This is a genomic window from Bacillus sp. MZGC1 (genome assembly GCF_002998605.1).
In the GTDB taxonomy this organism is placed as follows: domain Bacteria; phylum Bacillota; class Bacilli; order Bacillales; family Bacillaceae; genus Bacillus.
In genome coordinates this window covers 1-55621 of record NZ_PVRE01000008.1, presented here as the reverse complement: position 1 = coordinate 55621, position 55621 = coordinate 1, and the positions used below count along the sequence as shown (strand labels likewise).

General features: G+C 42.3%; 71 protein-coding genes, 1 rRNA gene, 1 pseudogene and 2 other annotated features (1 of these 75 cut by a window edge). All 73 genes and pseudogenes read right to left on the bottom strand.

Annotated elements, in window-relative coordinates:
• Window positions 1–392: the 5' portion of a GNAT family N-acetyltransferase gene (locus tag C6Y06_RS19115; RefSeq protein WP_106037497.1), read on the bottom strand. 82 nt of this gene lie to the left of the window's left edge; only the first 392 of its 474 coding nucleotides appear in the window; the start codon lies at window positions 390–392; the stop codon falls past the left edge of the window.
• A gap of 31 nt (window positions 393–423) precedes the next feature.
• The gene (locus C6Y06_RS19110) at window positions 424–1170 is read right to left on the bottom strand and encodes an amidohydrolase family protein (protein ID WP_106037496.1); all 747 of its coding nucleotides are present in this window, start codon (window positions 1168–1170) and stop codon (window positions 424–426) included.
• A 97-nt stretch (window positions 1171–1267) separates the two neighbouring features.
• On the bottom strand, window positions 1268–1783 hold the full coding sequence (locus tag C6Y06_RS19105; RefSeq protein WP_106031901.1) for a GNAT family N-acetyltransferase: 516 nt from the start codon (window positions 1781–1783) through the stop codon (window positions 1268–1270).
• Window positions 1784–1982: 199 nt separating this feature from the next.
• Window positions 1983–2375 (bottom strand): 30S ribosomal protein S9, encoded by a 393-nt coding sequence (rpsI, locus tag C6Y06_RS19100; protein ID WP_003217273.1) that lies wholly within the window; start codon window positions 2373–2375, stop codon window positions 1983–1985.
• Window positions 2376–2395: 20 nt separating this feature from the next.
• A complete protein-coding gene (gene rplM, locus C6Y06_RS19095) occupies window positions 2396–2833 on the bottom strand; it encodes a 50S ribosomal protein L13 (RefSeq protein ID WP_003217042.1) in 438 nt (145 codons plus the stop codon).
• 166 nt (window positions 2834–2999) lie between these two features.
• Window positions 3000–3743, bottom strand: coding sequence for a tRNA pseudouridine(38-40) synthase TruA (gene truA / locus C6Y06_RS19090; protein WP_066031437.1), 744 nt, complete (start codon window positions 3741–3743; stop codon window positions 3000–3002).
• An 11-nt stretch (window positions 3744–3754) separates the two neighbouring features.
• Window positions 3755–4552 carry an energy-coupling factor transporter transmembrane component T family protein gene (locus C6Y06_RS19085; RefSeq protein ID WP_044139647.1) on the bottom strand — a complete coding sequence of 266 codons (798 nt, stop codon included), beginning with the start codon at window positions 4550–4552 and terminating at the stop codon, window positions 3755–3757.
• Window positions 4549–5418: an energy-coupling factor ABC transporter ATP-binding protein gene (locus C6Y06_RS19080; protein ID WP_044139648.1), complete on the bottom strand. Its 870-nt coding sequence runs from the start codon at window positions 5416–5418 to the stop codon at window positions 4549–4551. The genes C6Y06_RS19085 and C6Y06_RS19080 overlap by 4 nt, the downstream gene beginning before the upstream one ends.
• On the bottom strand, window positions 5394–6236 hold the full coding sequence (locus C6Y06_RS19075) for an energy-coupling factor ABC transporter ATP-binding protein (RefSeq protein ID WP_106037495.1): 843 nt from the start codon (window positions 6234–6236) through the stop codon (window positions 5394–5396). Before C6Y06_RS19075 ends, C6Y06_RS19080 begins: the two co-directional genes overlap by 25 nt.
• A gap of 124 nt (window positions 6237–6360) precedes the next feature.
• Complete coding sequence (rplQ, locus tag C6Y06_RS19070) at window positions 6361–6723, bottom strand: 50S ribosomal protein L17 (RefSeq protein WP_003216944.1); 363 nt, start codon at window positions 6721–6723, stop codon at window positions 6361–6363.
• 76 nt (window positions 6724–6799) lie between these two features.
• A complete protein-coding gene (locus C6Y06_RS19065; RefSeq protein WP_003217009.1) occupies window positions 6800–7744 on the bottom strand; it encodes a DNA-directed RNA polymerase subunit alpha in 945 nt (314 codons plus the stop codon).
• 175 nt (window positions 7745–7919) lie between these two features.
• Window positions 7920–8315, bottom strand: coding sequence for a 30S ribosomal protein S11 (rpsK, locus tag C6Y06_RS19060; protein WP_003217231.1), 396 nt, complete (start codon window positions 8313–8315; stop codon window positions 7920–7922).
• A gap of 20 nt (window positions 8316–8335) precedes the next feature.
• A complete protein-coding gene (gene rpsM, locus C6Y06_RS19055; protein WP_003217023.1) occupies window positions 8336–8701 on the bottom strand; it encodes a 30S ribosomal protein S13 in 366 nt (121 codons plus the stop codon).
• Between the two features lie 21 nt (window positions 8702–8722).
• Window positions 8723–8836: a 50S ribosomal protein L36 gene (gene rpmJ / locus C6Y06_RS19050; protein WP_003156543.1), complete on the bottom strand. Its 114-nt coding sequence runs from the start codon at window positions 8834–8836 to the stop codon at window positions 8723–8725.
• Window positions 8837–8867: 31 nt separating this feature from the next.
• The gene (gene infA / locus C6Y06_RS19045; protein ID WP_003217190.1) at window positions 8868–9086 is read right to left on the bottom strand and encodes a translation initiation factor IF-1; all 219 of its coding nucleotides are present in this window, start codon (window positions 9084–9086) and stop codon (window positions 8868–8870) included.
• Window positions 9064–9371, bottom strand: a pseudogene (locus tag C6Y06_RS20415) (KOW domain-containing RNA-binding protein). The gene infA and the pseudogene C6Y06_RS20415 overlap by 23 nt, the downstream one beginning before the upstream one ends.
• 27 nt (window positions 9372–9398) lie before the next feature.
• Complete coding sequence (map, locus tag C6Y06_RS19035) at window positions 9399–10145, bottom strand: type I methionyl aminopeptidase (RefSeq protein WP_060595380.1); 747 nt, start codon at window positions 10143–10145, stop codon at window positions 9399–9401.
• Window positions 10142–10795 (bottom strand): adenylate kinase, encoded by a 654-nt coding sequence (locus tag C6Y06_RS19030; protein WP_034665602.1) that lies wholly within the window; start codon window positions 10793–10795, stop codon window positions 10142–10144. Before C6Y06_RS19030 ends, map begins: the two co-directional genes overlap by 4 nt.
• A 55-nt stretch (window positions 10796–10850) precedes the next feature.
• On the bottom strand, window positions 10851–12143 hold the full coding sequence (gene secY / locus C6Y06_RS19025; RefSeq protein WP_012008710.1) for a preprotein translocase subunit SecY: 1293 nt from the start codon (window positions 12141–12143) through the stop codon (window positions 10851–10853).
• Window position 12144: 1 nt separating this feature from the next.
• The gene (gene rplO / locus C6Y06_RS19020; protein ID WP_003216888.1) at window positions 12145–12585 is read right to left on the bottom strand and encodes a 50S ribosomal protein L15; all 441 of its coding nucleotides are present in this window, start codon (window positions 12583–12585) and stop codon (window positions 12145–12147) included.
• Between the two features lie 30 nt (window positions 12586–12615).
• On the bottom strand, window positions 12616–12798 hold the full coding sequence (rpmD, locus tag C6Y06_RS19015) for a 50S ribosomal protein L30 (RefSeq protein WP_003217067.1): 183 nt from the start codon (window positions 12796–12798) through the stop codon (window positions 12616–12618).
• A 13-nt stretch (window positions 12799–12811) separates the two neighbouring features.
• Window positions 12812–13312, bottom strand: coding sequence for a 30S ribosomal protein S5 (gene rpsE, locus C6Y06_RS19010; protein ID WP_003217179.1), 501 nt, complete (start codon window positions 13310–13312; stop codon window positions 12812–12814).
• Window positions 13313–13336: 24 nt separating this feature from the next.
• Window positions 13337–13699 (bottom strand): 50S ribosomal protein L18, encoded by a 363-nt coding sequence (gene rplR, locus C6Y06_RS19005; protein ID WP_106037494.1) that lies wholly within the window; start codon window positions 13697–13699, stop codon window positions 13337–13339.
• A 32-nt stretch (window positions 13700–13731) separates the two neighbouring features.
• Window positions 13732–14268, bottom strand: coding sequence for a 50S ribosomal protein L6 (rplF, locus tag C6Y06_RS19000; protein ID WP_003217186.1), 537 nt, complete (start codon window positions 14266–14268; stop codon window positions 13732–13734).
• Window positions 14269–14299: 31 nt separating this feature from the next.
• On the bottom strand, window positions 14300–14698 hold the full coding sequence (gene rpsH, locus C6Y06_RS18995) for a 30S ribosomal protein S8 (protein ID WP_003217040.1): 399 nt from the start codon (window positions 14696–14698) through the stop codon (window positions 14300–14302).
• Window positions 14699–14729: 31 nt separating this feature from the next.
• Window positions 14730–14915 carry a 30S ribosomal protein S14 gene (gene rpsN / locus C6Y06_RS18990; protein WP_008356542.1) on the bottom strand — a complete coding sequence of 62 codons (186 nt, stop codon included), beginning with the start codon at window positions 14913–14915 and terminating at the stop codon, window positions 14730–14732.
• Between the two features lie 22 nt (window positions 14916–14937).
• Window positions 14938–15477 carry a 50S ribosomal protein L5 gene (gene rplE / locus C6Y06_RS18985; protein WP_003217159.1) on the bottom strand — a complete coding sequence of 180 codons (540 nt, stop codon included), beginning with the start codon at window positions 15475–15477 and terminating at the stop codon, window positions 14938–14940.
• 25 nt (window positions 15478–15502) lie between these two features.
• Window positions 15503–15814, bottom strand: coding sequence for a 50S ribosomal protein L24 (gene rplX / locus C6Y06_RS18980; protein ID WP_003217151.1), 312 nt, complete (start codon window positions 15812–15814; stop codon window positions 15503–15505).
• Between the two features lie 35 nt (window positions 15815–15849).
• A complete protein-coding gene (gene rplN, locus C6Y06_RS18975) occupies window positions 15850–16218 on the bottom strand; it encodes a 50S ribosomal protein L14 (RefSeq protein ID WP_003216882.1) in 369 nt (122 codons plus the stop codon).
• Between the two features lie 39 nt (window positions 16219–16257).
• Window positions 16258–16521: a 30S ribosomal protein S17 gene (rpsQ, locus tag C6Y06_RS18970; protein WP_003216906.1), complete on the bottom strand. Its 264-nt coding sequence runs from the start codon at window positions 16519–16521 to the stop codon at window positions 16258–16260.
• A gap of 25 nt (window positions 16522–16546) precedes the next feature.
• Window positions 16547–16747, bottom strand: a complete 201-nt coding sequence (rpmC, locus tag C6Y06_RS18965; RefSeq protein WP_003217155.1) for a 50S ribosomal protein L29 — start codon at window positions 16745–16747, stop codon at window positions 16547–16549.
• Window positions 16737–17171 carry a 50S ribosomal protein L16 gene (gene rplP, locus C6Y06_RS18960; protein WP_003156478.1) on the bottom strand — a complete coding sequence of 145 codons (435 nt, stop codon included), beginning with the start codon at window positions 17169–17171 and terminating at the stop codon, window positions 16737–16739. Before rplP ends, rpmC begins: the two co-directional genes overlap by 11 nt.
• A 1-nt stretch (window position 17172) precedes the next feature.
• Window positions 17173–17829 (bottom strand): 30S ribosomal protein S3, encoded by a 657-nt coding sequence (rpsC, locus tag C6Y06_RS18955; RefSeq protein ID WP_003217241.1) that lies wholly within the window; start codon window positions 17827–17829, stop codon window positions 17173–17175.
• Between the two features lie 3 nt (window positions 17830–17832).
• Window positions 17833–18174, bottom strand: a complete 342-nt coding sequence (gene rplV / locus C6Y06_RS18950) for a 50S ribosomal protein L22 (protein WP_007496316.1) — start codon at window positions 18172–18174, stop codon at window positions 17833–17835.
• Between the two features lie 17 nt (window positions 18175–18191).
• Window positions 18192–18470, bottom strand: a complete 279-nt coding sequence (rpsS, locus tag C6Y06_RS18945; RefSeq protein WP_003216920.1) for a 30S ribosomal protein S19 — start codon at window positions 18468–18470, stop codon at window positions 18192–18194.
• A 57-nt stretch (window positions 18471–18527) separates the two neighbouring features.
• A complete protein-coding gene (gene rplB / locus C6Y06_RS18940; RefSeq protein WP_007496314.1) occupies window positions 18528–19361 on the bottom strand; it encodes a 50S ribosomal protein L2 in 834 nt (277 codons plus the stop codon).
• Window positions 19362–19389: 28 nt separating this feature from the next.
• Window positions 19390–19677: a 50S ribosomal protein L23 gene (rplW, locus tag C6Y06_RS18935; RefSeq protein WP_003217016.1), complete on the bottom strand. Its 288-nt coding sequence runs from the start codon at window positions 19675–19677 to the stop codon at window positions 19390–19392.
• A complete protein-coding gene (gene rplD, locus C6Y06_RS18930) occupies window positions 19677–20300 on the bottom strand; it encodes a 50S ribosomal protein L4 (RefSeq protein ID WP_007496312.1) in 624 nt (207 codons plus the stop codon). Before rplD ends, rplW begins: the two co-directional genes overlap by 1 nt.
• A 27-nt stretch (window positions 20301–20327) precedes the next feature.
• A complete protein-coding gene (rplC, locus tag C6Y06_RS18925; protein WP_012008703.1) occupies window positions 20328–20957 on the bottom strand; it encodes a 50S ribosomal protein L3 in 630 nt (209 codons plus the stop codon).
• A 37-nt stretch (window positions 20958–20994) separates the two neighbouring features.
• Complete coding sequence (gene rpsJ / locus C6Y06_RS18920; protein WP_003156464.1) at window positions 20995–21303, bottom strand: 30S ribosomal protein S10; 309 nt, start codon at window positions 21301–21303, stop codon at window positions 20995–20997.
• A 218-nt stretch (window positions 21304–21521) separates the two neighbouring features.
• Window positions 21522–22481, bottom strand: coding sequence for an alpha/beta fold hydrolase (locus C6Y06_RS18915; RefSeq protein WP_106037493.1), 960 nt, complete (start codon window positions 22479–22481; stop codon window positions 21522–21524).
• A 110-nt stretch (window positions 22482–22591) separates the two neighbouring features.
• Window positions 22592–23782: an elongation factor Tu gene (tuf, locus tag C6Y06_RS18910; protein WP_034283892.1), complete on the bottom strand. Its 1191-nt coding sequence runs from the start codon at window positions 23780–23782 to the stop codon at window positions 22592–22594.
• Window positions 23783–23900: 118 nt separating this feature from the next.
• Entirely contained in the window at window positions 23901–25979 is a 2079-nt protein-coding gene (fusA, locus tag C6Y06_RS18905; protein WP_034665610.1) for an elongation factor G, read from the bottom strand.
• 54 nt (window positions 25980–26033) lie between these two features.
• The gene (gene rpsG, locus C6Y06_RS18900) at window positions 26034–26504 is read right to left on the bottom strand and encodes a 30S ribosomal protein S7 (RefSeq protein WP_003216884.1); all 471 of its coding nucleotides are present in this window, start codon (window positions 26502–26504) and stop codon (window positions 26034–26036) included.
• Window positions 26505–26624: 120 nt separating this feature from the next.
• Window positions 26625–27044, bottom strand: coding sequence for a 30S ribosomal protein S12 (gene rpsL / locus C6Y06_RS18895; RefSeq protein ID WP_003216962.1), 420 nt, complete (start codon window positions 27042–27044; stop codon window positions 26625–26627).
• A 112-nt stretch (window positions 27045–27156) separates the two neighbouring features.
• On the bottom strand, window positions 27157–27405 hold the full coding sequence (locus tag C6Y06_RS18890; RefSeq protein ID WP_034665612.1) for a 50S ribosomal protein L7ae-like protein: 249 nt from the start codon (window positions 27403–27405) through the stop codon (window positions 27157–27159).
• A 145-nt stretch (window positions 27406–27550) separates the two neighbouring features.
• Window positions 27551–31150, bottom strand: coding sequence for a DNA-directed RNA polymerase subunit beta' (gene rpoC, locus C6Y06_RS18885; RefSeq protein WP_034665614.1), 3600 nt, complete (start codon window positions 31148–31150; stop codon window positions 27551–27553).
• A 61-nt stretch (window positions 31151–31211) separates the two neighbouring features.
• On the bottom strand, window positions 31212–34793 hold the full coding sequence (rpoB, locus tag C6Y06_RS18880; RefSeq protein ID WP_003217223.1) for a DNA-directed RNA polymerase subunit beta: 3582 nt from the start codon (window positions 34791–34793) through the stop codon (window positions 31212–31214).
• Between the two features lie 255 nt (window positions 34794–35048).
• Window positions 35049–35654 carry a class I SAM-dependent methyltransferase gene (locus C6Y06_RS18875; RefSeq protein WP_106037492.1) on the bottom strand — a complete coding sequence of 202 codons (606 nt, stop codon included), beginning with the start codon at window positions 35652–35654 and terminating at the stop codon, window positions 35049–35051.
• 96 nt (window positions 35655–35750) lie between these two features.
• Window positions 35751–36116: a 50S ribosomal protein L7/L12 gene (gene rplL / locus C6Y06_RS18870; RefSeq protein ID WP_003216952.1), complete on the bottom strand. Its 366-nt coding sequence runs from the start codon at window positions 36114–36116 to the stop codon at window positions 35751–35753.
• A 41-nt stretch (window positions 36117–36157) separates the two neighbouring features.
• Window positions 36158–36658: a 50S ribosomal protein L10 gene (gene rplJ / locus C6Y06_RS18865; RefSeq protein WP_034665618.1), complete on the bottom strand. Its 501-nt coding sequence runs from the start codon at window positions 36656–36658 to the stop codon at window positions 36158–36160.
• Between the two features lie 69 nt (window positions 36659–36727).
• Window positions 36728–36868: a sequence feature (ribosomal protein L10 leader region), on the bottom strand.
• A gap of 48 nt (window positions 36869–36916) precedes the next feature.
• Entirely contained in the window at window positions 36917–37615 is a 699-nt protein-coding gene (gene rplA, locus C6Y06_RS18860; protein WP_034665623.1) for a 50S ribosomal protein L1, read from the bottom strand.
• Window positions 37616–37714: 99 nt separating this feature from the next.
• Window positions 37715–38140: a 50S ribosomal protein L11 gene (rplK, locus tag C6Y06_RS18855; protein ID WP_003216956.1), complete on the bottom strand. Its 426-nt coding sequence runs from the start codon at window positions 38138–38140 to the stop codon at window positions 37715–37717.
• 171 nt (window positions 38141–38311) lie between these two features.
• Window positions 38312–38845, bottom strand: coding sequence for a transcription termination/antitermination protein NusG (gene nusG / locus C6Y06_RS18850; RefSeq protein WP_003217197.1), 534 nt, complete (start codon window positions 38843–38845; stop codon window positions 38312–38314).
• Between the two features lie 170 nt (window positions 38846–39015).
• Window positions 39016–39192, bottom strand: a complete 177-nt coding sequence (gene secE / locus C6Y06_RS18845; protein ID WP_003216942.1) for a preprotein translocase subunit SecE — start codon at window positions 39190–39192, stop codon at window positions 39016–39018.
• 34 nt (window positions 39193–39226) lie between these two features.
• A complete protein-coding gene (gene rpmG / locus C6Y06_RS18840; protein WP_012008694.1) occupies window positions 39227–39376 on the bottom strand; it encodes a 50S ribosomal protein L33 in 150 nt (49 codons plus the stop codon).
• A 76-nt stretch (window positions 39377–39452) separates the two neighbouring features.
• Window positions 39453–40109: an RNA polymerase sporulation sigma factor SigH gene (gene sigH / locus C6Y06_RS18835; protein ID WP_003217132.1), complete on the bottom strand. Its 657-nt coding sequence runs from the start codon at window positions 40107–40109 to the stop codon at window positions 39453–39455.
• A 63-nt stretch (window positions 40110–40172) separates the two neighbouring features.
• Window positions 40173–40685: a ribosome-dependent mRNA decay endonuclease Rae1/YacP gene (gene rae1, locus C6Y06_RS18830; protein WP_034665628.1), complete on the bottom strand. Its 513-nt coding sequence runs from the start codon at window positions 40683–40685 to the stop codon at window positions 40173–40175.
• 2 nt (window positions 40686–40687) lie between these two features.
• Complete coding sequence (gene rlmB, locus C6Y06_RS18825; protein WP_034665632.1) at window positions 40688–41437, bottom strand: 23S rRNA (guanosine(2251)-2'-O)-methyltransferase RlmB; 750 nt, start codon at window positions 41435–41437, stop codon at window positions 40688–40690.
• The gene (locus tag C6Y06_RS18820) at window positions 41421–41852 is read right to left on the bottom strand and encodes a Mini-ribonuclease 3 (protein WP_034665636.1); all 432 of its coding nucleotides are present in this window, start codon (window positions 41850–41852) and stop codon (window positions 41421–41423) included. The genes rlmB and C6Y06_RS18820 overlap by 17 nt, the downstream gene beginning before the upstream one ends.
• A 3-nt stretch (window positions 41853–41855) precedes the next feature.
• A complete protein-coding gene (gene cysS / locus C6Y06_RS18815; RefSeq protein ID WP_060595376.1) occupies window positions 41856–43256 on the bottom strand; it encodes a cysteine--tRNA ligase in 1401 nt (466 codons plus the stop codon).
• Entirely contained in the window at window positions 43253–43906 is a 654-nt protein-coding gene (cysE, locus tag C6Y06_RS18810; protein WP_012008691.1) for a serine O-acetyltransferase, read from the bottom strand. Before cysE ends, cysS begins: the two co-directional genes overlap by 4 nt.
• 81 nt (window positions 43907–43987) lie before the next feature.
• Window positions 43988–44219, bottom strand: a binding site (T-box leader).
• Window positions 44219–45670 carry a glutamate--tRNA ligase gene (gene gltX / locus C6Y06_RS18805; RefSeq protein WP_060595375.1) on the bottom strand — a complete coding sequence of 484 codons (1452 nt, stop codon included), beginning with the start codon at window positions 45668–45670 and terminating at the stop codon, window positions 44219–44221. Its footprint overlaps the feature before it by 1 nt.
• Before the next feature lie 94 nt (window positions 45671–45764).
• The gene (gene ispF, locus C6Y06_RS18800; protein ID WP_003216928.1) at window positions 45765–46241 is read right to left on the bottom strand and encodes a 2-C-methyl-D-erythritol 2,4-cyclodiphosphate synthase; all 477 of its coding nucleotides are present in this window, start codon (window positions 46239–46241) and stop codon (window positions 45765–45767) included.
• Window positions 46242–46244: 3 nt separating this feature from the next.
• On the bottom strand, window positions 46245–46934 hold the full coding sequence (gene ispD, locus C6Y06_RS18795; RefSeq protein WP_034665643.1) for a 2-C-methyl-D-erythritol 4-phosphate cytidylyltransferase: 690 nt from the start codon (window positions 46932–46934) through the stop codon (window positions 46245–46247).
• Between the two features lie 13 nt (window positions 46935–46947).
• A complete protein-coding gene (locus tag C6Y06_RS18790; RefSeq protein ID WP_003217214.1) occupies window positions 46948–48048 on the bottom strand; it encodes a PIN/TRAM domain-containing protein in 1101 nt (366 codons plus the stop codon).
• Between the two features lie 153 nt (window positions 48049–48201).
• Window positions 48202–49281 (bottom strand): DNA integrity scanning diadenylate cyclase DisA, encoded by a 1080-nt coding sequence (gene disA, locus C6Y06_RS18785; protein WP_012008686.1) that lies wholly within the window; start codon window positions 49279–49281, stop codon window positions 48202–48204.
• 2 nt (window positions 49282–49283) lie between these two features.
• Entirely contained in the window at window positions 49284–50663 is a 1380-nt protein-coding gene (gene radA, locus C6Y06_RS18780) for a DNA repair protein RadA (RefSeq protein ID WP_034620767.1), read from the bottom strand.
• A 93-nt stretch (window positions 50664–50756) separates the two neighbouring features.
• Complete coding sequence (gene clpC, locus C6Y06_RS18775; RefSeq protein WP_034665649.1) at window positions 50757–53192, bottom strand: ATP-dependent protease ATP-binding subunit ClpC; 2436 nt, start codon at window positions 53190–53192, stop codon at window positions 50757–50759.
• Window positions 53189–54280 (bottom strand): protein-arginine kinase McsB, encoded by a 1092-nt coding sequence (gene mcsB / locus C6Y06_RS18770; protein WP_034665652.1) that lies wholly within the window; start codon window positions 54278–54280, stop codon window positions 53189–53191. Before mcsB ends, clpC begins: the two co-directional genes overlap by 4 nt.
• A gap of 4 nt (window positions 54281–54284) precedes the next feature.
• Window positions 54285–54842 carry a protein-arginine kinase activator protein McsA gene (gene mcsA / locus C6Y06_RS18765; protein ID WP_066031441.1) on the bottom strand — a complete coding sequence of 186 codons (558 nt, stop codon included), beginning with the start codon at window positions 54840–54842 and terminating at the stop codon, window positions 54285–54287.
• Between the two features lie 14 nt (window positions 54843–54856).
• Window positions 54857–55321: a CtsR family transcriptional regulator gene (locus C6Y06_RS18760; protein ID WP_003217184.1), complete on the bottom strand. Its 465-nt coding sequence runs from the start codon at window positions 55319–55321 to the stop codon at window positions 54857–54859.
• A 177-nt stretch (window positions 55322–55498) separates the two neighbouring features.
• Window positions 55499–55614 (bottom strand): 5S ribosomal RNA (rrf, locus tag C6Y06_RS18755).
• Window positions 55615–55621: the final 7 nt, after the last annotated feature.

Sequence of the window (55621 nt, the reverse complement as noted above, 5' to 3'; positions counted from 1 at the left end):
CTCTGTTTGTCTGTTGTTAGCTGAATCATATGACAGCCGCGGTCGCTTGCGTGTTGAATAGCCCTTTTTATCAACATCGTGCCAATTCCTTTTCCTTTATGAGTCGAGGCTGTACGAACTCCTTCTATTGAAGCTCTCCATCCTCCTTGATGTGTAAGAAAAGGCGTCATGGTCAATTGGAGAACACCTACAGCTTCTTCCTGATCACACGCAACCATGAGTTCAATATTTGGATCAGCATCTATTGAGTGAAAGGCTTTGATATAGCTTTCTAACAATGGTTGCGTGTAACGCTCTCTTTTTTGACCTAACATATCATCCGCGAGCATGAAGACGATTTTATCGAGATCATCCAGCTTGGCTTCTCTGAACGTCAGTTGACTGAACCCCATTGAACACACCTCCTATGAAATGAAGTGGAACTTATTGACCAAAATACCATTGATGCGCGTTCTTATATAAGATGTGGTCAGCTGCTTTTTCCTCAAATAGCTGTTGAATCAACTCAACATCACCGTATTCAAATGGACGCTTTGCTCTTGTCGATGGAAGGTCTGTACCAAACATCAATGCATCAGGATTCGTTTGATAAATGGACGTCAACGCATGTTCCACGTTTAAATCAACGCGTCCAAAACCTGTTGCTTTCACTCGAACCCCTTTATCAACCAGCTTGAGCAAATGCGGCAAACCTTCTTCCGATAAGCCTAAATGATCAATTGAAACGGCCGGCAGCTTTTCAAGTGTTGATGAGATGTCAGGGAGATGCTTAGCGTCTATGTAAATCTCACTATGCCATCCCGCCAGCTCATACACCCTTTTCGCAAAATAATCGAGCTTCGAAATATTCTCCGAACCACCCCGCTTCACGTTAAAACGTAAAGCTTTTACCCCGTGTTGATCCAAATGAACAATCTCATCATCAGTTGCTGTAAAAGGTAATTGAGTCACACCGCAAAAAGACGGCCCCATTTCATCCAGCGCCTTCAACAAATAGCCTTGGTCAAAGCCTTGAAATGACCCTGACACGATTGCTCCACCTAAAATCCCAAAATCAGCCGTCTCTCTCCTATAATCATTCACCACATAACTAGGCGGTGTATACCCTTGGTTTTCTTGAATGGGAAAATTAAAATCAATGATATGAAAATGTGCATCAAAGATCCTCATGCGCGCGCCCCTCTTCTGCTTATTTGATCTGATTATATCAATAGCGAAAGCCAACAGATATTTGGAATGACGAATCACTTCATATCATGAAAACTTATCAAGTTTTCCATTCCTCTCGTAAGATGGCATAGTAAAATTCATCCCACCACTCATTTCCTTGAGGTATACACTTTTTAAAATACCCTTCTCTTCTCATCCCCATTTTCTCCATCACTCTCCACGATGGCACATTTTCAGGCTGACAAGTGGCAATGATTCGATGTAAATTCATTGTGTGAAAGCCATAATGTAGTACAGCATAAGCCGCTTCTGATGCATAGCCTTTGTTTTGATATGCAGGATTGAAGACCCACCCAATTTCATATGTGTGCTCACCAAAGTACGGATGAAACGCGATATGCCCAATGCATGTATGATCTTCTTTTAATAGGACAGCGACATACTTAGCATTTTCATGACGATTATTTTTGATAAATTCCTTCGCATCTTCTTTAGAAAATACATCTTCCGGAATATACTTCATCACTGCCGGATCAGATGTATATGCATAAACATCCTGCCAATCATCATCAGTAAATGGTCGAATGAGACACCTTTCTGTCGTTAGATTCATAGGACAACCTCCATAAATAATCTTCTTTTAAACAGAAAACTTTCTATACTCATATTTTATACGTATCCAAAAGGAAGTGACCAGTCATTATTTATTAAATAAAAAGCACAAAAAAAAGCACCAGCAGGATGCTGATGCTTTTAATATATGGTTTGTCTGTAACAAACCTTTGTAAAACGTCCATACAATATAAAATTGATTAACGTTTTGAGAACTGAGGAGCTCTACGTGCGCCTTTAAGACCGTATTTCTTACGCTCTTTCATACGAGGGTCACGAGTAAGAAGTCCAGCACGTTTAAGTGATGTACGGTACTCAGGATCTACTTCTAGAAGAGCACGAGAGATACCGTGACGAATTGCTCCAGCTTGACCAGAGAATCCACCACCGTGAACAGTTACAAGAACATCGTAGCTGTTAGCTGTTTCTGTGATGTTCAAAGGCTGTTTCACGTCTTCGATTAAAGCAGCGAATGGAATGTATTCAGTAATTTCACGATTATTAACGACGATACGGCCTTCACCTGGAACTAAGCGAACGCGCGCTACAGAACTTTTACGACGACCTGTACCGTAATATTGAACCTGTGCCAAATTGTTAACCTCCCTTATAATTAACCGCGAAGTTCGTAAACTTCAGGTTGTTGTGCTTGATGTGGATGCTCAGAACCACGGTACACATTTAATTTTTTGAACATTTGACGGCCTAATGGACCCTTTGGAAGCATACCTTTGATAGCAAGCTCCAACATTTTTTCAGGGTAGTTTGTACGCATCTCAAGAGCAGTTCTTTGTTTCAAACCACCTGGGTGCATTGTGTGACGGTAGTAAATTTTGTCCGTCAATTTCTTACCTGTTAATTCGATTTTCTCAGCATTGATGATGATGACGTGATCACCTGTATCAACGTGTGGTGTATAAGTTGGTTTGTGCTTACCGCGCAAAAGTGATGCTACTTCAGTAGAAAGACGACCTAGAGTCTTGCCTGCCGCATCAACAACTAGCCATTTGCGCTCAATTGTGCTTGCGTTCGCCATTGGTGTTGTACGCATGAGTTTCCCTCCTAAATAAATCAATGATTTTTCCTTGAATCAAATGCTACGTTCTATTTCAAAACACAAGATAAGTCTTCCGGGGCTTATTTGTGGGGTTGAAATACATACCATATGATATCTTATAACTTTCTGCTTCCTGTGTCAAGAACATGTTACACCTGGTTTAGTTGTCATAGAAAACTTCCCATAAATACAGTCCGTGACTAGGCGCAGTCTTGCCTGCCGCTTCGCGATTTCGGGCGGCAAGCATGGCTTTTATCTCATCAGGGTGAAATTTACCAGATCCGATTTCAAGTAACGTTCCAGCGATAATTCGCACCATGTTGTATAAAAAGCCATTTCCTCTCACACGCATTTCAAGCCCGTCTGAGACGTTTTTCCACTCGAGGGTGTAAATCTCCCTTACCTTGTCCTGAACCTCTGTATTGGCCGCACAAAAGCTTGTGAAGTCGTGTGTGCCAATGAGGTGTCCAGTAGCTTCTCTCATTTTGTCTGCATCCAGCCGGTAAGGAAAGTGGCAGGCATACTGTCTCGTGAACACATTTTGGTGCGTTTCCGTTGAGACCTTATAACGGTACTCCTTCGAAACGACACTAAAACGTGCATGAAACGACTCATCCACTTCCTCAGCCTTTAGAACCCGGATATCATCCGGCAGGAGACTGTTGAGGGCAAAAGGCCATCTCTCCATCGGGATCGAGAGCGGGGTATCAAAATGGATGACCTGCCCTTTCGCATGCACACCGCTGTCCGTCCGGCCAGAAGCCACAATCGGAATCAGTTCATCCTGTTTATGCATTCTTGCAAGAGCCGACTCGATCTCCGTCTGAACAGTTCGCTGCCCAGGCTGCACCTGATAGCCTTTAAAATGTGTCCCATCGTAGGATACGGTACATTTGACCTTCATCTAGGAATCACCTAATTTCTTAGAAGCACAAGGAGTGCTGTTAACAGGATGAATAGGAGCAGTGTGAACGTGTCTTTCATGCCCCAGACAAGCTGACGGTATTTCGTCCGCCCTTCTCCACCGCGGTAGCCTCTCGCTTCCATTGCTGTCGCCAGTTCTTCTGCACGCTTAAACGCACTGACGAAAAGCGGGACAAGCAAAGGAACGATGGCTTTCATGCGATCTTTAAGAGGGCCGCTTGTAAAATCAACGCCTCTTGCCATTTGCGCCTTCATGATTTTGTCCGTCTCTTCTAGTAAAGTTGGAATAAACCGAAGAGAGATGGACATCATGAGAGCAAGCTCGTGAACAGGCAGTTTGATTTTACGGAATGGGTGAAGCAGCTTTTCCATGCCGTCTGTCACTTCTATAGGCGTTGTGGTTAACGTCAGAAGTGTCGTCATCATGATGAGATAGACAAAACGGAGTGAAATGAAAATCCCCTGCTTTAGACCTTCTTCATAAATATTTAAAAAACCAAAGTGAAATAGCAAGGCGCCATCCTTTGTCATGAAGATATGCAGAATGAAGGTAAACAGGACAATCCATAGGATCGGCTTCATTCCCTTGAGAATAAAGTATAGCGGCACCTGAGAAACCATCACCACAAGGAGGGTAAAGACACCTAAAAGCCCGTAAGTGATGTAATTATTAGCAAAAAAGACAATAAAGACAAAAAAGAAAATTGATAACAGCTTTGTCCTTGGATCAAGACGATGGACAAAGGATGAACCTGGCACATATTTGCCGATAATCATACTATCCATCATGATGTCGTGTCCTCCTGATAAAGAGCTGTTAAGGCTTCTGCCATTTCATCCATGGTCAGAAGCGGCCTTGGAAACGTAATACCCAGCTTTTCTTCTACAGTCTGCTGGAATTTAATCGTTTCTGGGAGGTCGAGACCAAACGAAGACATGTCTGTACGATTGGCAAACAATTCTCTCGGCGTACCTGTCGCCTTTACCGTTCCTTTATGCATCACAATCATTTGATCCGCATAATGAGCGGCGTCCTCCATACTGTGTGTAACCAGAATCGTGGTAAGGTTTGCCTTTTGATGAAGCTCATAGAACATGTCCATGATTTCCTTCCGTCCGCGTGGATCTAACCCTGCAGTCGGCTCATCCAGCACAAGCACTTCTGGCTCCATCGCTAGAACACCTGCAATCGCCACACGTCTCATTTGACCGCCGCTTAGTTCAAAGGGAGATCGAGATAATAGGGATTCAGGAAGACCGACTAGCTTCAGCATTTCCTTCGCCTTTGCTTCTGCCTTTTCCTGAGGAACACCGAAATTCATCGGACCAAAGCAGATATCCTTAAGGATCGTTTCTTCAAAGAGCTGATGCTCAGGAAACTGAAACACGATGCCTACTTTTTTCCGGAGGGACTTTAAATCCTTCTGCTTTTTATTGGCTTGTAAGACGGTATCTCCAAGCGCAATGCTCCCCTTCGTTGGTTTGAGCAAGCCATTTAAATGCTGCAGCAATGTAGACTTGCCAGAGCCCGTATGACCAATGACAGCGACATAGCTACCCTCTTGGATGGAAGCATTGACATCATACAAAGCGAGACGCTCAAACGGCGTTTTCATTTGATAACGATGCTCTAATTCTTTGATCGTAATGTCCATAGCTCTTTCACCAATCCTTCTTGTGTCAAATGGGCATTTGCAAGCGGTACACCTTGCTGCTTCAATTGTTTGCTCAACCGATAGGAGAATGGCAGATCAAGTCCAATCTGAACCAGCTGTTCGTCTAGTTCAAATACTTCCTCTGGGGTTCCCTCGGCAAATTTTTTCCCGCCATTCATGACAATGACCCGGTCTGCCTTGGCGGCCTCGTCTAAATCATGTGTGATGGAAATGACTGTGACCGTTCCTTGTTCCTTCAGTAGTCTAACAGTCTCTAACACTTCTTCACGGCCAATCGGATCAAGCATCGATGTTGCTTCATCTAAGATCATGATGTCAGGGCTTGCGGCAAGTACACCTGCAATGGCGACTCTCTGCTTTTGCCCGCCTGATAGATGGTGCGGCTCTTGATCAAGAAACTCCTGCATATTGACCTGTTTGACAGCCCAATCTACACGTTCTATCATCAATTCCCGCTCAATCCCGTTATTTTCTAAACCAAAAGCCACATCATCACGAACCGTTGAGCCAACGAATTGGTTATCTGGGTTTTGAAAGACCATTCCGACCTTTTTGCGAATATCCCAGACACTCTCTTCTTTCAGCTCAATCTCTCCAACCTTGACCGTTCCAGCATCCGGTAAAATGAGCCCATTCAGTACACGGGCAAGTGTGGATTTACCTGAACCGTTATGACCAACAATGGCGAGCCATTCATTTTGATCCACATGCAATGACACTTGATCTAAAGCGGGCTTGTCCGCATCCTTGTGATAACGAAATACAATGTCCTTTACGTCAACTAATGTCTTCCCCATCTCTACCGGACCTCCTCTCAGCTCAACCTCTTCTTTGCTTATTGTTAAAAAGCCGTAGTATCTAAAAAAGGGCATAGATCCAGTTATGAACTGTCCCGCCCTTTCTTAGATACACGCTATGTGATTAAACTAATTCAATGACAGCCATTGGTGCGCCATCGCCGCGACGAGGTCCAAGCTTCATGATACGAGTGTATCCACCTTGGCGATCTTCGTAGCGAGTTGCAACGTCAGCGAATAATTTTTGAAGTGCATCTTGGTTTGTTTCAGCGTTAGCTACTTCATTACGAATGTAAGCTGCAGCTTGACGGCGAGCATGAAGATCTCCGCGTTTGCCAAGAGTGATCATTTTTTCAACTACAGAGCGAAGTTCTTTCGCACGTGTTTCAGTTGTTTCGATGCGTTCGTTGATGATCAAATCAGTCGTTAGGTCACGAAGCATTGCTTTACGTTGTGCACTAGTGCGTCCTAGCTTTCTGTATGCCATGTGATGTCCCCTCCTTAGTTAGAGAATGCTGTATGAATAAAAAACACACGAAAATCCTAGTTCACAATGAAACTAGTCAATCGTCTTTACGAAGACCCAGTCCAAGTTCTTCTAGTTTCGCTTTCACTTCTTCAAGAGATTTACGTCCAAGGTTACGAACTTTCATCATATCCTCTTCTGTCTTGTTAGCAAGCTCTTGAACAGTGTTAATACCCGCACGCTTCAAACAGTTGTAAGAACGAACAGAAAGATCAAGCTCTTCAATTGTCATTTCAAGCACTTTTTCTTTTTGGTCTTCTTCTTTCTCAACCATGATTTCAGCATGCTGAGCTTCGTCAGTTAACCCAACGAAAATATTCAGGTGTTCAGTTAAAATCTTAGAACCTAGAGCGATCGCTTCTTTCGGTCCTGTGCTTCCATCAGTCCATACATCTAGTGTTAATTTATCATAGTTTGTGATTTGCCCGACACGGGTGTTCTCCACTTGATAAGTCACACGAGATACAGGTGTATAGATTGAGTCGATCGGAATCACACCGATTGGCTGATCGTCTCTTTTGTTTGCATCAGCAGGATTATACCCGCGACCTCTTTGTGCAGTTAAGCGAACACGGAAGCTCGCATTCTTGCCAAGAGTTGCGATGTGAAGATCTGGATTTAAGATTTCAATATCGCTGTCGTGTGTAATATCAGCAGCTGTTACAGTACCTTCATCTTGTACATCAATTTCAAGCGTCTTCTCTTCTTCAGAGTAGATTTTGAGTGCAAGCTTTTTAATGTTTAAGATAATCGTTGTAACATCTTCAACCACGCCTTCGATCGTTGAGAATTCGTGTAAGACACCATCTATCTGGATCGATGTTACAGCTGCACCAGGAAGTGAGGATAAAAGGATACGACGAAGGGAGTTCCCTAAAGTGGTACCATATCCACGCTCAAGTGGCTCTACGACAAACTTGCCATACTTGGCATCGTCGCTGATTTCAACCGTTTCGATTTTTGGTTTTTCAATTTCGATCATCTAATAAAACCCTCCTTCAAAACGTCGAAACCTCGAATAGAATCATATGAGATTCCATCCGAAATTCCTCATTGTTTAGTCCCGTATGTGCTCAGGCAACGAGTCGTGTATTCGTCTCATAAATAACTGTATCATAACCCATTATTGACAGGGACACAAAATCTATACAAACAAATTACACGCGGCGACGTTTTGGTGGACGGCATCCGTTATGAGGAACTGGAGTTACGTCTCTGATTGCAGTAACTTCAAGACCTGCAGCTTGAAGCGCACGAATTGCAGCTTCACGACCAGAACCAGGACCTTTAACAGTTACTTCAAGTGTTTTAAGACCATGTTCGATAGAACCTTTAGCCGCAGTTTCAGCAGCCATTTGTGCAGCGAAAGGAGTAGATTTACGAGAACCTCTGAATCCTAATGCACCAGCACTTGACCAAGAAATTGCGTTTCCATGAACATCAGTAATCGTTACAATCGTGTTGTTGAAAGTGGAACGGATATGAGCGATTCCAGCTTCAATATTCTTTTTCACGCGACGTTTACGCGTATTTTGTTTACGAGCAGCAGCCATTCTTTAACTACCTCCTTTACTTATTTTTTCTTGTTAGCTACAGTACGACGCGGACCTTTACGAGTACGCGCGTTGTTTTTTGTGTTTTGTCCACGAACAGGAAGTCCTCTACGATGACGGATTCCGCGGTAGCTTCCGATTTCAATTAGACGCTTAATGTTAAGTGAAACTTCACGACGAAGGTCACCTTCTACTTTAAGTTTGTCAATGATATCACGGATTTTACCAAGTTCGTCTTCAGTTAGATCGCGAACGCGAGTGTCTTCAGAAACACCTGCTTCTTTAAGGACTTGTTGCGCAGTCGTACGACCAATTCCAAAAACATATGTTAAAGAAATGACAACACGTTTATCACGTGGAATATCTACACCAGCAATACGAGCCATGATTTGGGCACCTCCTTGTTATTAGCCTTGTTTTTGTTTATGTTTTGGGTTTTCACAGATCACCATTACTTTTCCTTTTCTGCGAATCACTTTACATTTTTCACAGATAGGTTTAACAGATGGTCTCACTTTCATGTGTTTCCAACCTCCTTCTTCCGGAGTTGCTTTATTTGTAACGGTACGTAATTCTACCACGAGTTAAGTCATATGGAGATAATTCTACCGTAACTTTGTCTCCAGGTAAAATGCGAATGAAGTGCATACGGATTTTTCCTGATACATGAGCCAAAACTGTATGACCATTCTCTAGTTCAACTTTGAACATTGCATTTGGCAAAGTTTCTGCTACAGTACCTTCCACTTCAATTACATCGTCTTTCGCCATTCAAGTGTTCTCCCTTCTTCAAATCAGTAACTTGCTCTCTGACAAATGTCCAAATGAGATCATCTCAATTGTCCATCTATCACCCGACCTGTTTTGAATATACTGTTCTGAACTTCCGGAGATACGCAACCATAAAAGGTTATATGATTGATATTTTTTCTTAGGAGAATGAAATTTACGCTTTTCTCCGTCTGCGATTAGTACATGGCAGCCACCGAACATGCCGATGACACCTGTATACTGATCTTGTTCTTTCCTTTGGACTATACAGACAACCTGCCCGATTTGGGCCTGAAAGGCTTCAGTGAAGACCTAAATCTTAGTCAGTATATCAAAACCTGTATCTGTAATCGCAATCGTATGCTCAAAGTGAGCACACTTTTTCCCATCAACCGTTACAACCGTCCAGTTATCAGCCAATGTTTTCACATATCGGCTGCCTGCGTTCACCATCGGTTCGATGGCCAACACCATTCCAGGTTTTAGCCGCGGGCCTTTGTTGGGCGGACCATAATGAGGAATTTGAGGGTCCTCATGAAGATCCTGTCCGACCCCATGTCCAACATATTCTCTAACAACTGAGAAATTCTCGTTTTCTACATACGTTTGTATGGCATGGGAAATGTTCGACAGACGTTCGCCTGGCTTTGCTTCCTGTAAGCCTTTATATAGAGATTCCTCTGTGACTTCCAGTAGTCTGCGGTCTTCATCACTGATTACCCCAACTGGATAAGTCCAAGCAGAGTCACCATGATAGCCATTTAACTTTGCGCCAATATCGATACTAATGATGTCGCCATCACGTAAAACCCGTTTACCAGGAATACCGTGAACGAGTTCTTCATTCACCGAAACGCAAATGCTCCCGCGAAAACCATTATACCCTTTAAAAGATGGGATTGCACCCTGCTTTGTAATAAAACGTTCGGCAATTTGATCCAATTCTTTTGTCGAAATACCTGGTTTTATGTGTTTCTTCAGCTCTTCATGAGTCAGTGCGACAATGCGTCCAGCTTCTCTCATAATCTCAAGCTCGCGAGGAGTTTTACAGATAATCATTTATTTAATCCCCCAAGCAGGTTCTTGATATCTGCATATACATCGTTAATGTGCTTCGCACCATCAATGTTTGCAAGATATCCTTTTTCTGAATAGAAGTTCAGTAAAGGTTCAGTCTGCTTTAAGTTTACTTCAAGTCTAGTCGAAACGGTTTCTGCATTATCATCTGCACGTTGATAAAGCTCGCCTCCACACTTATCGCAAACATTTTCTTTCGCAGGTGGATTGAATACTAAATGATATGTCGCTCCGCAATTTTTGCAAATTCTTCGGCCAGTCAGACGCTCCATCAAAGCATCTTTATCGACTTTAATATTAATGACATAATCAATCGTTCTGCCAAGGTCCTTTAGAATTTCTTCTAAAGCTTCAGCCTGAGCGACTGTTCGCGGAAATCCGTCCAGAAGAAAACCTTGTTCACAATCATTTTTGCCAAGTCTTTCTCTAACAATACCGATTGTGACCTCATCAGGAACAAGCTCTCCTTTATCGATAAAGGATTTTGCTTCGAGCCCAAGTTGTGTCTCCTCTTTCATAGCAGCGCGGAACATATCTCCTGTTGAGATATGAGGGATCCCATAATCATCAACAATTCGTTCTGCCTGAGTGCCTTTACCGGCACCCGGAAGCCCCATTAAGACTAAGTTCATTTCGGATTTCCCCTTCCTTACTTAGAGAGGTTGGGCAGAAGCCCAGCCCTCTGTTTTATTTCATAAATCCACGGTAGTTTCGTTTCACTAATTGGCTTTCAAGCTGTTTCATTGTTTCAAGTGCAACACCTACAACAATGAGAAGACTTGTGCCGCCAATTTGTGCAGCGGAAGGTAATCCAGCGAATTGAATGAAAAAGATAGGAAGTATTGAAATCACGGCTAAGAAAATGGCGCCCACAAACGTGAGTCGGTACAAAATGCTCGTAATTCTATCTTGAGTCATTTTCCCTGGACGAACTCCCGGGATATAGCCACCCTGCTTTTGCAGATTTTCAGCCATTTGTTCAGGATTCACTTGGACAAAGGCATAAAAATATGTGAAAGCAACAATCAGTGCTACATAAATCGTCATACCGATTGGCTTAGTATAGTCAAAGTTGTTGGTTATCCAAGTTGTCACATTATTGGTTCCGAAGAACGATGCAACCGTCTGCGGAGTAATAATGAAAGAAACGGCAAAGATGACTGGAATCACCCCTGCTGGATTCACTTTCAATGGAAGGTGCGTTGCTTGACTAGCAGACATTTGTGCACGGCCAGTTCCTTTTGAATATTGAATCGCAATCTTTCTCACTGCCATTTGAATGTAAATAACACCGATAACAATGACAAGGATAGCAATAACAATAAGGGCAATTTTCAGGATTTGCATGAACAGCTGTCCATCTCCACCCACAAATTGCTGAGCGTACACTTGTTTTAATGTTTGAGGGATACCTGCGATGATACCGGCAAAGATAATAATCGAAATACCGTTACCAACACCGTGAGCAGTAATCTGCTCTCCCAGCCACATTAAAAATGCTGTTCCCGCAGTGAGTACGACCGCAATTAAGAGGTACGTTGAAACACCTGGGTTTTCAATCAGCATGCCTCCTGCCATATTGTTGAATCCATATGACATTCCTAACGCCTGGATAAAACCTAGAACAATTGTAAAATACCTTGTGAATTGTGCTAATTTTCGGCGGCCAACCTCTCCTTGCTTTGACCACTCAGTGAACTTCGGAACAACATCCATCTGCAAGAGCTGAATGATGATCGAAGCAGTGATATACGGCATAATCCCCATTGCAAGAATGGAGAATTGGAAAAGTGCCCCGCCCCCAAACGTGTTGAGGATCCCGAAAACACTCATTTGATCCTGTGCCTGGAGAACTTCGGCGTTCACATTAGGCACAGGGATGAAAGCACCTATACGAAAGACGATTAACATTAAAAGAGTGAATATAATCTTATTCCGTATATCTTTCACGCGCATAAAATTGGAGATTGTCTTAAACAAGTTAGATCACCTCGGCTGTACCGCCAGCAGCTTCAATAGCTTCTTTCGCAGAAGCAGAGAATTTATTGGCTTTTACAGTTAATTTTTTTTCTAATTTACCGTTGCCAAGAATTTTTACTCCTGCTTTTAACTTGCTTATTGCACCAGTCTCTAGAAGAAGTTCAGGAGTTACTTCCGTTCCTTCGTCAAAACTGTTTAATCTGTCTAAGTTGATAACCGCGTAATCTTTACGGTTGATGTTTGTAAAACCACGTTTTGGAAGACGTTGGAATAAAGGCATTTGACCACCTTCGAAACCAGGGCGTACACCGCCGCCAGAACGAGCGTTTTGACCTTTATGACCTTTACCAGAAGTTTTACCGTTACCTGATCCAATACCACGACCAACACGGTTGCGTACTTTACGTGAACCTTCTGAAGGCTTCAATTCATGAAGTTTCATTTGGGCACCTCCTTATCGATTAAAAATGTTTTATTGTTCTTTAACAGAAACTAAATGAGACACCTTGTTAATCATGCCGCGGATCGCTGCATTGTCTTCATGTACGACTGTTTGGTTTGTTTTCTTAAGACCAAGAGTACGAACAGTGACACGCTGATCTTCTGGGCGACCGATTACACTGCGTTTGAGGGTAATTTCTAATTTATTTGCCATTAATGTTCCCTCCTTATCCTAACAGGTCTTCTACAGATTTTCCACGAAGCTTCGCAACGTCTTCAGCACGTTTAAGTTCACTTAAACCCTGAAGTGTTGCGCGGATCATGTTGATCGGTGTATTAGAACCTAGAGATTTAGAAAGGATATCAGCTAGACCAGCAAGCTCAAGAACCGCACGCACTGGGCCTCCAGCGATAACTCCTGTACCTTCTGAAGCAGGCTTCAATAGAACGTTTCCTGCACCGAATCGACCGATGATTTCATGTGGAATTGTAGTTCCAACCATTGGTACTTCAATTAAATTCTTTTTCGCATCTTCAACAGCTTTGCGGATCGCTTCTGGTACTTCTTGTGCTTTACCAGTACCGAAACCTACATGACCGTTTTTGTCACCGACAACAACTAAAGCTGCAAAACGGAAACGACGTCCACCTTTAACAACTTTCGCTACGCGGTTAACCGTAACTAAGCGTTCTTCTAACTCTAATTTGCTTTGGTCAATACGACTCATTCGGATGTGTCCCTCCTTCTTTTATTAAAATTTAAGTCCAGCCTCACGAGCAGCTTCAGCTAGAGCTTTTACACGTCCATGATATAAGTATCCTCCGCGGTCAAATACCACGTTAGAGATTCCTTTTTCAACAGAACGTTTTGCAACAAGTTCGCCAACTTTAGTAGCAGCTGCAGCGTCAGAACTATTCTCGATCTTTAACTCTTTATCAAGAGTAGAAGCACTTACAAGTGTTACACCGTTAACATCATCAATTACTTGAGCGTAGATGTTCTTGTTAGAACGGAAAACGTTAAGGCGAGGTCTTTCAGCAGTACCTGAAAGTTTCGCACGAACACGAGCGTGTCTTTTAAGACGAGTAGCGTTTTTGCTAGTTTTCGTAATCATCCGAGTCACTCCTTTCTTCACATTAAGCGATCTTACTTACCAGTTTTTCCTTCTTTACGGCGAACGAATTCACCTTCGTAACGAATTCCTTTACCTTTGTAAGGCTCTGGAGAACGGACAGCGCGGATGTTAGAAGCTAGAGCTCCCACACGCTCTTTATCGATACCTTTAATGACTACTTTCGTTTGAGATGGAACTTCGACTTCAACTCCAGCCTCAGGAACGATTTCAACTGGATGAGAGTATCCAACGTTAAGAACAAGTTTGTTTCCAGATTTAGCTGCACGGTAACCGACACCGATAAGTTCTAAACCTCTTTCGAAACCTTTAGATACACCTTCAACCATGTTTGCAATTAAGCTACGTGTTGTACCATGTAAAGCACGGTGTTCTTTATGATCAGACGGACGGCTTACAGTTAAGACGCTGTCCTCAATTTTAATTTCCATATCAGGGTGAAATGTACGAGTTAGTTCACCTTTTGGTCCCTTTACTGTCACTGTGTTATCGTTGTTTGTCACAGTAACTCCTGAAGGGATCTCGATTAGTTTTTTACCTATACGAGACATACCAAGCACCTCCATTCATCTTAAACTTTTTTTACCATACGTAAGCAAGTACTTCTCCACCAGCTTGTTTAGCACGGGCTTCTTTGTCCGATAAAACACCTTGTGATGTAGAAATAATTGCGATTCCAAGTCCGTTAAGTACACGTGGTACTTCATTTGATTTCGCATATACACGTAAACCAGGTTTACTGATTCTTTTTAGACCAGTGATAACACGCTCGTTGTTTTGGCCATATTTAAGGAACATACGGATAATTCCTTGTTTGCTGTCTTCAACATATTCAACGTCACGGATAAAACCTTCACGCTTTAAGATTTCAGCAATTTCTCTTTTGATTTTTGAAGCCGGTACTTCTAGCTTCTCATGACGTACCATGTTCGCATTGCGAATACGAGTCAGCAAATCTGCAATCGGATCTGTCATAACCATTATTTAATAACCTCCTTCCCATTTATGGGGATTACCAGCTGGCTTTTTTAACGCCAGGAATTTGTCCTTTATATGCAAGTTCGCGGAAACAAATACGGCAAAGTTTAAACTTGCGAATTACTGAATGTGGACGTCCACAACGTTCGCAGCGCGTATACTCTTGAACTTTAAACTTTTGTTTGCGTTGTTGTTTCGCAATCATAGACTTTTTAGCCACGATTTCGCCTCCCTTTCATTGATTATTTCTGGAACGGCATACCTACTTGAGTTAATAACTCACGTGCTTCTTCGTCCGTATTGGCAGTCGTAACGATAACGATATCCATACCGCGGACTTTTGTTACTTTATCGTAATCAATTTCTGGGAAGATTAACTGTTCTTTAATACCAAGCGTGTAGTTTCCACGACCGTCGAAAGATTTCTTAGAAATCCCGCGGAAGTCACGTACACGTGGTAAAGATACAGAAATAAGTTTATCAAGGAAATCGTACATGCGCTCTCCGCGAAGTGTTACTTTCGCACCGATTGGCATTCCTTCACGTAGACGGAATCCAGCAATAGACTTCTTCGCACGAGTAACGACAGGTTTTTGACCAGCGATAAACGTTAATTCTTCAACAGCAGTATCGATTGCTTTAGCGTTTTGAACAGCGTCACCAACACCCATGTTGATCACGATTTTTTCGATTTTTGGCACTTGCATTACTGATTTGTATTCAAACTTAGAAACTAATGCAGGTGTAATTTCTTTTACATACTTTTCTTTAAGGCGGTTCATGAGAAAGACCTCCCTTCCTTATTTACTATTTATCTAGAACTTGCCCAGATTTTTTCGCTACACGGACTTTCTTTCCGTCCTCAACTTTATACCCAACACGTGTCACTTCACCCGTTTTAGGATCAAGCGGCATTACGTTTGATACGTGGATCGGCGCTTCTTGTTCAGAAATTCCGCCCTGAGGGTTAGCTTGGGTTGGTTTAGAGTGTTTTTTCACAAGGTTAATACCTTCTACTAAAACACGGTCATTCTTAGGGAAAGCAGCAAGGATGACTCCTTGTTTACCTTTATCTTTACCAGAGATAACCACTACTTTATCGCCCTTTTTAACATGCATTTAATCGCACCTCCTTGAGTCGCGGATTGTATTCATTAAAGTACTTCTGGTGCTAGAGAAACAATTTTCATATAGTTGTTTTCACGAAGTTCACGTGCTACTGGTCCGAAGATACGAGTTCCACGCGGGCTCTTGTCGTCACGGATAATGACACATGCATTTTCATCGAAACTGATGTAAGATCCATCGTTTCTGCGAGCTCCGCTCTTTGTACGAACGATAACTGCTTTCACAACTTCACCTTTTTTGACAACGCCTCCTGGTGTTGCTTGTTTAACCGTACAAACAATGACATCACCGATGTTAGCCGTCTTACGTCCAGAGCCACCAAGAACTTTAATCGTTAGTACTTCGCGTGCGCCAGAGTTGTCAGCTACTTTTAAACGAGTCTCCTGTTGAATCATTAATGTTACCTCCTTTCGGAAAAAGAAATCCGAACTTTATTAGATAATAACGGCTTCTTCGACAACTTCAACTAGACGAAAGCGTTTAGTCGCAGATAAAGGACGAGTTTCCATGACCTTTACGATGTCTCCGATTTTTGCTTGGTTGTTTTCATCATGTGCTTTGAACTTCTTAGAGTATCTTACACGTTTGCCATAAAGTGAATGCTTTTTGTATGTTTCAACTACAACAGTGATGGTTTTATCCATTTTGTCAGAAACAACACGACCTTGATACACTTTACGTTGGTTACGTTCGCTCATGTTTGCGGGGCCTCCCCTCTAATTATTATTTATTAGCAGCGATTTCTCTTTGACGAATCACAGTTTTCATGCGTGCGATTGATTTACGCACTTCACGAATGCGAGCAGTGTTTTCAAGCTGCCCAGTCGCTAATTGGAAACGAAGATTGAAAAGTTCTTCTTTAAGAGACTTTACTTTTTGTTCAATTTCAGCAGTGGTAAGGTCACGAATTTCATTAGCTTTCATTTGATTCACCACCAATTTCTTCACGTTTTACGAACTTCGTTTTAATTGGCAATTTGTGAGATGCAAGACGAAGAGCTTCACGAGCAACTTCTTCAGACACACCAGAAATTTCAAATAAAACTTTGCCCGGTTTTACTACAGCTACCCATCCTTCTGGAGCACCTTTACCGGAACCCATGCGGACTTCTAGAGGTTTAGCTGTGTATGGCTTAGAAGGGAAAATTTTAATCCAAACTTTACCGCCACGTTTCATGTAACGAGTCATAGCAATACGAGCAGCTTCGATTTGACGGTTCGTGATCCAAGAAGCTTCAAGAGCTTGGATACCGTACTCACCGAAATGTACTTCAGTGCCACCTTTTGCACGACCACGCATTTTCCCACGATGTTCTCTGCGATACTTCACGCGTTTTGGCAATAACATATTATTTTCCTCCTTCCGCAGTATTCTTCTTAGTTGGAAGGACTTCTCCACGATAGATCCATACTTTTACGCCAAGCTTACCATAAGTAGTGTCAGCTTCAGCAGTAGCATAGTCGATGTCAGCACGAAGTGTGTGCAACGGAACAGTACCTTCACTGTAATATTCAGAACGAGCAATATCTGCACCGCCAAGACGACCAGAAACCATTGTTTTGATTCCTTGTGCTCCAGCACGCATTGTGCGTTGGATTGTTTGTTTTTGTGCACGACGGAATGAAATACGATTTTCAAGTTGACGAGCGATGTTTTCAGCAACTAGCTGAGCATCAAGATCTGCTCTCTTGATTTCAAGAATGTTGATGTGTACACGTTTGCCAGTTAGGCTGTTAAGAGCTTTACGAAGTGCTTCAACTTCAGATCCGCCTTTACCAATTACCATACCTGGTTTAGCCGTGTGGATTGTGATATTTACGCGGTTTGCAGCACGTTCGATTTCTACTTTAGAAACAGACGCGTCAGACAAACGCTTGCTGATGAATTCACGGATTTTCAAGTCTTCATGTAAGAAGTCAGCGTAATCTTTTCCTGCGAACCATTTAGATTCCCAATCACGAATGACGCCAATACGAAGACCTACTGGATTTACCTTTTGACCCACGGATTATCCCTCCTTCTTTTCTGATACAACGATTGTAATGTGGCTAGTACGTTTGTTAATTGCGCTCGCACGACCCATAGCACGTGGACGGAATCTCTTAAGTGTTGGACCTTCGTCAACGAATGCTTGAGTAATCACTAGGCTGTTAGCGTCCAACTCGTAGTTGTGCTCAGCGTTTGCGATAGCAGATTTTAATACTTTTTCAATAATTGGTGAAGCAGCCTTAGGTGTAAGGTTTAAGATAGAAACTGCTTCTCCTACTTGCTTACCTCGGATCAGGTCCATTACTAGACGTGCTTTACGAGGAGCAATACGGACTGTTCTTGCGACAGCTTTAGCTTGCATTTAAAAGCCTCCTCTCATTAGCGTCTTGTTTTTTTATCGTCACTAGCATGACCTTTGTAAGTACGGCTTGGTGCGAATTCGCCCAATTTGTGACCTACCATATCTTCAGAAATGAAAACAGGTACATGTTTGCGTCCGTCATAGACAGCGATTGTGTGACCGATGAATTGTGGGAAAATTGTAGAACGACGAGACCAAGTTTTTACGACTTGCTTTTTGTCAGTTTCATTCAATTTCTCGACTTTAGCCATCAAATGATCATCAACAAATGGTCCTTTTTTTAAGCTGCGAGCCATTGTGGAACCTCCCTTCGTGATTGAACTACGGTCCTAAATGAACCGTAGACAACCCCGTTACTTGTTTTTACGACGACGTACAATGAATTTATCAGACTTGTTGGTTTTCTTACGAGTCTTGAATCCAAGAGTCGGTTTACCCCATGGAGACATTGGTGATTTACGTCCGATTGGAGCGCGTCCTTCACCACCACCGTGTGGGTGATCGTTAGGGTTCATTACAGAACCACGAACTGTTGGGCGTACGCCTTTCCAGCGAGAACGTCCAGCTTTACCGATGTTAATTAATTCGTGTTGCTCGTTTCCAACTTGACCGATAGTCGCACGGCAAGCAGAAAGAATCATGCGAACTTCTCCTGAGTTCAAACGTACAAGAACGTATTTACCTTCTTTACCAAGAACTTGAGCAGAAGTACCAGCAGAACGAACTAATTGTCCACCTTTACCTGGTTTTAATTCAATGTTATGCACAACTGTACCAACTGGGATGTTGATAAGTGGAAGAGCATTACCTGGTTTGATGTCAGCTTCTGGTCCAGAAGTAACTTCAGTACCAACTTGGATTCCTTTCGGAGCAAGAATGTAACGTTTCTCACCATCTGCATAGTTTACAAGAGCGATGTTCGCTGAACGGTTTGGATCATACTCGATTGTAGCAACGCGTCCAGGTATACCGTCTTTATCACGCTTAAAGTCGATGATACGGTATTGACGTTTATGACCGCCACCTTGATGACGAACAGTCAATCTACCTTGGTTGTTACGTCCGCCTTTTCTGTGAAGCGGTGCAAGCAACGATTTTTCTGGTTTGTCAGTCGTGATTTCAGCAAAATCTGAAGTAGTCATGCCACGACGACCATTACTGGTTGGTTTATACTTTTTAATCGCCATTTTGAATTTCCCTCCTTCTTTTTAAGATTTACGCTTCAAAAATTTCGATTTCTTTGCTGTCAGCAGTTAATTTCACGATCGCTTTTCTGCGACGGCTAGTCATACCAGTGTAGCGTCCAACGCGTTTAGATTTCCCTTTGTAGTTTTGAACGTTGACTTTCTCAACTTTCACTCCAAAGATTTCTTCAACAGCGTCTTTCACTTCTGTTTTGTTAGCTCTGACATCAACTTCGAACGTGTACTTCTTCTCTGTCATTAGATCAGCAGAACGTTCAGTAATGATAGGGCGCTTTAGAACATCACGAGGATCTTTCATTATGCAAGTCCCTCCTCTACTTTTTCAACCGCTGCTTTAGTGATCAGAAGTTTGTCGTGGTTGACAACGTCAAGAACGTTGATACCGTTAGCTTCAACAACTGTTACTCCAGGGATGTTACGAGCAGATAAAGCAACTGTTTCGTTTGCATCCGCAGTGACGATCAACGCTTTCTTCTCAACAGATAATCCTTTAAGGATGCCTGCGAATTCTTTCGTTTTCACTGCATCAAGAGTCAAATCTTCAAGAACGATGATGTTGTTGTCGATTACTTTAGAAGACAATACTGACTTGATAGCCAAGCGGCGAACTTTTTTAGGTAATTTATATGAATAACTGCGTGGTGTTGGACCGAATACGATACCGCCTCCGCGCCATTGTGGTGAACGAATAGAACCTTGACGAGCACGACCTGTACCCTTCTGTCTCCAAGGCTTACGACCTCCGCCACGTACTTCAGAACGAGTTTTTACTTTATGAGTTCCTTGACGTAAGGAAGCTCTTTGCATAAGAATAGCATCGAATACTACGCTTTCGTTTGGCTCGATTCCAAACACAGAAGCGTTTAATTCGATTTCACCGTTAGTAGAACCGTTTTGGTTAAATAATGCTACTTTTGGCATGACTTGTTTCCTCCTTTCCTAAGAGAGTTATTTAGATTTAACTGCACTCTTTACAGTTACTAGAGATTTTTTAGCTCCTGGTACATTTCCTTTGATCAATAGTAGATTGCGTTCTGCATCAACTTTAACGATCTCAAGGTTTTGGACAGTGATTTGCTCTCCGCCCATACGACCTGGAAGAAGTTTACCTTTGAATACTCGGTTTGGATCAACAGGTCCCATTGAACCAGGACGACGGTGGTAACGTGAACCGTGAGTCATTGGTCCGCGTGATTGTCCGTGGCGCTTGATAGCCCCTTGGAATCCTTTACCTTTTGATGTTCCTGTTACATCTACGATATCTCCATTTGCGAAAATATCAACTTTGACTTCCTGACCAACTTCATACGCATCTAACTCCGCACCGCGTAATTCTTTTACGAAGCGCTTAGGAGCAGTTTCCGCTTTAGCAACGTGGCCCTTCTCTGGTTTGTTAGAAAGCTTTTCACGTTTGTCGTCAAAACCGATTTGGATTGCTTCATAGCCATCCGTGTCAGTAGTCTTCTTTTGAAGAACAACGTTAGCAGCAGCCTCAACAACAGTTACAGGGATAAGATCACCGTTTTCTGCGAATACTTGCGTCATACCAATTTTTCTACCTAAGATTCCTTTGGTCATTAGTCACACCTCCTATAATATGTGTTTTCTATTTGAATTAAAGTTTGATTTCGATATCTACACCAGATGGTAAATCTAAACGCATAAGTGCATCAACTGTTTGTGGAGTTGGATTCACGATGTCGATTAGACGTTTGTGAGTACGCATCTCAAATTGCTCACGAGAATCTTTGTACTTATGCACCGCACGAAGGATTGTGTAAACTGATTTTTCAGTTGGAAGCGGGATTGGACCAGATACACTAGCACCAGAACGCTTAGCCGTTTCAACAATCTTCTCAGCAGATTGATCAAGAATTCTATGATCATATGCTTTTAAACGAATACGAATTTTTTGTTTTGCCATTATTTTCCCTCCTTTTCGCCTACTTACGTTAGACAGTTCTCCGTGAGAAAAACCTGATCACCTTGCCATGGCAAAGCGGCCGGGTGTGTCAGCAACCTCTCACTTCATCGCAGTCAAAGACCAACATGCACTATTGTACCAAATTGGCCTGCGTGTTGCAATAATAAATCGGATAAATTTATGATTTGCACACTTTTCATATTATACAGGGGTTCAGCCTATAAATCAAGCTTTCCCTGAAGATGATGTACAGCAGTCTTTTTTATGGTACGGATAAATTCTTCTGGTTCTTCTAGATGCGGGGAATGTGCAGATTCTTTAAAGGTGAACCATTCTTTGATTGGTGCTGTTAATTGGTCAACATATGGTTTTGATACAGCAGCTGGTGTAATCATGTCATATGCGCCAATGATAAAGTAGCAAGGTATTAATATAGTAGAAACTCGGTATTCAATGCTCTCATTCATCAATTCATCCCATAGCAGGTCCTGACTAAACTTCTGTCCTTTAAGGAACTTCCACTTATCTTTCAGCTGATATTCCTTACTAAAAAGAAATCCGCGCAGCATTTGAATAAGCGGCCTCCACCTATGTGTGAGACCTACGCTTCCGAGCTCTTTATAGAGAGAGAACAGAGCATGAGCTGATATTCGTTTCCACGGAGGAGGCGTCAGTAATCGCAGGCACCAAGTAAACAACCGATTCCGATGGTATTTCTCCAAAAGGAGCTCGTACGACACAATATCTTCTTTTAATACATCTACTACCTGACTAATTCCATAATAAGCATGATATAGATCTGGACGCTTATGTACTGCTTGTATGGCGATTAGTGATCCCCATGAATATCCTGCGATGTACAATTTTGATTGACCTAGATATGAAAGGACTTTCTCTGTCAGTTCAATCGTATCTTCAATAAATTGCTGAATGGTCATGGAAGTATCGGGGAGATTCTTTTGATAGGAAAGTCCCGCGCCTCGCTGATCCCAATGAACTACTGTAAAATCTTGATTAAGTTCCTCATGAAACGAGTCGATATAGCTGATTTGAGCGGAGCCGGGCCCACCGTGTAAAAATAAAAGAACAGGTTTCGCTTCATTTGTGTGATCTTCTTTGATCATAATCCATTGGTCAACCCCGCCGATTAACCATTTCTTCAAATATATCTTCGCCATTCCAGTGATCCTCTCGGTTCCAATTAGATTCTATAGCTTATAGTAGCCGTTCTGATCTGGAAAAGCAAAAAAAGAGACCCTTTTGCAAGGAGTCCCTTTTATATGTTTTATTACTTAATGATAGTTGAAACGACGCCAGAACCTACAGTACGTCCACCCTCACGGATAGAGAAACGAGTTCCTTCTTCGATAGCGATAGTAGAGATAAGTTCAACTTCCATCTCAGTGTTATCGCCAGGCATTACCATTTCAGTACCTTCTGGAAGATGTACGATACCAGTTACGTCAGTTGTACGGAAGTAGAACTGCGGACGGTAGTTAGCGAAGAATGGAGTATGACGTCCACCCTCTTCTTTAGAAAGTACATAAACTTCAGCTTTGAAACGGCTATGTGGAGTGATTGTACCTGGTTTAGCAAGTACTTGACCACGTTGGATATCTTCACGAGATACACCACGAAGTAGTGCACCGATGTTGTCACCAGCTTCAGCATAGTCAAGAAGCTTACGGAACATTTCAACACCTGTAACAGTTGTTTTACCGTTTTCTTCTTGAAGACCGATGATTTCAACTTCGTCACCGACTTTAACTTGTCCACGCTCAACACGACCAGTAGCAACTGTTCCACGACCAGTGATTGAGAATACGTCCTCAACTGGCATCATGAATGGCTTCTCAGTGTCACGCTCTGGAGTTGGGATGTACTCATCAACCGCATCCATAAGTTCAAAGATTTTTGCTTCGTAATCAGCATCACCTTCAAGAGCTTTAAGAGCAGAACCTTTGATAACAGGTACATCGTCACCAGGGAAGTCATAGTCAGAAAGAAGGTCACGAACTTCCATTTCAACAAGTTCAAGTAACTCTTCATCGTCAACCATGTCACATTTGTTAAGGAATACTACGATGTATGGTACACCTACGTTACGAGAAAGTAGGATGTGCTCACGTGTTTGTGGCATTGGACCATCAGCAGCAGATACTACTAAGATCGCGCCGTCCATTTGAGCAGCACCAGTGATCATGTTTTTAACATAGTCAGCGTGTCCTGGGCAGTCTACGTGTGCATAGTGACGAGTTTCAGTTTCATACTCAACGTGTGCTGTTGAGATTGTGATTCCACGCTCGCGCTCTTCTGGAGCACCATCGATTTGGTCATAAGCCATAGCCGTACCTTTACCAGATTTCTTATGAAGAACTGTTGAGATAGCAGCAGTTAGAGTTGTTTTACCATGGTCAACGTGTCCAATTGTACCAATGTTAGCATGCGATTTGGAACGGTCGAATTTTTCTTTAGCCATTCTAAAAATCCTCCTTAAAGGTTCATTGTATTTGGTATAGAGTGATAGAAAGTGAAGAGTTACCTCTCACTTTCTGATCTTCAATAGTAGTTATACTTTAGTTTAAAGGCAAAATCAATTATTCACCTTTATTTTTTTTGATGATTTCTTCACTGATGCTCTTAGGCACTTCTTCGTAGTGATCCATGTGCATAGTGAAAGTACCGCGTCCTTGTGTATTAGAACGGAGTGCAGTTGCATATCCGAACATTTCAGAAAGTGGAACCATTGCGCGAACAACTTGAGCGTTACCGCGAGCTTCCATACCTTCTACACGTCCACGACGAGATGTGATATCACCCATGATGTCTCCCATGTATTCTTCAGGGATAACGACTTCCACTTTCATCATTGGCTCAAGTAGAACTGGGTTACATTTGCTGACAGCATTTTTCAATGCCATAGATGCAGCAATTTTAAACGCCATTTCGTTAGAGTCAACATCGTGGTAAGATCCATCAAATAATTTTGCTTTGATGTCGATTAATGGGAATCCAGCTAATACACCATTTTCAAGTGAATCTTCAAGACCTGCTTGAATAGCTGGAATGTATTCACGAGGAACAACCCCACCGACGATTGCATTTTGGAATTCGAAGCCTGCGCCTTCTTCGTTTGGTTCGAATTCGATCCAAACGTGTCCGAACTGACCACGTCCACCAGACTGACGTACGAATTTACCTTCAACTTTTGCACCAGAACGGAATGTTTCACGGTACGCAACTTGAGGAGCTCCTACGTTAGCTTCAACCTTGAACTCACGCTTCATACGGTCAACAATGATATCAAGGTGAAGCTCACCCATACCAGAGATGATCGTTTGACCAGTTTCAGTGTTTGTTTGTGTACGGAATGTTGGATCCTCTTCAGCTAGTTTAGCTAAAGCGATACCCATTTTATCTTGGTCAGCCTTAGACTTAGGCTCGATTGCTACATCGATAACTGGCTCTGGGAATTCCATAGACTCAAGGATAACAAGACTTTTCTCGTCACAAAGAGTGTCACCAGTTGATGTATCTTTAAGACCTACAGCTGCTGCGATATCCCCTGCATATACAGTAGAGATTTCTTCACGGCTGTTTGCGTGCATTTGAAGGATACGTCCAACACGTTCACGCTTGTTCTTAGAAGAGTTCTTCACGTAAGAACCAGAATCAAGTGTTCCAGAGTATACACGGAAGAAAGTTAGTTTCCCAACATAAGGGTCAGTCATTACTTTAAAAGCAAGGGCTGCGAATGGTGCGTCATCAGTAGACTCACGTACAACCTCTTCATTTGAATCTGGCAAGGTACCTTTGATTGCAGCAACATCAGTTGGTGCAGGAAGGTAATCAAGCACAGCGTCAAGTACAAGCTGAACACCTTTGTTTTTGAAAGCAGATCCAACAAGAACTGGATAGAATTCAACATTCAACGTTCCTTTACGGATTGCAGCTTTCAATTCAGGAATTGTAATTTCTTCACCCTCAAGGTATTTTTCCATAAGCTCTTCGTCAAGCTCAGCGACAGCTTCAATTAGGCTGTTGCGAAGCTCTTCAGCTTTGTCTTTATACTCAGCAGGGATTTCTTGTGCATCAGAGCGAGTTCCAAGGTCATCTTCGTAGAAGTATGCTACGTTTTCTACAAGGTCGATGATTCCTTCGAATTGATCTTCAGCGCCGATCGGCAATTGAATTGCATGAGCGTTCGCTTGAAGACGATCTCTTAATGTGCCTACAGAGTAAAGGAAGTCCGCACCTGTTTTATCCATTTTGTTAATGAATACGATACGAGGTACTCCGTAAGTTGTTGCTTGGCGCCAAACTGTTTCAGTTTGTGGCTCTACACCTGATTGTGCATCTAGAACAGTAACCGCACCATCAAGTACACGTAAAGAACGTTCAACTTCAACTGTGAAGTCTACGTGTCCTGGTGTATCGATGATGTTTACACGGTAACCTTTCCATTGTGCTGTAGTAGCAGCAGAAGTGATTGTAATACCACGTTCTTGCTCCTGCTCCATCCAGTCCATTTGGGAAGCTCCTTCGTGAGTTTCGCCAATTTTATGGATACGACCAGTGTAGTATAAGATACGCTCAGTCGTTGTCGTTTTACCGGCATCGATGTGAGCCATGATACCAATATTACGAGTTTTGTCTAAGGAGAACTCTCTTGCCATTGGGTAATTTCTCCTTCCTTATTAGGGAATAGTTTTTTTAGTTTGGTATAAATCCTACCAGCGGTAGTGAGCGAATGCTTTGTTCGCTTCTGCCATTTTGTGTGTATCTTCACGTTTCTTAACAGCAGCACCAGTGTTGTTAGCTGCGTCAAGGATTTCGTTAGCAAGACGCTCTTCCATCGTTTTTTCTCCACGAAGACGAGCGTAGTTTACTAACCAGCGAAGACCTAAAGTAGTACGACGGTCTGGGCGAACTTCTACAGGAACTTGGTAGTTGGCTCCACCTACACGACGTGCTTTAACTTCAAGAACTGGCATGATGTTTTTCAAGGCTTGTTCGAAAACCTCCATCGCTTCATTACCAGTACGTTCTTTGATGATATCAAATGACTTGTAGAGAATTGTTTGTGACTTTCCTCTTTTACCGTCGATCATCATTTTGTTGATCAAACGAGATACAAGTTTAGAATTGTAAATTGGATCTGGCAATACGTCTCTTTTTGCTACAGGACCTTTACGTGGCATCTGATAGCCTCCCTTCTCATTTAAAAGGATTTCTATCTGTCTCTCATCTCAATATCGTTGTCAGTTGCCTGACTCCACTGATCTGATATCAACTTCTAAAAACCCTTATGTTTGTTTGTATTATTTGCTTTGTTTAGGGCGTTTTGTTCCGTATTTAGAACGTCCTTGCATACGACCGTCAACTCCGGCAGTATCAAGCGCACCACGAACGATGTGGTAACGTACACCCGGTAAGTCTTTTACACGTCCGCCACGGATAAGTACTACACTGTGCTCTTGTAGATTATGTCCGATACCAGGAATGTAAGCTGTTACCTCAATCAGGTTAGACAAACGTACACGAGCATATTTACGTAGTGCTGAGTTTGGTTTTTTCGGTGTCATTGTACCGACACGAGTACAAACCCCGCGCTTCTGTGGAGATGTTACGTTAGTGTGCTCTTTTTTGAAACTGTTGTATCCTTTGTTAAGTGCAGGAGACTTTGAGTTTTCAACTTTACTCACGCGTCCTTTGCGTATTAGCTGATTAATTGTAGGCATGTTGTTATTCCTCCCTTCGTTGCTTTTTTTATAACCCACATACCCAGGTGGTTCATCAAAAGGCAAAAAACAATGCTTTTGCATTTACACATGCAAAAACAAAACAAGTACGCTATAACATAATGGCAACAGCTGCTGCCCCAACTTCAATTCCGCAGGCTTTGCCGAGCTTTTTCATGGAATCTACCACTAAAATGTCTACACCCTTCTCTTGCGCTAGTTTTATTACACTAGCTGTTAAAGCAGGATCAGCATCTTTCGCTACGACGATTTCCTTTACTGAATCTCGTTTCAGAGCTTTTACTGTTTGCTTCGTACCAATAATAATGGATTGAGCCTGTGATACTTTATCATAAGACATCGAATATCCTCCAAAGTAACAGGTTTTATTTTGAGCACCTTGGTTATATTATCATCATGGCAGAAGGATGTCAATATCATATGACAGATTATCTTGACATCCTTCACCATTTTTTGATGATTTTATAGGAATCTCACGAGAAAGATTACTCTACAGGAACCATATCGTCAGACGGCTGCACTTGTGAAACCGGCTTAACTTTACGGTAGTTTGGCATTCCTGTTCCAGCTGGAACAAGTTTACCGATGATAACATTCTCTTTCAAGCCAAGCAGTTCATCACGTTTTCCTTTGATCGCCGCATCTGTTAGGACACGAGTCGTTTCTTGGAAGGATGCCGCAGACAAGAATGAGTCTGTTTCAAGCGATGCTTTTGTAATACCAAGAAGAACTGGACGGCCTGTTGCAGGACGTTTGCCTTCGAATAGTACTTTTTTGTTCGCTTCAGTGAATTGATGTACATCAAGAAGTGTGCCTGGTAATACATCTGTATCCCCTGCATCAGCGACACGCACTTTACGAAGCATTTGGCGAACCATTACCTCAACGTGCTTATCTCCGATTTCTACCCCTTGCATACGGTATACTTTTTGTACTTCATGAAGCAGATATTCTTGAACAGCTGTCATGTCAGTCACTTTAAGAAGTTCTTTCGGATCGATCGAACCTTCTGTCAGTACTTGACCACGAGTGACTTTGTCACCTTCAACAACTTTCAGACGCGCATTGTAAGGAGCTGTGTAAGAACGAGTTTCAACGTCGCCTTGAACCACAATTTCCTGCTGCTTGTCACGAACATCGTTAATTTCAGCAACGACACCATCAATTTCAGAAATGGTCGCTTGCCCTTTCGGATTACGCGCTTCAAATAGCTCTTGGATACGAGGTAAACCTTGTGTGATATCGTCTCCTGCTACCCCGCCGGTGTGGAACGTACGCATTGTAAGCTGTGTTCCTGGCTCACCGATTGATTGAGCAGCAATGATTCCAACTGCTTCACCGACTTCAACGTCAGTACCAGTTGCAAGGTTACGGCCGTAGCATCGTTTACATACACCATGAGGCGTGTTACATGTAAATGCAGAACGGATCCATACTTCCTCAATTCCTGCTTCAACTACTTCAAGTGCTTTATCTTCATCAATTAGTTCGTTTTCGTCCACAATGACTTCGCCCGTTTCAGGATGAACAATTGGTTTTCTTGCAAAACGTCCGATCAGACGTTCTTCAAGCTTCTCAATAATTTCATTTCCTTCTCTAATGGACTTCGCCAAGATACCACGGTCTGTACCGCAATCTGTTTCACGGATGATAACATCCTGTGCAACATCGACGAGACGACGCGTGAGGTAACCTGAGTCAGCTGTTTTAAGGGCTGTATCGGCAAGACCTTTACGCGCTCCGTGAGTGGAAATAAAGTATTCCAATACGGTTAAACCTTCACGGAAACTAGATTTAATCGGAAGTTCAATGATACGTCCAGCCGGGTTGGCCATCAGACCACGCATACCAGCCAGCTGAGTGAAGTTAGATGCGTTACCACGCGCTCCAGAGTCACTCATCATGTAGATTGGGTTGACTTCATCAAGGGACTTCATCAGTTTACCTTGGATGACATCTTTAGAAGAACTCCAGATCGAAATGACTCTCTCGTAACGCTCTTCTTCAGTAATCAAACCACGTCTGAATTGCTTCAAGACGTTATCTACTTTTGCTTGTGCTTCTTCGAGGATCTTCTGCTTATCATCTAATACGACGATGTCAGACACACCAACCGTAATACCCGCTTTAGTAGAGTATTTGAAACCAAGATTTTTCATGCGATCAAGCATTTTAGATGTCTCAGTGATATGGAATCTCTTAAAGATTTCCGCAATGATTTTACCTAAAATACCTTTTTTGAACGGCGCATTGATTTCTTGTTTCTCGATCGCAGCTTTGACATCCTCACCTTTTTCAAGGAAGAAGCGGTCAGGCGTTTTTTCTTCAATATTGCTCTTTGTCGGCTCATTCATGTAAGGGAATGATTCCGGTAAGATTTCGTTAAAGATCAGTTTTCCAACTGTTGTAATCAACAATTTAGAACGCTGTTCATCAGTGAATGTCACATTCTTCAACGAGCTAGCTGCAACAGCTACACGTGTATGAAGATGCACATACCCATTTTGATAAGCTAGAAGGGCTTCGTCAGTATCTTTGAAGACCATACCTTCTCCGATAGCACCTTTACGCTCAAGTGTAAGGTAGTAGTTACCAAGCACCATATCCTGAGATGGCGTAACAACAGGTTTTCCATCTTTCGGGTTCAAAATGTTTTGAGCAGCAAGCATTAAGATACGAGCTTCAGCTTGAGCCTCAGCAGATAATGGTACGTGAACCGCCATTTGGTCACCGTCAAAGTCAGCGTTGTAGGCTGTACATACAAGTGGATGCAGACGAATTGCGCGTCCTTCCACAAGTGTAGGTTCAAACGCTTGAATACCAAGTCTGTGAAGAGTCGGTGCACGGTTTAGTAAGACTGGGTGCTCACGAATAACTGATTCTAAAACATCCCATACTTCCGGCTGCACGCGCTCAATTTTACGCTTCGCACTCTTGATGTTGTGAGCTAAACCTTTTTCAACAAGCTCCTTCATCACGAATGGTTTGAATAATTCAAGAGCCATTTCTTTTGGAAGTCCACACTGATACATTTTCAAATGTGGTCCTACGACGATAACGGAACGTCCAGAATAGTCAACACGTTTACCAAGCAAGTTTTGACGGAAACGTCCTTGTTTCCCTTTCAGCATATGAGAAAGAGATTTCAATGGTCTATTTCCTGGTCCTGTTACCGGTCGGCCTCTACGTCCATTATCAATCAACGCATCGACAGCTTCTTGAAGCATACGCTTCTCGTTCTGAACGATGATGCTTGGCGCGCCAAGATCTAATAAACGTTTCAGACGATTGTTACGGTTGATGACACGACGATAAAGGTCGTTTAAGTCAGAAGTAGCAAAACGTCCACCATCAAGCTGAACCATTGGACGTAATTCTGGCGGAATAACCGGAAGTACATCAAGAATCATCCATGATGGTTTGTTTCCTGAGTTACGGAATGCTTCTAGCACTTCAAGGCGTTTAATCGCACGTGTACGACGCTGTCCTTGAGCAGTTTTCAGCTCTTCTTTCAGTGTATCTACTTCTTTTACAAGATCGATATCTTGAAGAAGTTTATTGATTGCTTCTGCACCCATAGCTGCTTGGAACGTATTACCGTATTTATCTAAATACGCACGGAATTCCTTCTCAGAAAGAAGTTGTTTCTTCTCAAGCGGTGTGTTGCCCGGATCTGTCACAACGTAAGAAGCGAAGTAAATCACTTCTTCTAACGCACGTGGTGACATATCAAGAACAAGACCCATACGGCTTGGGATACCTTTGAAATACCAAATGTGGGAAACTGGGGCAGCCAGTTCGATATGCCCCATTCTCTCACGACGGACTTTTGCCCGTGTTACTTCTACACCACAACGGTCACATACAACACCCTTATAACGAACGCGTTTATACTTTCCACAATGACATTCCCAGTCTTTTTGCGGTCCGAAGATACGTTCACAAAAGAGACCATCTTTTTCAGGTTTCAGTGTACGATAGTTAATCGTTTCAGGCTTTTTCACTTCACCAAAAGACCAAGAACGGATTTTATCAGGTGATGCGAGACCGATGTTCATATACTCAAAATTGTTCACATCTAGCAAGGGGCCTACCTCCCTTTTAATCTTCGGGTTATACCCTAGTCACTTGCTCTAATCGTTTCTGCTATTCTTTTGTGACTGCGTCACGTTCAAGATCGACAGGTGCGAGGTCTGCAGCATCTTCGTCATTAGATAACGCTAATCCGTCTGCTTTCTTCGTTTCCTCATCGTCTTCTAAATCTCTCATTTCTATCTCTTCTTCATCGCCAGATAGGATTTTGACATCCATACCTAAACTTTGAAGTTCTTTAATTAACACTTTGAATGATTCAGGGACACCTGGTTCAGGGACGTTATCCCCTTTGACGATGGCCTCGTATGTTTTCACACGACCTACAACGTCATCCGATTTAACTGTTAAGATCTCTTGAAGTGTGTATGCTGCACCGTAAGCTTCAAGCGCCCATACTTCCATCTCTCCGAAACGCTGACCACCAAACTGTGCTTTACCGCCAAGTGGCTGCTGCGTAACAAGTGAGTATGGTCCAGTTGAACGAGCGTGAAGTTTATCGTCAACCATGTGAGCCAGTTTGATCATGTACATGATTCCGACTGATACACGGTTATCGAATGGTTCACCAGTTCGACCGTCATAAAGGACTGTTTTCGCATCACGGGACATACCTGCTTCTTCAAGCGTTTCCCAAACATCTTCCTCGCGCGCACCATCAAATACTGGTGACGCAATGTGGATGCCAAGGTAACGTGCAGCCATACCCATATGAAGCTCAAGTACCTGACCGATGTTCATACGAGATGGTACCCCTAGAGGGTTTAACATGATATCAATCGGTGTTCCATCTGGAAGATACGGCATATCTTCTTCTGGAAGGATTTTAGAGATAACCCCTTTGTTACCATGTCGTCCGGCCATTTTGTCACCTTCAGAAATTTTACGCTTCTGAACGATGTATACGCGGACTAACTGGTTGACACCTGGAGGTAATTCATCTCCATCTTCACGGTTAAAGACTTTGACGTCGTGGATAATTCCGCCGCCGCCGTGTGGAACACGTAGAGACGTATCACGCACTTCACGAGCCTTTTCACCGAAGATTGCATGTAATAGACGTTCTTCAGCTGTTAGTTCTGTTACACCTTTAGGCGTTACTTTCCCTACAAGAAGGTCTCCGTCTTTTACTTCTGCACCAATACGGATGATTCCGCGCTCGTCAAGGTTGCGTAAAGCATCTTCCCCAACGTTTGGAATATCACGAGTGATTTCTTCCGGTCCAAGCTTTGTATCACGAGCTTCTGATTCATATTCTTCAATATGAATAGACGTGTAGACGTCATCTTTTACAAGGCGCTCACTCATGATGATCGCATCCTCGTAGTTATAACCGTCCCAAGTCATGAAGCCGACCATGACGTTACGTCCTAGAGCCAATTCACCTTTTTCCATTGAAGGACCGTCTGCAAGGATTTCTCCTTTTACGACTTCATCTCCAACACTTACGATTGGACGCTGGTTGTAGCAAGTCCCTTGGTTAGAGCGGACAAATTTCAGCAAGCTGTATTTGTCTAGATTTCCTTTGACTTGTTGTCCGTCAACGTCTTCATAGCGACGAACCCAAATATTTTTCGCTTCAACACGTTCTACAACACCAGGGTAGCGGCAGATAACAGCAGCACCAGAGTCTTTCCCTGATACATACTCCATACCTGTACCAACAATCGGTGATTCCGGCTGCATCAAAGGCACAGCCTGACGTTGCATGTTCGCTCCCATTAGAGCACGGTTAGAGTCATCGTTTTCTAAGAATGGGATACATGCTGTCGCTGCAGAAACAACCTGCTTTGGCGAAACGTCCATGTAGTCAACGCGGTTTCGAGGAACAACTGTGTTTTCCCCTCTGAAACGAGCAATGATATTATCATCGATAAACGAACCATCTTCACCTAATATAGCATTCGCTTGTGCTACAACGTAGTTATCCTCTTCATCAGCAGTTAAGTAATCGATTCTCGGTGTCACTTTACCTGTTTCAGGGTCAACCCGGCGGTAAGGTGTTTCAATAAAGCCGAAGCGATTCACTTTTGCAAATGAAGATAGAGAGTTGATCAAACCGATGTTTGGACCCTCTGGTGTTTCAATCGGACACATACGGCCATAGTGAGAGTAGTGAACGTCACGAACTTCCATTCCTGCACGCTCACGTGTCAAACCACCCGGTCCAAGCGCCGACAGACGACGTTTGTGCGTCAATTCAGCAAGCGGGTTTGTTTGATCCATGAACTGAGAAAGCTGAGAGCTACCAAAGAACTCTTTGATAGAAGCGATCACAGGACGGATGTTGATCAGTTGCTGAGGTGTGATCGTGTTTGTGTCTTGGATCGACATTCTTTCACGAACAACACGCTCCATTCTGCTTAAACCAATACGGAATTGGTTTTGCAGAAGCTCACCTACAGAACGCAGGCGACGGTTACCAAGGTGATCGATATCATCTGTGTCACCTACACCATGAAGAAGGTTGAAGAAGTAACTGATCGATGCAATGATGTCAGAAGGCGTGATGTTTTTCACAGCTTCCTCTACGTATGCATTCCCGATCACGTTGATCACTTGCTCGCCTTCTTGATCAGACGGTGCATAAATCTTAATAGATTGAAGTTCTACTTCATCTTCTACTACGCCACCATTTGGATAAAGCTTTCTAAATCCGATGCCGTTTTCTAAGTATGGAAGAACTTTATCAAGAACTCTTCTGTCTAAAATTTGACCTTTTTCTGCTAGAATTTCACCTGTTTCAGGGTCAACTAACGTTTCAGCCAATTTTTGATTGAACAGTCTATTTTTAATATGAAGCTTTTTATTAATCTTGTAGCGTCCAACATTAGCTAGGTCATATCTCTTCGGATCGAAGAAGCGAGAGTCTAGCAGGCTTTTCGCATTTTCAACAGTTGGCGGCTCTCCAGGACGGAGGCGCTCGTAGATTTCGAGAAGTGCTTTATCCGCATTCTCTGTATTGTCTTTTTCCAGCGTGTTGCGTAAGTATTCATTCTCGCCAATGAGGTCAAGAATCTCTTGATCAGAGCTGAAGCCGAGAGCACGCAAAAGAACCGTAACCGGCAACTTACGTGTGCGATCGATGCGTACATAGACTACATCCTTCGCATCAGTTTCGTATTCTAACCATGCGCCACGGTTTGGAATGACAGTCGCAGTAAAACCTTTTTTACCGTTTTTGTCTACTTTACCACTGAAATATACACTTGGAGAACGCACTAACTGAGAAACGATTACACGTTCCGCACCGTTAATGATAAAAGTACCTGTGTCTGTCATGATTGGGAAATCACCCATGAACACATCTTGGTCTTTTACTTCTCCAGTTTCTTTGTTAATTAAACGAACTTTTACTCTTAGTGGAGCAGAGTAAGTTACATCACGTTCTTTTGATTCTGCTACAGGATACTTAGGATCCCCTAGGCTGTAATCAATGAATTCAAGAGAAAGGTTACCAGTAAAATCCTCAATTGGGGATATATCTTGAAACATCTCTCTAAGACCCTCATCAAGAAACCACTGATAAGAAGAGGTTTGAATTTCAATGAGATTTGGTAATTCTAACACTTCGCTTATGCGTGCGTAGCTTCTGCGCTGGCGGTGTCGTCCATACTGAACTAGTTGACCTGTCAACTGATTCACCCCTCAAATCATGCGTATTATATGTGTAAAAAGTATTTCAGCCTTTCAAATGTCAGTAAAGAAATACTTTTACAAGACAAAAGAAAAAAGGGTTTCTAAAATAAGAAAACCACATCCAAAAACAAATACCGATTTTATTAGTTTTCCCAAGTATGCATAATTTATACAAAATAGTTGTTTTTTAAGCCTATCAAGCAAAATATACACATTGGCATTTTATAATGTTAACACAGCTAGGAAACTGCGTCAAACTTTTTTAGCTTTGATAATATAGTAGCCCTTTTTTTTCAATACAACCTCGACTTCTCCAAAGAGCTGTTCTAATTTTTCAATCGCAGATGGTCCGCCCTGCTTTTTCTGAATAACCACCCACAACTCACCTTCCGGCAATAAATGATCAGCACTTTTTTCAAAGATCGCATGTACAACTTTCTTCCCTGCCCGTATTGGGGGATTGGTCAGTATAGAGGCAAAAGCAGCTGATGAATGAACATTCGAGAACAAATCACTTTGATAGATGCGGACATTATCAATGCGATTATGTTTAGCGTTTTCCTTTGAAAGTTCGACTGCTCTTTCGTTCACATCAATCATATGAATGGTGCGGCTCGTCATTTCGTATGCTAACGATAAGCCAATCGGTCCATAACCGCAACCGACATCTAAGACATCGCCATCCACGTCAGGTTCTTCAAAAGCTTCAATTAAAAGCCTTGAACCAAAGTCGACTTCTTTCTTAGAAAACACTCCACTGTCACTTGTAAAAGTAAAGGTACGGTTTCTCAAGGTGAAGTCCCATGTCTGTTTATTGCTTTTCACTGATGGCTTTTCCGTATAATAGTGGTCACTCATGATGAATGGACCTCCTCTGGATTCAATCGTTTCAGGAGAATAGAAAAGAAAAAGCCCGCCAGTAAAAGCGAGCTTTCCCAAAAGATTAGGCGAAGATTACTTAACTTCTACAGAAGCGCCAACTTCTTCAAGCTTAGCTTTAAGTTCTTCAGCTTCTTCTTTAGCAATACCTTCTTTAAGTGGTTTTGGAGTGTTGTCAACAAGTTCTTTAGCTTCTTTCAAGCCAAGACCAGTGATTTCACGAACCACTTTGATAACTTTGATTTTTTGGTCTCCAGCACCAGCAAGTACTAGATCAAAATCAGTTTTCTCTTCAGCAGCGGCACCACCAGCTGCAGCTACAGCTACAGGAGCAGCAGCAGTTACGCCAAATTCTTCTTCGATTGCTTTTACTAAGTCGTTTAACTCAAGTACAGTTGCTTCTTTAACTGAAGCAATGATTTCTTCGATATTTAAAGCCATTTGTAATTCCTCCATTTTAAGTTTTTTACGTTAAGTACGCATTAAGCGCCTTGTTCTTCTTTTTGTTCTGCAACTGCTTTAGTAGCAAGAGCAAGGTTACGAACTGGAGCTTGAAGAACGCTAAGCAACATAGAAAGTAAGCCTTCGCGAGACGGAAGTTCCGCAAGAGCCTTCACTTCTTCTACAGTCGCTACGTTTCCTTCGATGACACCAGCTTTGATTTCTAAAGCTTCGTGGCTTTTCGCAAATTCGTTGATGATTTTCGCAGGTGCGATAACATCTTCGTTACTGAATGCGATAGCGTTTGGACCTGTTAAGAAATCGTTTAAACCCGTTAGTTCAACTTGTTCAACTGCACGGCGAGTCAAAGTATTTTTGTAAACTTTGAATTCTACGCCAGCATCACGAAGCTGTTTACGAAGTTCAGTCACTTCAGAAACTGAAAGACCACGGTAATCTACAATTACAGTAGACATACTGTCTTTAAATTTAGAAGTAATTTCATCAACGACAACTTTTTTAGTATCGATTGCATTGCTCATGGTTACACCTCCTGTACATTCTTTGTGTAACACTTATACCGATCAGGCCATCACGTTCCTAACGAACGGTTCTCCATATAAAAAGCCTCCATTAAGACATGGAGGCTGTATATACAAGCATACGTTAACGTAAGACTGTGACATATACACCTCGGCGGGTTAATTAAGCCATAAGGCCCCTGCTGTCTACGGTATAAATGGACATATTCTATTTTACAACATTTTGATATTATCAAAACGATTGTGATAAGTCAAGATTTATTTTGCAGAGAAAGAAGATGGATCCACTTTCACGCCAGGGCCCATAGTAGTTGTAACAGAAACGTTTTTCACGTATACACCTTTAGCCGCTGCAGGTTTTGCTTTAAGGATTGTATCATAGATTGTTGCAAAGTTCTCAACAAGCTTTTCGTCCTCGAAAGAAACCTTTCCGATTGGCGCGTGGATGTTACCAGCTTTATCAACGCGGTATTCTACTTTACCAGCTTTGATTTCATTGATTGCTTTTTCTACTTCGAATGTAACAGTTCCTGTTTTAGGGTTTGGCATAAGACCTTTTGGTCCAAGTACACGACCGATCTTACCAACTTCACCCATCATGTCAGGTGTTGCAACGATTACATCGAATTCGAACCAGCCTTGTTGGATTTTAGTGATGTAATCAGAATCTCCAACGTAGTCTGCTCCAGCAGCTTCTGCTTCTTTTGCTTTTTCGCCTTTAGCGAACACAAGAACGCGTTGAGTTTTACCAGTTCCGTTAGGAAGTACAACTGCACCGCGGATTTGTTGATCGTTTTTACGAGGGTCTACGCCCAAACGAAAAGCAACTTCTACAGTCGCATCAAATTTCGCTGTATTTGCTTTTTTTGTAAGAGAAACAGCTTCAGCTACATCATACGCTTTAGTACGTTCGATCAGCTTAGCAGCTTCTACATACTTTTTACCTTTTTTAGCCATTATAAAAATCCTCCTTATGTGGTTTTAGCGGAATAACCTCCCACGAATAAGGGTTGCGAACTTGTCAAAACCAAACTCGCAACCCAACAAGACAATAAATTAATCTTCGATGACAATACCCATACTGCGTGCAGTACCTTCAACCATGCGCATAGCTGATTCAACGCTAGCAGCGTTTAAGTCAGGCATTTTTGTTTCCGCGATTTCGCGTACTTTATCACGCTTAACAGTTGCCACTTTATTACGGTTAGGTTCACCAGAACCAGACTCAATACCAGCTGCTTTTTTAAGTAAAACTGCAGCAGGTGGAGTTTTAGTAATAAATGTAAATGAACGGTCTTCAAAAACCGAAATTTCAACAGGAATGATAAGACCAGCTTGGTCAGCTGTACGAGCATTAAACTCCTTACAGAATCCCATGATATTAACACCGGCTTGACCTAGTGCAGGTCCAACTGGTGGAGCTGGGTTAGCTTTTCCAGCAGGAATTTGCAATTTAACAACTTTAACTACTTTTTTAGCCACGAGACACACCTCCTTAAAGTCCGTGATGTGGTAATAGGGGAATCCCCCTCCCACTCAACAACTTCATTCTTTATATGAATGACGAAATAACTAGCTAGCGATCTTGAGCGAACTCAAGACGTACCTTTGCTATATTACCACTTCTATACACTCATTTCAAGCTCTTTTGAATTACAATTTATCGATCTGCGTGAACTCAAGTTCCACGGGTGTTTCTCTACCAAACATATTAACGAATACTTTGACTTTGCTTTTATCGTAATCAATCTCTTCGATAGAGCCTGTGAAGTTAGCAAATGGTCCGTCGATTACCTTGACTGTTTCTTTCAATTCAAAGTCGATTTCTGTTTTGCGTTCTTCAAGACCCATTCTCTTCAGAATGGTTTCGGCTTCGCCTGGCAGCAGCGCTGTCGGCTTTGAGCCTGATCCAGCTGATCCAACGAATCCTGTGACACCTGGTGTATTACGAACAACATACCAAGAGTCGTCAGTCATCACGATTTCCACTAGGACATAGCCAGGGAATACTTTCTTTTTGACGACTTTTTTCTTACCATTTTTAATATCTGTTTCTTCTTCTTCTGGTACGACAACGCGGAAGATTTTATCCTGCATGCCCATTGATTCAACACGCTTTTCCAAGTTTGCTTTTACTTTGTTTTCATAGCCAGAGTACGTATGCACAACATACCAATTCTTTTCCATTTCGTTCAGGACTATTCAGTCCTTCCCTCCCCACATTTCGTAATGTCTATTTGACGAATCTCGAGTACCGGTAAATATTTTCAAGCAATTGAAAAAACCCGTAAAACGGGTTTTTTGGCAAGTCATATTATGATCTATTATAGCACGTTCAGCAGACCATTATTCAAGTATTAATGAATTAATTCGATTAATTGTGAGATTCCTATATCAAGAAAAGAGAAAAAGATTGCAAAGAATACGACTGTTAAAATAACCGTGATTGTGTAGCGAATCATTTCGTTTTTCTTTGGCCAGCTGACCTTTTTCATTTCTTTCCCGACACTTTTTAAGAAACTGATAATACGCATGTAAAAGACCTCCACAGATTAAAGAACGCAAATCTTACTTCGTTTCTAAATGTGTTTTATGTGAATTACAAGTCTTGCAATATTTCTTAACTTCTAATCTTTCAGCTGCTGAAGCATCACTTTTCATTGTCGTATAATTGCGGCTTCCGCAGTCTTTACAGGCTAGAGTAATCTTTTTCCTCATATTTACACCTATTTTCTCGACATCATTTCCTTAGTACCTTATCACAGTGTCGAAAAAGCTGTCAATATAGGTTTGATTAGAGACTAATCTCGCGAAGCTCTAAATATTTCTCTAATTTTCTCTTTACTCTTTGGAGTGCGTTATCAATTGATTTCACATGACGGTTTAAATCTTCAGAAATCTCTTGATAGGATCTGCCATCAAGGTAAAGCACAAGTACCTTTCTTTCCAGCTCACTTAGTAGTTCCCCCATTTTCATTTCAATATCATCAAATTCTTCTTTGCTAATGATTAAATCTTCTGGGTTAAGCGCTTTAGCACCGGAAATGACGTCCAACAATGTTCTGTCTGATTCTTCATCATATATTGGCTTGTCTAATGATACATAGGAATTTAACGGGATATGTTTTTGGCGAGTAGCTGTTTTAATTGCGGTGATAATTTGGCGGGTAATACATAATTCTGCAAAAGCCTTAAATGAAGTAAGCTTGTCCTCTCTGAAATCGCGGATAGACTTATAAAGTCCGATCATCCCCTCTTGGACAATGTCCTCTCGATCCGCTCCAATCAAGAAATAAGATCTTGCTTTTGCACGTACAAAATTGCGGTATTTCGTTATTAAGTAATCTAGCGCATCACTATCTCCGACATGAACCCTTTCAATGACTTGTTCATCTTCCAACTGGCAAAATTGCTCTCTGATGGATTTATCCTTGCTGTTGTTTAGATTCACTTCGATCCCCCCGACCGCACCTAGATAGAAATATTATACATTAATGGTTGAAATATCGTCAAGCTATTCCAGATTCCCACGCCGCCATTTTTCAAACGTTTTCAATACATCTTCTGACAATTCAATCTTGGATACTGGTTTATCAGAAGTAATCTTTTTGACTCTCGTCTCTATCTTTCGTTCGATCACTTCAATCTCTCTCAAAAGCTCTCGAGCCGACTTCCGAAGAGCTCCTTGTCCAAAAATTGCCCATTGTTCTGTGAAGTCTGAGGTCGCCACATGAATTTGCGTCCGAACATTATTCAAATCCTGGGCCAGCTTTTCAATCCGCTCATCAGCTGTTTCATTCTCTCTCGTAAAGATGACCTCTACTCGGTGGTTGATCCGCTTTTTTTCGATTCCTTTGACCATATGGGCATCGAATACGACAATGACTCGATACCCTGTGTATGCTTGATATTCTGCTAAATTTTGAATCAGCACGTCTCTGGCTTCTTCAAAGCTGTTTTCCTTTAAGTGCTGCAGCCGAGGCCATGCACCTATCATGTTGTATCCATCGACTAAGAGGATGTCCATCTCTATTCTCCTAACGGATAACGTTTTCGATACACTTCATACATCAATAGACTAGCGGCAACTGATGCGTTTAACGAAGTGACCTTCCCGGCCATAGGCAACTTAATCAGAAAATCACACTTTTCCTTGATCAATCGGCCAATCCCTTTTCCTTCACTGCCAATCACAAGAGCAAGCGGCATCGTACCATCAAATTGTCTGTAATCCTGTTTGGCAGACGCATCTGTTCCCGCGACCCAGATTCCTCTTTCTTTCATCTCATCAAGAGCTCTTGAAAGATTGGTGACCTTGGCAACAGGAATATGTTCAATTGCCCCAGTAGATGCTTTGGCAACGGTTGTCGTTAAGCCGACCGCTCTCCTTTTCGGAATGACAATCCCGTGTGCACCTACAGCATCTGCTGTACGCATAATGGATCCTAAATTATGAGGATCTTCAATTTCATCTAAAATAAGAAAAAACGGCTGTTCATTCCGCTTTTCGGCGATTTGATACAGGTCGTCCAATTCCGCATATTCATATGCTGCTACTTGTGCAACGATTCCCTGGTGCTGACCTGTTACCATTTGATCAAGCTTTTTCCTCGGAACATACTGAATGGTGATATTTTGTTTTTTAGCGAGTTCAATGACCTGCTGGGCTTGTCCTTTTACAGTGTTTTCTGCCATCCAGAGCTTGTATAACTCCCGATCTGACTTCAGTGTTTCAATCACTGCATTTTTCCCAATCACATAATCATGTTGCTGACTCATTTGTCTTCCTCCCTGACGTTCCGATTTCAATCGCCTGACTAATCAGCTCTTCTAAGCGTTCGTCCTGCTTTTCAATAAATAAATAACCCATGAGCGCTTCAAGCGCCGTACTATAACGATACGTTTGAACGTCTGTGTTTTTAGGCACTGTGCCTGATTTTGCATTTCTTCCTCTTTTCAGCACCGCTTCTTCTGCTTCAGTGAAAAAGCCTTGCTGCTGAAGCGTAAATAAAATAGCTGCCTGAGATTTAGCTGAAACAATCTTGCTTGCTCGTTTGTGCAGCTCATTTGGTTTTGTCGCCCCCGTTTGGAGGAGGTGATGCCTCACATAGACTTCAAAAATGGCATCACCCATATAAGCAAGAGCAAGTCCGTTCAACTGTTTACCGTCTTTCAGCTTTTCAAAATTCAACATGACCTATTCTCCTCTTTTCCAGCGAGTACCTTGAGGAGTGTCCTCCAATACAATATTCATGCTCTTTAACTGGTCACGAATTTGATCAGATAGCGCAAAGTCACGATTTCTTCTAGCCTCATTGCGTTTTTCAATTAACGCTTCTACTTCTTCGTCAAGCGTGTGCTTTTCTTCTAATGAGAAGCCAAGAACAGACGTGATTTCTTGGAATAAGCCGATAAATGCCTTGATCACTTCCTCCGAAGTATGATCATTTTCCATATAATAATTCGCCTGTTTCGCAAGTTCGAATAAAACAGAAATTGCATTTGCCGTATTAAAGTCATCATTCATTTCAGAAATAAATGTCGCACGCTGCTCTTCAATCTTCGCCAGCCATTCAGCATTGTCTTCTGTGATATTCGTGCTGCTCTCAAGGCGATGATGTAAATTAGCATACGACGTTTTGAGTCGGTTAAACGCACTCTTTGTACTCTCTAGTAAATCCATTGAGTAGTTAATTGGATGACGGTAGTGAACCGACAACATAAAGAAGCGTAGCACATCAGGATCTTGTTCTTTCACAATGTCATGCACGAGCACAAAGTTGCCAAGTGATTTTGACATTTTTTCATTCTCAATATTAATATATCCGTTATGCATCCAATACTTCGCAAAAGGTTTCCCTGTCAAAGCCTCGGATTGAGCGATTTCATTTTCATGGTGAGGGAAGGTTAAATCCTGTCCGCCAGCATGAATGTCGATCGTATCACCTAAATATTTTTTAACCATGGCCGAGCATTCGATGTGCCAGCCTGGGCGTCCTTCGCCCCACGGGCTATCCCATGAGATTTCTTGATCCTTTGCAGCCTTCCATAAAGCAAAGTCCAGTGCATCTCGTTTCTTCTCACCTACACGAATACGAGCACCTGTCTTCAGTTCATCAATCGACTGGTGAGAAAGCTTTCCGTAGCCTTCAAATGAGCGTGTGCTGTAATACACGTCGCCATCCGCTTCATAGGCGTAGCCTTTTTCAATCAATGTCGCAATAAATGCAATGATATCATCCATATTTTCCGTCACTCGCGGGTGAAGGTCAGCTTTTTTGCAGCCTAGTGCACTGACGTCTTCAAAGTAGGCTTGGATAAAGCGGTCAGCAATCGTCGGAACATCTTCTCCGAGTTCATTGGCTGCTTTGATGAGTTTATCATCCACATCTGTAAAGTTTGATACAAAGTTCACATCATAGCCGCTGTATTCTAAATACTTACGTACAGTGTCATAAACAATAGCAGGTCTGGCATTCCCGATATGAATGTAGTTATAAACGGTTGGTCCGCACACATACATCTTGACCTTTCCTGGTTCAAGCGGGACAAATTCTTCTTTCTTACGTGTCAATGTATTATAAATATTGATTGTCATGATTGTTCTTCCTTTCTGCTCAATGAAGCCAGCTCACCTTTTAGCTTTTCCATTTCTCGTTCCAATTCTTTGAAACGATCGGAAATTGGATCTGGCAAATCTTGATGATTGAGATCACGATTGATTTTCTTTCCATTTTGAACGACGACTCGCCCAGGTATACCGACAACGGTGGAATGGTCTGGTACGTCCTTTAACACGACTGACCCCGCACCAATCTTGGCCCCTTTTCCGACTGTAATGGAACCAAGCACCTTTGCACCTGTCGCAATGAGGGCATCGTCTAAAATGGTCGGGTGCCGCTTTCCCTTTTCTTTCCCTGTTCCCCCTAGTGTCACGCCTTGGAAAACAGTGACGTTGTCTCCAATTTCACATGTTTCCCCAATCACCACTCCCATGCCGTGGTCAATGAAGAAGCGCCTGCCAATGGTTGCCGCAGGGTGAATTTCCACCCCTGTGAAAAACCGGCTGACCTGAGAAATGATCCGCGCAAGAAAGTACAGCTTACGCTTATAAAATGCGTGCGCGATACGATGAGCCCAAATCGCATGAAGCCCTGAATAGGTTAGCACTACTTCAATATAGCTTCTAGCAGCAGGATCTTGATCAAACACAGTATCAATATCTTCTTTCAGCATTTTGAAAAACACATGCTCCCCCCGTTCTTCCCCATCAATCTCTCTTAGGACTTGCTCTCTTTTTTGGACAAATAAAAAACGCCTCTGCCAAATGACAGAGACGTTTTGAAAACGCGGTTCCACTCTGTTTAGAAAGCCCTCATTTTGCAGCCTTCTCAACTTAATCCCATAACGGAGGGTACCGCCCTTGCATACTAACGTACTCGTGTTCCTCAAGGGTCTTGAGGGTGCATTTCCAACGTCTGCCCATAAGTCTCTTTCAGCCGGTGAAGACTCTTTCTGTGATGGACGAAAACATTGTACTTCTCCCTCGCAACGATTTCCTTATATTTGTTTAATGCGGTTTAATACCGTTTCTTTACCTAGTAGTTCAATACTTTGCGGAAGTTCTGGGCCATGCGTTTGTCCTGTGACAGCCACACGAATTGGCATGAATAGTTTCTTGCCTTTATGCCCTGTTTCTTTTTGTACCGCTTTAATAGCAGCCTTGATTTCATCAGGTGTGAAAGACTCAAGCCGTTCAAGCTGACCAGCAAAAGATGCCATGACTTCTGGTACTTGCTCCTCTGCTAAAACTTCCTTTGCCTCTTGATTATACTCAATTTGCTCCTTAAAGAACAACTCTGTTAACTCAACAATTTCTGCTCCATAGCTTAATTGTTCGTGATACAGAGAAATAAGCTTGCGCACCCACGTGTTTTCTTCTTCTGTCAGCTGCTCGCTTACCTTGCCTGCCTTTTGAAGATGCGGAAGTGTTAACGCAACAACCTGATCAAGATCAAGTGCCTTCACGTATTGGTTATTTACCCATTTTAGTTTATGCATATCGAATAGAGCTGGTGACTTAGAAAGTCGGTTTACATCGAAAATGTCGATGAATTGCTCTTTTGTAAACAGTTCTTCTTCGCCCACCGGAGACCATCCAAGTAGTGCAATGAAGTTGAACAGGGCTTCTGGTAAATAGCCCAAGTTTTTATATTGCTCGATGAATTGAATAATGGATTCATCACGCTTACTTAATTTTTTGCGGTTCTCGTTCACAATCAGCGTCATATGTCCGAATAGCGGAACATCCCAGCCAAATGCGTTGAAGATCATGATTTGTTTAGGCGTATTCGAAATGTGATCCTCTCCGCGGAGAATGTGAGTCATTTTCATCAAATGATCATCCACTGCTACAGCGAAGTTATAAGTTGGCGTGCCGTCTTTCTTCACAATGACAAAATCACCGATGCCGTCTGTCTCAAATGAAATATCGCCTTTGACCATGTCGTCAAATTTGATGATTTCTCCTTTTGGCACTCGGAAGCGGATACTTGGCTCTCTTCCTTCAGCGATCAGCTTGTCCTCTTCTTCTTTTGATAAATGGCTGCATTTACCAGAATATCGAGGCATTTCACTGCGGGCGATTTGTGCTTCACGCTCTTCCTCTAGCTCTTCAGCCGTACAATAGCACTTATACGCCAAGTCTTTCTCTAGCAGCTCATCATAATATTTTTTGTAAATCTCATTACGCTCTGATTGTCTGTAAGGACCATAGCCGCCATCTTTATCAATGCTCTCATCCCAATCAATACCGAGCCATTGCAGGTGGCGAAGCTGGCTTTCTTCTCCGCCTTCTACATTACGCTTTTGATCCGTATCTTCGATTCGAATAATAAATTTGCCGCCTTGACTGCGTGCGAACAAATAGTTGAAAAGAGCCGTTCTAGCATTCCCAATATGTAAATGACCAGTTGGACTCGGTGCATAACGAACACGCACTTCATTTCCCATGAGTTTAACTTCCTTTCATCTGCATCATGTTGTCTGACACCAATTTTTTATAAACGTATTTTATCATCAAATCCCATTCTCATCAAAATGGATTTCACTTTTTCTGAAGAAGCACTGTTGCCTGAGAGGCAATTCCTTCGCCTCTTCCTGTAAATCCAAGTTTCTCTGTCGTTGTTGCTTTCACATTCACCTGTGTGACATCTGCCTCAAGCGCTTCTGCAATCTTCTCACACATTGGTTGAATGTAAGGTGCCATTTTGGGCTTTTGCGCCATGATGGTGCAATCAATATTCACAAGTGTGTAGCCTTTTTCCTTTACTAGTGCCCACACATGCTGCAGTAATTTAAAAGAATCCGCATCCTTAAACTCAGGATCTGTGTCTGGGAAATGTCTGCCGATATCTCCTTCAGCAATCGCACCTAGGCAGGCATCTGCCACTGTGTGAAGCAGTACATCAGCGTCTGAATGCCCAAGCAGCCCCTTTTCATATGGGATGGTGACCCCGCCGATAATCAAAGGTCTTCCCTCTGTTAATTGATGTACATCAAAGCCTTGTCCTATTCTCAACATGATCTAGTACCCTCTTTCCGCATCCATAATTGCCTTGGCAACCAATAAATCATCCGGTGTCGTCAGCTTAATATTGGTGTAATCTCCTTGGACAATATACACGTTTTCACCATGTAATTGTTCCACAAGACTGGCGTCGTCTGTTCCAAGAAAGCCGGTCCGCTCCGCATATTCATGCGCCTCTTTTAAAATAGAATGACGAAAAGCTTGTGGGGTCTGGACTGCCCACAAGCTCTGACGTTCAATGGTTTGTTCCACTTTGCCTTCTTGAACGCGCTTGATTGTGTCTTTCACTGGTACCGCTACAACTGCGGAGCCTTTTTCAATCGCCGCTTTAACGAGCAAGTCAATCTGTGTATGCTTAATAAAAGGCCTTGCCCCATCATGAACAAGCACGATGTCTGCATCTTTCACAGCCTTTAATCCTTCGTATACACTTTGCTGACGTTCTTCACCGCCAGTGACAAGTGAAACAGGCGTTTGAAAAGCGTGTACCTTGAGTAGCCTTTCAAAGTCTTGACGCTCCTCTTCATTGATCGCTAGGATCATGCGTTTGCATTGCGAATGAGCGTCAAACACCTTTAGTGTATGAATAATGACCGGCATTCTTTTCAGCTCAATAAAAAGCTTATTGCGGCCGGCCTTCATTCGTTTCCCCTGCCCCGCAGCCGGAATAACTACTTCATAATACATGTTCGTTCTCCCTTTAGAGCGCCTTCTCCAGAAGTTTTGGCTTCGCAAAAATCATTCTTCCAGCAGCAGTCTGCAGCACACTTGTGACGAGCACATCGATGTCTTTTCCAATGTAATTGCGTCCTTCTTCGACCACAATCATCGTACCGTCATCTAAGTAAGCAACACCTTGGTTATGCTCTTTCCCATCTTTAATGACCTGTACCTTCATTTCTTCCCCAGGTAGCACAACCGGTTTCACCGCATTGGCTAGATCATTGATGTTTAACACTGCTACTTTTTGAAGTTCGCATACTTTATTTAAATTAAAATCATTTGTCACAACAACACCTGAAGTTAATTTAGCGAGCTTCACAAGCTTGCTATCAACCTCTTGAATGTCTTCAAAGTCACCTTCGTAAATTTCAACTTTGATATCTAATTCTTTTTGAATACGATTTAAAATATCAAGACCTCTTCGGCCTCTATTTCTCTTTAATACATCAGAAGAGTCTGCAATATGCTGTAATTCCTCGAGCACAAATTGAGGAATGACCATGACACCTTCTAAGAATCCAGTTTGACAAATATCTGCGATTCTTCCATCAATGATAACACTTGTGTCTAAAATTTTCAGCTTTTTATCTTCTATTTCAGGTTCATCATCAGCTGCTCCTTTTTTCTTGGTGACCTTTGCAGATCGGGAGAACAGCCCCATCATTTCATCCTTCTTCTTAAACCCTACCTGAAATCCAAGGTATCCTAAAAAGAAAGCCAGGAAAATCGGAATAATGGTACCAAAAATATGATATGGGATATTGTTTAGCGGGATCACGTTTACAATAAGATATGCTAGAATAAGTCCAAATACTAATCCGAAACTTCCAGATATAAGATCAGGAAGAGGCGCCTTTAATAGAGAATCCTCGATCCATTTCACCCAATTAACCACATAGCCTGTGCACCATTTGCCGATGATAAAGAACACAGCGGCTCCTATTAGTGCTGAAGAGTAAGCATTTGTTATGAAAGGTATGTCCTTTACATTTAACAGCAGAAATAACTCTGGAATGATAAAAATCCCTACAACTGCACCAAAAATGATAAAAAACGCCTGAACGATTCTTTTTAACATACCTTCACCTCCTTTATTTTTCATCTGTCAATCCACCCTCACCTGACATTGATATATGTTTAAGTTTCCTATCATAATCAACAGAAAACAAAAGCATCATTAATATACCCATATTCATCCATTTTTAACCGTGTTTAAGAAAAATTTCTCTCCTTATAGCTGGCGGTCGATATAATGTTTTTCTTGCAGTCTTTTTAATCCTTTTTTTATCTTTTTCGCTCTTACTTCTCCAATTCCTTCTACTTCATCCAAATCTTGTACATCCGCTTCCATAATTCGATCTAACACACCGAACGCTTCAACCACGTTTTCGACGATTGGCATAGGCAGTCTAGGGATTTTGTGAAGCAATCTGTAGCCTCTTGTGTACACATATTCGTCAATATTTGTAGAAGCTGGATAGCCAAGTAACTTGTACAGAATGGAGTCATCTAAAAGCTCAAAGCTAGACATATCTTGGAGCTGTTTAAGCAGAACATATGGATCTTTAATCTTTTCTTTCACATAATCTTTAATAAATAAAGCCGCTTCCTGCTCCATATCCGTAATCAGTTCATTGACTTGCAGACGGATCAAATGTCCTTCTGTTCCGAGCTCTTTGATATACATATTGATTTCATTTTTGATTCTAAGCACCATCTCGTAACGATGCAGCACGGATAATACATCACCAAAGGTCACAAGCTCTTCAAATTCTAGGGCGCTTAGCGCAGAAATGGCGTGATCTAAAATGGTTTTATATTTCTCAAGTGTTTGTATGGCTTGGTTGGCCTTCGTTAAAATAAAGCCAATATCTTTCAGCGTATAACGACGATTCCCTTGGTATAAGGTAATGACGTTCCTCCGTTCAGAAATCGCAATGATTAAGCAGCCTGTCTGCTTCGCTACACGTTCAGCAGTACGGTGCCTCATGCCCGTTTCCGATGAATGGATGGTTGCATCTGGCATCAGCTGTGTATTCGCATACAAGATCTTTTGACCAGAATCGCTTAAAATAATGGCTCCATCCATCTTAGCCAATTCATATAAGTGTGCTGGGGAGAAGGCAGAGTTAATATGAAACCCTCCATCTACAACACTCTTGACTTTGTCGTTATAACCAACAACAATGAGCCCGCCAGTATTGGCCCTCAGGACATTTTCGATCCCAGCCCGAAGAGGTGTCCCTGGTGCCACAAACTGTACGATATCTAAGAGATCGAGTTCTCTCGCTCCTTTTTTCTCTTTTTCCATTTCTATGATCCCCCTAGTGAAATTCGAAGTGCCTCCGCTACATTTTCTACACCGACTAACTCAATCCCTCTCGGCTTTTTCCATCCATCTATATTCGCCTGAGGAATAAACATTCGCTTAAATCCTAGTTTCGCAGCTTCCTGCACACGCTGTTCAATTCTTGATACTCTTCTGACTTCTCCCGTCAGACCGACCTCTCCTATAAAGCAATCCGCTTGATGCGGCGCTGCGTCTTTAAAGCTTGAAGCAATACTGACGGCAATGGCCAAGTCAATCGCCGGTTCGTCAAGCTTCACACCGCCTGCGACCTTTAAATACGCATCTTGGTTTTGCAGCAGCAGTCCGACACGTTTTTCTAAAACCGCCATGAGCAATGACACACGATTATGATCAAGGCCTGTAGCCATTCTCCGTGGATTTCCAAAGCTTGTCGGTGAAATTAATGCTTGTATCTCGACAAGAACAGGTCTTGTTCCTTCCATTGAGGCAACAACACACGATCCAGATACACCTGCCGAACGTTCTTCTAAGAAAATTTCGGATGGGTTTAATACTTCCGTGAGTCCTTCCTCTCTCATTTCAAAAATCCCTAGTTCATTCGTCGAGCCAAATCGGTTTTTCACCGCACGTAAGATACGAAACGTATGATGACGCTCGCCTTCAAAATAAAGAACCGTGTCCACCATATGCTCTAAAAGGCGTGGACCTGCGATCGAGCCTTCTTTGGTCACGTGACCAACGATAAATATTGGAATACCATTTGTCTTGGCAATTTTCATCAGCTGTGCTGTACATTCTCTCACTTGAGATACAGACCCAGGAGCTGACGTAATATCGCTTTGATAAACGGTTTGAATCGAATCCACCACGACAAAAGCGGGTTTCATCTCTTGTATAGCAGACGTTATATACTCCATATCGGTTTCAGCCAAAACATGTAAAGAGGTGCTTTTTATGCCGAGGCGGTCCGCTCTTAGCTTCGTTTGTTTAATGGACTCCTCACCAGATATGTATAATACATTCTGATTTTTGTCTGAGAGCTGTGCTGATACTTGTAATAATAATGTGGACTTCCCAATCCCAGGATCTCCGCCAATGAGAACAAGAGAGCCTTTGACAATTCCACTTCCTAATACTCGGTTAAATTCTTCTAAATTCGTTTTGATTCGGGGTTCATCTGATGTTTCAATTGCAGATATAGGTGAAGGTTTTTGAATGGTTTGAACAGAATGATTAAAAGCGCTTCGACGGTTTGCCGGCTCTTTGCGAACGACCTCTTCTGTCATACTGTTCCACGTGCCGCAGCCTGGACATTTCCCCATCCATTTGGCTGACTCATAACCGCACGATTGGCATATAAATTTTGATTTTGTCTTAGCCATAGATTGAAGAATACAACTCCTTATACTGATCAGAAAATAAGTAAAGGGAGGCATACACTTTACTGGTATGCCTCACACTTTTTTCTTACTATATTAGTTCGTAGCAGCCGTCGTTTTTACGACAATTTCTCCATCTTCCACATCTAATACGATATGTTGACCTTTTTCAATATTACCCTTCAGAAGCTCCTCCGAAAGTCGATCCTCCACATGCTTTTGAATCGCTCTTCTTAACGGGCGCGCACCGTACTCAAGATCTACACCTTCGTCGGCAATCTTCGCTTTTGCTGCTTCCGTCAATTCGATTGAAAGGTCTTGTTCTTTTAATCGTTTCGTCAATTGATCAGACATGAGAGACACGATCTCTTTTAGATGTTTCTTTTCAAGTGAATGGAAGACAATGATTTCATCAATACGGTTGATGAATTCTGGTCTAAATGCACGCTTCAACTCGCCCATCACTTTGCCTTTCATATCCTTGTAATTTTGTCCTTCATCCTGCACATTAAAGCCAACATATTTATTTCGCTTCAATTCACTAGCTCCAACGTTGGATGTCATGATCAAAATCGTATTTCTAAAGTCAACGGTACGCCCTTTAGAATCAGTCAGACGGCCATCTTCTAACACTTGTAGCAAAATGTTGAATACATCTGGATGTGCCTTTTCAATCTCGTCTAAAAGCACAACAGAATAAGGTTTTCTTCTCACTTTTTCAGTCAGTTGACCGCCTTCTTCATAGCCAACATAGCCTGGAGGTGACCCAACAAGTCTAGATGTAGAGTGTTTTTCCATGTATTCAGACATATCAATACGGATCATCGCTTCTTCATCACCGAAAATAGACTCTGCGAGTGCTCTTGCAAGCTCCGTTTTACCAACCCCTGTTGGGCCTAAGAAGATAAAGGAGCCGATTGGACGTTTTGGATCTTTTAGGCCAGCACGCGCACGTCTCACAGCTTTTGCTACAGCGACAACCGCTTCATCCTGCCCGATCACACGAGAATGGAGCAATTGTTCCATATTGAGAAGCTTATCTGTTTCTGTTTGTGCAATTTTTGAAACAGGCACTCCCGTCCAGCTAGAGACAACCATTGCGATATCATCCACTGATACCTCTGAATTCTCCTGTCCTTGCTTTTCTTTCCAAGATTTCTTTGTGACTTCTACTTTTTCACGCAAACGCTGTTCCGTATCGCGAAGAGAAGCTGCTTTTTCAAATTCCTGACTTTGAACAGCAGCATCCTTTTCCTTGCGTACTTCATCGAGCTTTTGCTCTAGTTCTTTTAGGTTAGGCGGTGTTGTGAAAGAACGTAAGCGGACTTTCGAACCTGCCTCATCAATTAAATCAATCGCCTTATCTGGAAGGAAACGATCAGAAATATAACGGTCAGACAGCTTCACCGCCGCCTCAATCGCTTCATCCGTAATGGACACACGGTGATGTGCCTCATAACGATCTCTAAGTCCTCTTAAGATTTGAATACTTTCATCAACAGATGGCTGATCCACTTGAATTGGCTGGAAACGTCGTTCAAGCGCAGCATCCTTTTCAATATATTTACGGTACTCATCTAACGTTGTCGCCCCGATACATTGAAGCTCTCCACGTGCTAAGGATGGTTTGAGAATATTAGATGCGTCAATCGCACCCTCTGCTCCACCAGCACCAATGAGTGTATGAAGCTCATCAATGAAGAGAATGATATTTCCTGCCTGACGAATTTCGTCCATGACTTTTTTCAAACGATCCTCAAATTCACCACGATATTTCGTTCCCGCTACAACGGTTCCCATATCAAGTGTCATCACTCGTTTATCGCGCAGGATTTCAGGCACTTCATTATGAATAATTTGCTGCGCAAGACCTTCAGCGATGGCTGTTTTACCAACACCAGGCTCACCAATCAGCACAGGGTTATTTTTTGTTCTTCTGCTTAGGACCTCAATGACACGCTGAATTTCTTTGCTTCGTCCAATGACAGGGTCCAAACTGTCTTCTTTCGCAATAGCTGTTAAATCCCTTGCCAAGCTATCTAATGTTGGTGTATTTGCATTGCTGTTAGAGCCAGCGGCAGATGCACCTGTTTCATTGCTGCCAAGCAGCTGAAGAACTTGCTGACGTGCTTTATTTAAGCTCACTCCGAGGTTATTTAAAACGCGGGCAGCTACACCCTCTCCCTCGCGGATAAGACCTAATAGAATATGTTCTGTCCCTACATAGGAATGACCTAGCTTTCTTGCTTCATCCATTGAAAGCTCAGTGACCTTCTTCGCTCTAGGCGTATAATGAGGAATAGCTTGAGACACCTCTTGCCCTCTTCCAATCAAGCTTTCGACTTCTTTTTGGATTTTATCTGAAACAAGGCCCAGTGCTTCTAATGCTTTTGCGGCGATGCCCTCACCCTCACGTACTAGACCAAGTAAAATGTGCTCAGTACCAATGTTCTTATGGCCTAGGCGAATGGCTTCTTCTTGTGCAAGTGCTAATACCTTTTGAGCTCTTTCAGTGAATCTTCCAAACATCATATCGTTTCATCCTCCTGTCCATTCCTATGCATTTCTAAACGCAGCCTTTCTCTAATAATCGCTGCTCGTTTTATATCTCGTTCATTTGGCTCCAAAGCTCCTCCTGAGTACTGTTGAAGAAAGCCTGGCTGAGTCAAAATCATGAGTTCATTCAGTATATTACTTGAAAGCCCCTTAATGATACCTAAATCAATTCCAAGGCGCACATCTGACAAACACTTTGCTGTTTCCTTTGATTCAATCATACGACAATTGGACAATATCCCTAAGGAACGGTACACTCTGTCCTCAAGTTCAATTTGAGATGTTTGATATAACGCCTTTCGTGCAGATCGCTCTTGTTCAATGAGCTGAGCGGTCACACTATTTAAGTCGTCTACAATATCTTCTTCTGATTGACCAAGTGTCATTTGATTTGAAATTTGAAAGATGTTCCCTATTGCTTCGCTACCTTCACCATAAATTCCTCTGACTACAAGACCTAATTGATTAATGGCCGGAATAATTCGATTCATTTGTCTTGTGAGGGCTAAAGCTGGTAAATGCATCATGACCGATGCCCTAATACCTGTACCTACATTAGTTGGACAGCTTGTTAAGTATCCCCGCTTTTCAGAAAACGCATAATCCACTTGCTCTTCAATCCAGTCATCTATCTGATTAGCCGCTTTTAATGCATTGGCTAGTTGGAAACCTGGGAATAAGCATTGGATTCGAATATGGTCTTCTTCATTCAGCATCACACTGATTTCCTCATTTTCAGAAAGCAAACAACCGCCAAATCTTGATTCTGCTAAGTTTGGGCTGATCAAATGCTTTTCAACAAGTACTCTCTTGGCTAAAGGCTGCGTTTCATTCATACGAATCAGAACAAAGTTTCCGATGTCCTTCACTTCCTGGCTAGCAAACTTTTGCTCGAATTGCTGGAGGACAGCTTCAGCCTCTTCTTGAGAAAACTGAGTTGGGAAACGAACATGCTCTAGGTTGCGTGCTAGCCGGATTCGACTGCTTAGAACAATGTCACTTTCTGGTCCTTTTTGTTTCATCCATTGACTTAAAGCGTCTTGAATAAAATGCTGGAGCGACATGTTGTTAATCTCCCTCCCTCTGCTGAGATTGTTCATGCTCTAATGCACGAATTTGATCTCGAACTTCCGCTGCCTTTTCGAACTCTTCTTGTTCAATTAACTGTTTCAGCTCTTGCTGCATCATCTCAAGTTTCCGGCGGACATGAAGACTGCCGGCAATCCGTTTAGGCACTTTTCCATTATGGACTGTATTTCCACTATGGACTTTCCGTAAAACAGGGTTCAGATACTGATCAAATGAACGATAGCATTCTGCACAGCCAAAACGGCCTGTTTTTCTGAATTGTTGAAAGGTTAAGCCACACTTAGGACATTGATCCACTTCTCTCGCTTCTTGAAAAATAGAAGATCCCTTATTAGCACTTGTGGTAAAGCTAGGATCAATATTCAATAAACCTGATAATAAGTTGTGAATCGAGAAACCCTGGTTTCCACTCATAGCATATGAATCACTGTTTTCTTTTGCACATTGTTCACATATGTGCATTTCTTGTTTTTCTCCATTTATAACTTTCGTAAAGTGAAAAGTGGCTGGTCTCTCATTGCATTCTTGACAAATCAATCTTTTCACCCGCTTTACTTTAATTTCAAAGCATTTAACATCGCTTTCATCATCCGAGCCCGCAATTCATCTCGTTCAGGTAAATCAATGTGCAAAACAGAACGGTCCATGACACTGATCATCATCTTAGCTTCTCTTTCAGATAAAATGTTATTTTCTACAAGACGCATGATGATATGATCAGAGGCAGCCTGTGATAAACGATGATATATTTGGGAAATAATGTTGTTCAATAAGTCGACTTCATCATTCATTTTGACTTTAATGATGCGGATATAGCCACCGCCGCCACGCTTACTTTCAACGATATAGCCTCTCTCGCTCGTAAAGCGTGTATTGATAACATAGTTAATTTGTGAAGGTACGCATTGAAACTTATCTGCAATTTCATTGCGCTTAATTTCTAATATTTCTCGACCATTCTGATCCAAGACTTCCTTCAAATACTGCTCGATGATATCAGAAATATTTTGTGCCACTCCGCCTCCTCCTCCATTGACTTTGACTATATTTGACTTTAACCTTACTATAAATTTTTTCGATCGATTTTTCAAGATAATCGCTCAACTAAGAATATTATTTCCACATTTATATGGTGTCAAACCTCTCAAAAACACAAAAAAGACCAGTTCCGTATGGAACTGATCCTTAGAAAAGCTTGGCGGCGTCCTACTCTCACAGGGGGAGACCCCCAACTACCATCGGCGCTGAAGAGCTTAACTTCCGTGTTCGGTATGGGAACGGGTGTGACCTCTTCGCTATCGCCACCAAACCTGATG

Excerpts from the sequence above, each read along its gene's own strand:
- rpsH (WP_003217040.1), bottom strand. The coding sequence starts at position 14,698 with ATGGTTATGACAGATCCGATTGCAGATTTGCTGACTCGTATTCGCAAT.
- rlmB (WP_034665632.1), bottom strand. The coding sequence starts at position 41,437 with ATGAGTCAGCAACATGATTATGTGATTGGGAAAAATGCAGTGATTGAA.
- rpsK (WP_003217231.1), bottom strand. The coding sequence starts at position 8,315 with ATGGCTGCTGCTCGTAAACAAAATACGCGTAAACGTCGCGTGAAAAAG.
- C6Y06_RS18790 (WP_003217214.1), bottom strand. The coding sequence starts at position 48,048 with ATGTTAAAAAGAATCGTTCAGGCGTTTTTTATCATTTTTGGTGCAGTT.
- C6Y06_RS19030 (WP_034665602.1), bottom strand. The coding sequence starts at position 10,795 with ATGAACTTAGTCTTAATGGGGCTTCCGGGTGCCGGTAAAGGCACTCAG.
- rplP (WP_003156478.1), bottom strand. The coding sequence starts at position 17,171 with ATGTTATTGCCAAAACGCGTGAAGTATCGCAGAGAACATCGTGGGAAA.
- ispF (WP_003216928.1), bottom strand. The coding sequence starts at position 46,241 with ATGTTGAGAATAGGACAAGGCTTTGATGTACATCAATTAACAGAGGGA.
- C6Y06_RS19110 (WP_106037496.1), bottom strand. The coding sequence starts at position 1,170 with ATGAGGATCTTTGATGCACATTTTCATATCATTGATTTTAATTTTCCC.
- truA (WP_066031437.1), bottom strand. The coding sequence starts at position 3,743 with ATGAAGGTCAAATGTACCGTATCCTACGATGGGACACATTTTAAAGGC.
- nusG (WP_003217197.1), bottom strand. The coding sequence starts at position 38,845 with ATGGAAAAGAATTGGTATGTTGTGCATACGTACTCTGGCTATGAAAAC.
- C6Y06_RS19085 (WP_044139647.1), bottom strand. The coding sequence starts at position 4,552 with ATGATGGATAGTATGATTATCGGCAAATATGTGCCAGGTTCATCCTTT.
- disA (WP_012008686.1), bottom strand. The coding sequence starts at position 49,281 with ATGGAAAAAGAGAAAAAAGGAGCGAGAGAACTCGATCTCTTAGATATC.
- rpsG (WP_003216884.1), bottom strand. The coding sequence starts at position 26,504 with ATGCCACGTAAAGGTCCTGTAGCAAAAAGAGACGTATTGCCAGATCCA.
- C6Y06_RS19080 (WP_044139648.1), bottom strand. The coding sequence starts at position 5,418 with ATGGACATTACGATCAAAGAATTAGAGCATCGTTATCAAATGAAAACG.
- C6Y06_RS18820 (WP_034665636.1), bottom strand. The coding sequence starts at position 41,852 with ATGTTGAATTTTGAAAAGCTGAAAGACGGTAAACAGTTGAACGGACTT.
- rplQ (WP_003216944.1), bottom strand. The coding sequence starts at position 6,723 with ATGGCATACAGAAAGCTAGGACGCACTAGTGCACAACGTAAAGCAATG.
- C6Y06_RS19105 (WP_106031901.1), bottom strand. The coding sequence starts at position 1,783 with ATGAATCTAACGACAGAAAGGTGTCTCATTCGACCATTTACTGATGAT.
- rpsJ (WP_003156464.1), bottom strand. The coding sequence starts at position 21,303 with ATGGCAAAACAAAAAATTCGTATTCGTTTAAAAGCATATGATCATAGA.
- rpmJ (WP_003156543.1), bottom strand. The coding sequence starts at position 8,836 with ATGAAAGTGAGACCATCTGTTAAACCTATCTGTGAAAAATGTAAAGTG.
- rplJ (WP_034665618.1), bottom strand. The coding sequence starts at position 36,658 with ATGAGCAATGCAATCGATACTAAAAAAGTTGTCGTTGATGAAATTACT.
- rplA (WP_034665623.1), bottom strand. The coding sequence starts at position 37,615 with ATGGCTAAAAAAGGTAAAAAGTATGTAGAAGCTGCTAAGCTGATCGAA.
- rpsE (WP_003217179.1), bottom strand. The coding sequence starts at position 13,312 with ATGAGTCGTATTGACCAAAGCAAATTAGAGTTAGAAGAACGCTTAGTT.
- gltX (WP_060595375.1), bottom strand. The coding sequence starts at position 45,670 with ATGGGAAATGAAGTGCGTGTTCGTTATGCACCGAGTCCAACTGGTCAT.
- rpmC (WP_003217155.1), bottom strand. The coding sequence starts at position 16,747 with ATGAAAGCTAATGAAATTCGTGACCTTACCACTGCTGAAATTGAACAA.
- rae1 (WP_034665628.1), bottom strand. The coding sequence starts at position 40,685 with ATGGACATCCTCTTAGTCGATGGATACAACATGATAGGTGCATGGCCT.
- rpsM (WP_003217023.1), bottom strand. The coding sequence starts at position 8,701 with ATGGCTCGTATTGCTGGTGTAGATATTCCACGTGATAAACGTGTTGTC.
- rplX (WP_003217151.1), bottom strand. The coding sequence starts at position 15,814 with ATGCATGTTAAAAAGGGCGATAAAGTAGTGGTTATCTCTGGTAAAGAT.
- rplB (WP_007496314.1), bottom strand. The coding sequence starts at position 19,361 with ATGGCGATTAAAAAGTATAAACCAACCAGTAATGGTCGTCGTGGCATG.
- C6Y06_RS19065 (WP_003217009.1), bottom strand. The coding sequence starts at position 7,744 with ATGATCGAAATTGAAAAACCAAAAATCGAAACGGTTGAAATCAGCGAC.
- mcsB (WP_034665652.1), bottom strand. The coding sequence starts at position 54,280 with ATGTCGCTCCAGCATTTTATTCAAGACGCTTTAAGTCAATGGATGAAA.
- clpC (WP_034665649.1), bottom strand. The coding sequence starts at position 53,192 with ATGATGTTTGGAAGATTCACTGAAAGAGCTCAAAAGGTATTAGCACTT.
- map (WP_060595380.1), bottom strand. The coding sequence starts at position 10,145 with ATGATTATCTGTAAAACTCCTCGCGAGCTTGAGATTATGAGAGAAGCT.
- C6Y06_RS18915 (WP_106037493.1), bottom strand. The coding sequence starts at position 22,481 with ATGGCGAAGATATATTTGAAGAAATGGTTAATCGGCGGGGTTGACCAA.
- tuf (WP_034283892.1), bottom strand. The coding sequence starts at position 23,782 with ATGGCTAAAGAAAAATTCGACCGTTCCAAATCGCATGCTAACATTGGT.
- rplV (WP_007496316.1), bottom strand. The coding sequence starts at position 18,174 with ATGCAAGCTAAAGCTGTCGCAAGAACAGTCCGTATTGCTCCTCGTAAA.
- rplD (WP_007496312.1), bottom strand. The coding sequence starts at position 20,300 with ATGCCAAAAGTAGCATTATTTAACCAAAACGGTTCTACTAACGGTGAA.
- rpsL (WP_003216962.1), bottom strand. The coding sequence starts at position 27,044 with ATGCCTACAATTAATCAGCTAATACGCAAAGGACGCGTGAGTAAAGTT.
- rpmG (WP_012008694.1), bottom strand. The coding sequence starts at position 39,376 with ATGAGGAAAAAGATTACTCTAGCCTGTAAAGACTGCGGAAGCCGCAAT.
- fusA (WP_034665610.1), bottom strand. The coding sequence starts at position 25,979 with ATGGCAAGAGAGTTCTCCTTAGACAAAACTCGTAATATTGGTATCATG.
- C6Y06_RS18875 (WP_106037492.1), bottom strand. The coding sequence starts at position 35,654 with ATGAGTGACCACTATTATACGGAAAAGCCATCAGTGAAAAGCAATAAA.
- rplC (WP_012008703.1), bottom strand. The coding sequence starts at position 20,957 with ATGACCAAAGGAATCTTAGGTAGAAAAATTGGTATGACGCAAGTATTC.
- rplM (WP_003217042.1), bottom strand. The coding sequence starts at position 2,833 with ATGCGTACAACACCAATGGCGAACGCAAGCACAATTGAGCGCAAATGG.
- rplE (WP_003217159.1), bottom strand. The coding sequence starts at position 15,477 with ATGAACCGCCTTAAAGAAAAGTATGTAAAAGAAATTACACCTGCATTA.
- C6Y06_RS18890 (WP_034665612.1), bottom strand. The coding sequence starts at position 27,405 with ATGTCTTATGATAAAGTATCACAGGCTCAATCCATTATTATTGGTACG.
- rplN (WP_003216882.1), bottom strand. The coding sequence starts at position 16,218 with ATGATTCAACAGGAGACTCGTTTAAAAGTAGCTGACAACTCTGGCGCA.
- rplL (WP_003216952.1), bottom strand. The coding sequence starts at position 36,116 with ATGGCTTTAAATATCGAAGAAATCATTGCTTCAGTTAAAGAAGCAACT.
- rplO (WP_003216888.1), bottom strand. The coding sequence starts at position 12,585 with ATGAAACTTCATGAATTGAAGCCTTCAGAAGGTTCACGTAAAGTACGC.
- rplW (WP_003217016.1), bottom strand. The coding sequence starts at position 19,677 with ATGAAAGATCCTCGTGATGTTCTAAAGCGCCCTATCATTACTGAACGT.
- secE (WP_003216942.1), bottom strand. The coding sequence starts at position 39,192 with ATGCGTATTATCAGTTTCTTAAAAAGTGTCGGGAAAGAAATGAAAAAG.
- C6Y06_RS19075 (WP_106037495.1), bottom strand. The coding sequence starts at position 6,236 with ATGGGGAAGACATTAGTTGACGTAAAGGACATTGTATTTCGTTATCAC.
- radA (WP_034620767.1), bottom strand. The coding sequence starts at position 50,663 with ATGGCTAAGACAAAATCAAAATTTATATGCCAATCGTGCGGTTATGAG.
- ispD (WP_034665643.1), bottom strand. The coding sequence starts at position 46,934 with ATGTATTATGAAGTAGTTATTCCGGCTGCGGGGCAGGGGAAACGAATG.
- rplF (WP_003217186.1), bottom strand. The coding sequence starts at position 14,268 with ATGTCTCGTATAGGTAAAAAACTAATCGAGATCCCTTCAGGAGTTACT.
- rpsQ (WP_003216906.1), bottom strand. The coding sequence starts at position 16,521 with ATGAGCGAACGTAACCAACGTAAAGTGTATCAAGGTCGTGTTGTTTCT.
- cysS (WP_060595376.1), bottom strand. The coding sequence starts at position 43,256 with ATGACAATCAATATTTATAATACATTGACACGTAAGAAAGAAGAATTT.
- infA (WP_003217190.1), bottom strand. The coding sequence starts at position 9,086 with ATGGCGAAAGACGATGTAATTGAAGTGGAAGGTACTGTAGCAGAAACT.
- rpmD (WP_003217067.1), bottom strand. The coding sequence starts at position 12,798 with ATGGCAAATAAATTAGAAATTACCCTCAAACGCAGTGTAATCGGTCGC.
- rplR (WP_106037494.1), bottom strand. The coding sequence starts at position 13,699 with ATGATTACGAAAACTAGCAAAAACGCTACTCGTCTTAAAAGACACGCT.
- rpsS (WP_003216920.1), bottom strand. The coding sequence starts at position 18,470 with ATGGCTCGCAGCTTAAAAAAAGGACCATTTGTTGATGATCATTTGATG.